The following is a 57671-nucleotide window of genomic DNA, read 5'->3' on the forward strand; positions in this document are numbered from 1 at the left end:
AGGTTTTCTGATGTTTATGTCTCTTTTCATGGAAATGTTTCCGGTGTTTGCTACGTTATCAATTTGAATTAGACTAGATGTATTTTCTAAAATAAAAGAACCTCCGGAATCAACACTTACCCATTCTTTTACAGTTAGTGTATTGTTGCTAAGATTATTTAGGTTACCAGTATTTTTAATATTAAGATTTTTAGCAAATGCATCATAGTTGCTACCATTAATGATCACATTGTCAGGTATAATGACGCAATTATCTATAGTAGGAACACCAATAGGAGACCAATTATTTGGGTCATTCCAGTCAGTACTATTAGAGCCTTTCCAAACTCTGGAATTGTTAGTGATTGTAATATCATCACTAGCAGAACAGCCGTTGGATAATATTGCACTAGTAGTAAAAGTGTAAATCCCTTGTTCTAATTGAGCTAATGTGGGTTTTATGTATACTGTAACAGCAGGAGTTCCACTTGTATAAGGAATTGTACAAGCAGCATCTTGAAAAGCATCTACAGGTAATGAACTAACCCAGTCAAAGGCCGTGTTTAAAGGTTTTGTACCGAAGAGTTCAATGTTGTCAATAGCTACTCCATCGGGTAACCAACCAGATCCTGCATAAGAATAATGTCTTACTCTTATTTTTAAATTAGTTTGATTGATGAAGGCAGACAAGTCGTAATTAAGAGTGACAAATCTTGTTCCGATTCCGGTGTTAGAAGTAAATCGGGCAATTTCGGTTGGATATGTGGCTCCTCCATTTGTTGATAGTTCAATGGCAACATATTCATCATTTGGGTTAGAGTTTCCTGAATAATATCTAGAATAATAAAATTTTAATTTTAAAGTAAGATCCAAAAAGTCTGTAGTATTAACAGAATTTGTCAATGTTAAAGCATTTTGTACAGGGGCAGAAGGGTAATTAGGAGATGATGCATCAGACAATGCTACTGCAAATCGGTTAGAACCAAATCCAGAAGATATTGCTGGAAACCATACATTCGTAGCAGGTACATATACACTTGCTCTGTTTTGAAATCTGGTTTTGTTATCAGTTGTGGTATTGTTTGTGTCATTATTGATATTGGTAAAAGCACCTAAGGTTCCGTCTTCAAAAGTTTCATTAATAAGATGAGTAATCTCAGTATCTCCACTTGTAGTTAATTCCAAAATTTCATTCTCTCCACAAACAGTAGGATTTGACGGAGTGAAAGTTAAGGTTGGGGTAGGGTTTACATAAGCGATTATTTCTGTTCTAACTACAGATTCACAACTTCCGTTAGAGGCTGTAATCCAATAAGATGTAGTTGATGATAAAACAGGGGTTGTCCATGTGCCGGTTGTAGTTGTGGCAATGGGAGTACCTCCGGTTTCATTAGTGTACCATTTGTACTGTGTAGTTCCTGAACTTCCCGTAGTGTTAAGGGTCACAGCTCCTGATCCACAGGTGCTCCCATTAGTAACACTGGTGATTCTTGTAGCGCAATTTTCAATCACAGTAAACAAATAGTCTTCAGTTTCACCATAGTTATCATCAGAGAACATACCTGATCCCATATTAAAATCATCACAAGGGGAAAAATCAAAGCCGAAAGTTTCTCCTCCTAACCAAGAGCTTCCGTTGTTTACTCGTATTCTCATCCTGTAATCTCCAGGAGTTTGCCCTGCGGGAATAACAAAACCAAAAGTAACGCTTGAACCTGCAAATCCCTGAATATTGTATATTAATTCTCCGGAGTCATTAAAGTCTCCGTCGCCGTTCCAATCTACCCATGCTTTCCAAGTACCTCTTAAGAGAACATTACCTGTTGAATTAGCTGTTATGTTTATACCTTCTCCCTGAGCTTGTATGGCTAAAGTAGGTAACGTCGTGAAATCTTGATAGCCATTAGAAGCGAAAGTAGATGTATTGGCAGGAGGGTCAGATAATGTTCCTATAAAAGCCAAATTATTAATATACAAACCATCAGAATCAGCACTGGTTGGAGTGCAATATGATGCTCCTCCTCCTGTTGTTGTTGTACAATCGATATTTAATGAGAAACCAGCGCAACGATTTGAACCGTCTGCATAAAAATGGACGGTTAAAGGACCAGTGGTTGAAGTGATCAATGGGACTGTAAATGTACTACATGAAGTTCCTGTTCCATGAGGAGTCCCCCCCCATAGAATACTACCTCCGGTACCCGTACCATCATAGATGGTTAAATAATCATATCCGCCTTCAGTTGTGATTGTTCCTGAAATTTGCGTGTAATTTCCTGCTACAGAAGGGTTAATTACAGTATAACCATTAGAATTGTTTTGATAATTTCCTGTGCCGCCACTATCCATGATCGTTCCGGAGCAAGTTGTGATAGAAGTGCTTCCTGTTCTGGGAACTTGATAACTTTGTGAAAAAACAATGACAGGTAAAAATAGCAATAATAAGAGGCTAAAAGAATAATTTTTAGAATAGTAATTTATGTTCATATTTACATATTTTGGCTAAAAATATATATATTGTTTTTTTGCAGTATATATTTGTGGTATTTAATCGATAAAGGATATAATTTAATCGACGAAAAGTCCCATGTTTACTTTTTTATGTACTTGAAATTAAAATATTTACGATTTTTGTGTGTTTAAATTTAATACGAGGTTTATGCTAAATCAGAAAATAGAGATTATATTCCCTTATAATATCTCCTTATATGTCAAAAGGGAAGATCTTTTACATCCATTAATTTCAGGGAATAAATTCCGAAAGCTGAAATACAATTTGGAAGAAGCTAAAAAAAGGAATCATAAAGCCTTAGTAAGTTTTGGAGGAGCCTATTCTAATCATATTCTAGCTCTGGCGGCTGCAGGGAAAGAATATGGATTTGATACTGTTGGTGTTATCAGAGGAAATGAATTAGAAGATGAAGTCAAAAATAATCCAACGCTTTTACAAGCCAAAGAATTGGGAATGTGTTTTGAATTTGTTTCTCGTGAACAATATCGAGATAAAATGAATGAAGATTTTTTACGACGTTTAAAAGAGAAATATAAAGATTTTTATTTAGTTCCAGAAGGGGGGACTAATCGCTTTGCGATTCAAGGTTGTGAAGAGATTTTAACTCCCGAAGATGCCGGATTTGATTATGTATGTGTTGCAGTAGGAACCGGAGGAACTATTTCAGGAATTAGCAATAGTTCGTTAGGAAATCAAAAAATATTAGGATTTTCTGCTTTGAAAGGAGATTTTTTGTCTAATGATATTCGTAAATTTGCCCAAAGAGACAATTGGAAGTTGATTTCTGATTATGTTTTTGGCGGTTATGGAAAGGTAACGGATGAATTGATCTCTTTTTTAAATAGGTTTTATGCTGAAACAGCCATACCTTTAGATCCTATTTATACCGGAAAAATGATGTTTGGAATCTTTGATTTAATTGAAAGAGGATATTTTGAAGAAAACACTAAAATTTTAGCCATTCATACCGGAGGTTTACAAGGAGTTAGAGGTATAAATTTAGTACAACAGAAAAAAAATAGACAAATAATAACGTATGGTTTTTAAAAGAATCGGAATGTTTTCCCTGCTATTATTGCTTTTTGCATGCGGAAGTACAAACAAAGTAAGGGTAACAACGACAAAGGCAGAGCAAGAAGCAAAAGATAAAGCATTGGCAGCTAGTCAAACCAAATCAAATACAACGGCAGAAACGAAAACTGCTTCAGGCGAAAGTTTAGAAGCGACTTCAAAAGTGAATACAACGTCGACTACAGTAAACGATTATATTTTGCAGTTTAAAGATGTTGCAAAAGGAAATATGAAAACGTATGGAATTCCTGCGAGTATTACTTTGGCACAAGGAATTTTAGAATCAGGTGCCGGTAAAGGACGTTTGTGTTTGGAAGCTAACAATCACTTCGGAATTAAATGTCATACAGGCTGGACAGGGCCAAGCATAACTCACGATGATGATGCAGCTCAAGAATGTTTCAGGAAATACAATGATCCTGCTGAATCCTATAAGGATCACTCTTTGTTCTTAACGTCAAGAAGCCGTTATGCGAGTTTATTTACTTTAGACAAATTGGATTACCAAAGTTGGGCTAATGGGTTAAAAACAGCGGGTTATGCAACAGATCCTAAATATCCATCTAAATTGATTAGTTTGATTGAGCGTTACCAATTGTATTTGTACGATCAGGAAGTGATGTCGCCTTCAGGAGAAGTTTTTGCATCAAATACTAAAGAAGAAATGAAAACAGAAAAAGAAGTTCAAAGCACTTCTTCTATTCAAGTAGTAGAAACAACTCCTTCAAAAACGGTAGGAAGTAGCTCTTCTATTCAAATTGTTGAGACAATGCCATCTTCAAATGTGAAAACGGTTGTGTCAAAAGATATTGAGGAATCATCTTCCATTCAAGTGGTTGAAACAATACCTTCAAAAACAACAAGTAGCGGATCGTCTATTCAAATTGTTGAGACAATGCCATCTTCAAATGTGAAAACGGTTATTGCAAAAGATTCAACGGAAGAAATAGTGGAGCAAGCGGTAGAAACTGTGGAAGAAATAGTAGAAACGGTTGAACCAATAAAACAACAAGTGGATGAATTTGGAATGTCCAATAAAGTAGAAGTTACTGAAGCCAAGGTTGTAGAAACGCAAACAACAGAAACATCTGTTACGGCTACCTTAGCAGCTAATGAATATATGGTCCAAAAAGGAGATACGTTGTATTCACTTTCTAAAAAATTCAATACAACAGTTGAAGCGTTACAAGCAAAAAATAATCTTGGAGATAGTGCAATTAAAATCGGACAAATTTTAAAAGTAAAATAAGAAATAAGTAATGGAATATAAAAGAAGCAGTGCGCTTTTCGCAGAGGCTCAAAAAGTAATTCCGGGCGGAGTAAATTCTCCTGTGAGAGCTTTTAAAGGAGTAGGAGGTACTCCAATTTTTATTAAAGAGGCAAAAGGAGCTTATTTGACAGATGAAGACGATAATCAATTCATCGACTATATTAATTCATGGGGGCCGATGATTTTAGGTCATGCTTATAAACCGGTAGTGAATGCTGTGGTTGAAAAAGCCAAAAAAGGAACTTCATTTGGAACGCCAACAGCTCTTGAAACGGATATTGCAGCTTTAGCAGTGAGTATGGTACCTAATATTGATATGATTCGTTTTGTGAATTCAGGAACGGAAGCTTGTATGAGTGCTATTCGTTTAGCAAGAGGATATACAAAACGCGATAAAATAATTAAATTTTCGGGATGTTACCACGGACATTCCGATTCGTTTTTGATTGCTGCAGGTAGTGGTTTGAGTACTTTCGGGGTGCCAAATAGCCCGGGAGTAACACAAGGAACTGCAAAAGATACACTTTTAGCAAAATATAATGATATAGTTAATATTAGAGAACTTTTTGAAGCAAATAAGGACGAAATCGCAGCAATTATCATTGAACCTGTAGCCGGAAATATGGGCTGCGTGCCACCAAAAGAAGGTTTTTTAGAAGCTTTAAGAGAGATTTGTACCGAGAATAAAGCTTTGTTGATTTTTGACGAAGTAATGACAGGTTTCCGTTTGGCAAAAGGCGGAGCACAAGAAGTTTTCGGTATTCAAGCGGATATTGTGTGTTTTGGAAAAGTAATTGGTGGCGGATTACCCGTTGGTGCGTTTGCTGCTAAAGAAGAAATTATGTCGCACCTAGCGCCACTTGGACCAGTGTATCAAGCAGGGACGCTTTCTGGAAATCCTTTAGCTATGGCTGCGGGTTATGAAATGTTAAAAGCATTAAATAATGATGTTGAAATCTATACTAGATTGGAGGAAAAAACAGCTTATTTGGAAAAAGGAATCAGAGAAGCATTAGAAGGAAAAGTTTCTTTTACCATCAACCGATTGGGTTCTATGATTTCGGTTTTCTTTGCTGAAAATGAAGTGTATGATTTTGAAACGGCAAAAGCAGCTGATAATCCTAATTTCAGAACATTTTTCCATAGTTTGTTAAACCAAGGGATTTATATAGCGCCATCGTCTTATGAAACGTGGTTCTTAACAGACGCATTGACGTATGAGGATTTAGATAAAACAATTGAAGCTATAGCTAATGTAGAGTTTTAAAAAACATAAAAAAAGCCTGATTTTTCAGGCTTTTTTGTATTATTGTCTTCTAGCTCTTCTTGTCTTAAGCGCATCTTCTCTTTTCTTAGTAGAAGCTTCCCATTTTTTTAATTGCTCTTTAGTTAATATTTTCTCCAATTTAACTTGAAAATCTTTTTGAGCAACTTCTCTCTCTTTTTTCATAGCTGCACGCTCTGCATCAGTAGGAGGAGTATTATCTTTTCTTTTCTTTATCTCAGCCATTTTTGCGTCTCTTTTGGCTAATTGCTCTTCAAGAAGATTTTTAAGCTCAACTTGTTGTTTTTCATTTAAGTCAAGTTCGGTAGTAAGCTTAGTCATTCTTCTTTCTATTCTTTCAGCATCGTCGGAATGACCTTTGGCTTCTTGAGCAAAAGCAACCATTCCAGTTGCTAAAATTGCCATTAAAAATATTTTTTTCATAAGTGATGAATTCTGAATCAGATAAGTACAAATCTAAATTAAAAAAAACAGTTTTACAAAAAAGTTTGATAAAAACTATTATTTTTTATGAAATCCTTCATTTCTTTTGTGTCTGGGTTCCATTTTCTCCTTTCTGTCTTTTTGGATGGTTTCCCATTTGTTCATTTGTTCTTTATTTAAAATCTTTTTCATTTTATTTTTGAAATCAATTTGTTCGTCAAGGCGATTCTTTTGCATTTCAAACCTTTCATCAGCAGTTGGTCTCGCGCCTTCTTTTTTCATTTTTTTCATCTCTTCCATTTTGTTTTTTCTAGTAGTCTCATGCTCTGTTAAGAGCTTTTTTATTTCGACTTGTTGTTTGTCTGATAAGTCTAAATCTAAAGTCATTTGTTTTACTCTTAACTCTGTTCGTTGTTCCGGAGTGAATCTTTCTCTTTTAAAATCTCTTTTCTCTTCCTGAGCAAAAGCAACCATACCAATTGCTAAAATTGCCATTAATACTACTTTTTTCATAATTTTTACTTTTTATAAGATTAGATGAAATTTGTGTAAAAAGGTTTAATTACAAATTAAAATTGTTGCATTTTAGATAAAAAAAGTAATACTTTTGTATCATGTTAAGAATCGTAATTGTAATTATTTCACTTTTTATGTTGATTAGACCTGTAATTCCGGTAGTGGATTATATGGTTAATTACGATTATATTAAAAATGAACTTTGTGTTAACAAAGAAAAACCTCAGTTGCATTGTAATGGTAAATGTCATTTGGCAAAAGAGTTAGCAAAAGCTTCGGAGTCTTCTGAAAACAATAAAGACAAAAAAAATATTGTTACAGAAAGTGTCGTTGTTTTTTTTCAAGAAATAGATGGAGTTTTCGCTCCCAGAACATTATTTTATAACATTCAAAAAATAAAAATACATTCAGGGTATAACCTATTTTATTCGTACTTAAATATAGATTCTGTATTTCGTCCTCCAATAGTCTAAATTAAAATAGTGTTTTTTTAGAGTAGCAGGTGTTTTCTTCAGCTATAATTCTATGTTATTTGTCTTTTTGATACTAATAAACACTATGTCTTTTCAAAATCATTATCAATTTACTTTTGAGTGTGTTCATGTGATGTAAAAATACCATGTCATACCAATCAGTTTATTGTTAATTTTTATTAATAGCTTTTATTTAGACCATTAATAATGAAATTTTTTAATGTTATTGCAATTGTAATATCAATTGTAACCATGTCTTGTACCCTTGATAAAACAGATTATGAGGCTGAGATCAGCACAGTAGTTACAGAATATTACGAATTCGAAGAAGCTGCTTCATTAACTAGCGGCAATTATAAAATCAGTATAGAAGCTTTAAACGGGACTTTTTATAAAGGATATAATGAGTTGCATTTAAAGGTCATAGACACGCAAACTAATCAGAATGTAAATGATTCGGAGGTTACTTTTTTGCCTATAATGGTAGATTCAGACCATAATGTAACATCTTGTCCGCATCTTTATACTATGATTTACGATGCAGTAAATGGTTGTTATTCAGGATATTCTGTATTTACTCATACAGGTAGTTCTGTAGAAAACCATGAATTGTATATCAGTTTTACGGTAAATAATCAGAATTATTCGGTACATGGAGAGATTTCAGTACAAGAACAAACGAATAAAAACTTGAATATGACTTCGTTTACCGGAAATGACGGTGAGGAATATTATATCGCTTTAATTTCTCCTCAAAAGCCAAATGTTGCAGAAAATGAATTAATTGCCGGAATATACAAATATAATCAACCTGTTAATCCTTCAGGGAATTTTCCGGATCCGGCGCAGTTTTCATATTCTACTGTTGATGGCTATACTTTATTGTTAGATCCCAGAATGCCTGAACCTTCAATGGGAAACCATTCCTCTCCTAATAATCAAGATTTAACGCAGCAAAGCAATGGTTTGTATTATGGCGTGGTCAATTATACAATGACTGGGAATTGGACATTAAATTTCATTATGTTGGATCAAAATGACCAAGTTGTAAAAGGAACCGAAGTGCCTACCGACTTTACACCGGGAATTGAAGGAGTGAAAAGCGAACTTTATATTGATATTTTATTTTAACATGAGGAAGTTAGCTATATTAATTACACTTTTTTTAGGAATAGTTGTGAATGCTCAAAATAAGCAAGAAAAGGATAGTATAACTGCTTTGAATGAAGTAGAAGTAATTACTGTTGCTAAAAAAAAGATAGAAACAGAGATGAAAATGGCTGTGTCTGTTGATGAATTTTTAGCCTCTTCCGATAATATCAGTTTCATTAAACGTGGTGCTTATGCTTGGGAGCCATTATTGAATAATATGGGAACAGAGCGCTCGACCGTTACTATTGATGGAATGCACATTTTCGGAGCTTGTACAGATAAAATGGATCCGATTACTTCGTATGTTGATAGCAATAATCTTGAGTCTGTTGATATAAAATCAGGGCAAGGTGGTGGTTTGCACGGAGCAACAGTTGCCGGTAGTATTGATCTGAAAAGAAAAAGTACGCCTTTTAGTCCTGAAAAAGAATGGAAAGGAACATATCAATCTGGTTTTGAGTTCAATAATAAGCAATTTTTTAATCTTGGAAATATTGCATATTCAAGCGATAAATTAGTTGTAGATGGAAGTATTTCTCATAGAAAAGCAGAAAACTATTCTGACGGGAATAATATTGAAGTAAAGCATTCTCAGTATCAAAAAACCAATGCTTCGCTAGGTTTAGCTTATAAAACCAGTCCGTTATCATCAATAAAAGTGAACGCTATATTTGATGTCGCAAAAGATGTAGGCTATCCTGCTTTACCTATGGATTTATGGCTTTCTCGTGCTGTTATTACATCATTGTCTTACAAACAATTATTTGAGGGCGGACTAGCAAGAGTCTGGGATACCAAAGTTTACTTCAATGCTATTGAGCACTACATGGATGATACAACACGTCCTGAAAATTTAGTACACATGGATATGCCGGGATGGAGTACCACTTATGGATTGATTTCAAAGATAAATCTAAAAAGGGATAAATATTCTTCTGAAATACAGTTAAATGCTTATGATAATTTATCAATTGCAGAAATGAGAATGTATCCGCAAGATAGAAGCGAAAGAACCATGTTTGCTTATAGCTGGCCTTGGGTAACAACAGTTTATACGGGCATTTCCATGAAGAATTTTTGGGATATTTCAGAACGAAGCCAGCTTAACTTCGGAGGTTCTTTAGGTGTAAACTACAATGATTCAAAATATGCAGAATTCAACTGGATTTTTCATCCGGGAGCATCGCAGGAAAAAACGAGATTTCTTCCAAGTTTACATGCAGGATATCAGTTGAATATAAAGCATTTTGATTTTTCTGTAGGGGGTGGTTACGGACATAGAGCTCCATCCGTTTCAGAAGGTTATGGTTATTATATTTATAACAGTTTTGACCGTTATGATTATATAGGGAATCCGGATTTAAAAAATGAAATTTCCTATGAAGCTAATGCAAGTACAGGTTTTAAAAATAAAACAATAAGTATTCAGGCTAAAGCGAATTATTTTTACATCAAAAATTATATAATCGGTAGAATTTTAAGTATGGGAAGTCCTATGAATTATCAATCAGTAGGAGTTAAAGGATATACATCTTTAGATTATGCTACATTATTCAATTTTTCGCTGAATGCAGATTATTCGATCTTAGAAAACTTGCATTGGAAAGGAGTTCTTACTTATGCCAGAGGACTAGATAATGATAAAGGAAATTTGCCTTTTATCCGTCCGTTGTCTTATCAAACTTCCGTTCATTTAGCATATAAGAAATTAGGATTCCAAACTTCTTTAAATGGTGATTTTGAACAGATCAATTTTAGCCCGGAGTATGGTGAAGATAAAACGCCTTCTTACACAGTGTTAAATGCATCTGTTGATTATACTTTTTATATTAAAAATTACAAAACCGTTTTTCAGGTTGGTGCTGAAAACATACTTAACGAATATTATAGTACGTATGCAGATTGGGGAAATATCCCACGAATGGGGCGTAATGTCTTTACGTCATTAAAAATTAATCTTTAAAATAACAAAAAATGAAAAATTTAAAAAAATATTTAGTAATATCAATTCTTTCTTTAGCTTTTACATCTTGTAGTAATGATGATAACCCGGCAGCTAATAATGTAACTTTGTTGTTTAAAAATACATTTCAAGATACTGAGATCGTTTTAGGTGACGCGACTTCTTCATCGGCGACCATAAATACTTCAGAAGCAGGTCAGGTGCATCGTTTTTCGGAATTAAAATATGTAATAAGCAATATCCGTTTGGTAAAGGCCGACGGAACCGAAATTCCTTATAATATTAATGACTTGGATAACGGGGCAACTATTGTTAATCAATCAAACCCGACAACATTAAATTATGTCTTGTCAAATATACCATCAGGTGAGTATAGCCAAATTAAATTTGGATTAGGAGTAAGAAGTGATTTAAATACTTTAGATCAAGTAAGCTTCCCTAATTTTTATAATGCTGCAGGAGCAAACGATACAGCAATGATGTGGGAATGGGGAACAGGATATCGTTTTACTAAGATTGAAGGTTTTTATGATACAGACAATAAAGAAATGTCCATTCATACAGGAAGCACAGTTGAAGGAACTAATGGAGATGAGTCAACATATACTCAAGGAGTTGATGCGTATAGAGATATTGTTTTAAATCTTCCTACACATGCTGTTGTGGGCAGCAGCGCTCCTAAAATTGTGATTAAAGCTGATTTTGATAAATTATTAAGCGGAAACACAAATACTATTACCTTAACAACAGGTACCGGAATGAATGATAATGCTACGCCAAATGTTCATACTGCTGATCAAATGGTTCAATTTGTTGACAATTTAGGCGGTGACGGAACAAATGATCTTAATGGGATGTTTTCCATTTTTAGTGTAGAAAATTAGAAAAAACAAAGAGCCTTCAAGATGAAAGAAGGCTCTTTTTAAAATGCACTCAAATATCATCTAAATGAAAAAAATAGTCAAAGTTTTGCCACTAGTATTACTATTAGTTGCTTGTAGTAATGATGATAATTATGAAACTGTTTATAACAATCCGGAAATTGCATTACATATTCCGGAGGACTTTCCTGAGTTGAATAATGCGGTAAATCTGAATAAACCTACGCAGTATGGAATTGAATTAGGAAGAAAACTTTTTAATGACAAAAAATTTAGTATTGATAATACTATTTCTTGTTCAAGTTGCCATATTCAATCCTCTTCTTTTACGGATAATAATGTACAAGCTATAGGAGTTGAAGGTAGAGTCGGACTTAGGAATGTGCCGCCATTGCAAAATTTAGCTTTCATGAATTTTTATAATTGGGATGGAAGTAAACTACAGTTAGAAAACCAAGTATTAGTTCCTATTATTACTCATGAAGAAATGAATTCTTCAATTTTGGAAGTTATCGAAAAGCTTCAAACGGATTCCGAATATCCGATTTTATTTCAAAAAGCTTTTGGAGACGAGGGAATCACGGCGGATAGAATTTATAAGAGTATTGCGCAATACGAGTATACTTTAATTTCTGCCAATAGTAAATATGATAGAGTGAAAAGCGGAGCAGAAACATTTACACCATCAGAAGCTCAAGGATATCAGGTTTTTCGACAAAATTGTACCAGTTGTCATAGTACAGAATTATTTACAGACCAGACTTTTAGAAATATTGGGTTTCCTTTAAATCCTGATTCTAATGAAGCGGGAAGAGGAAGAGTTACCGGGTTGCCGGAAGATTATATGAGTTTTCGTGTTCCTTCGCTACGAAATGTAGAATATACAGCTCCTTATGGAAGCTTTGGACAATTTGCAACATTAAGAGAAGTGCTGGATTATTTTGATAGCGGAGTTTTGTATGCAGATAATCTTGATCCTGTTTTTAAGGATAACAACAATAAAATTCCGCTTACAGAAGAAGAAAAAAATGCCCTCATTGCATTTATGAGAACATTAAGTGATACTGAATTTGTAGGACAGTAAGAAAAACAAGAAATTATTTTAATAGCCCTTTGTTTGAATAAAAAAACCGAAACAGTCACGTTTCGGTTTTTAATTTTAATATTTTTCTAAAAGAATTTTAGTTTAAAACTACTGTTTTAGCTTCGCCTTCCACAACTACTTTAGTTAAATTGTGTTTTGCCAATTCTTTCATAGCGGCGTCCCATTTTTTACCGCTCAATCCTGCTTTTTCTTTTAATTGTGCTAAAGCTTGATTGTTTTCTGATTTTAAAAGTTCCACAATAGCTTTTGCTTCATCGCTAATGGCTAATGGTTTCGCTTCTGGTTTCATTTGCGGGAAAAACAATACTTCTTGGATAGACGGATTGTTTGTTAAGAACATAATTAAACGATCCATTCCAATTCCTAAACCTGATGTTGGTGGCATTCCATATTCTAAAGCTCTTAAGAAATCTTCATCAATAAATTGTCCTGCTTCGTCATCACCTCTTTCCGAAAGGGCTAATTGCGCTTCAAAACGCTCTCTTTGGTCAATAGGATCATTCAATTCCGAATACGCATTCGCAATTTCTTTACCACAAACCATCAATTCAAAACGCTCTGTTAATTCCGGATTATCTCTGTGTTCTTTACATAAAGGCGACATTTCTTTTGGATAATCAGTAATGAATGTTGGCTGAATAAAGTTTCCTTCGCATTTTTCGCCAAAAATTTCATCAATCAATTTTCCTTTACCCATAGTGTCGTCTACTTCAATTCCCATTGATTTTGCAGCAGCACGAATTTCGTCTTCGCTTTTGCCGGTAATATCAAAACCTGTGAATTGCTTAATAGCATCGGTCATAGTGACACGAGCATAAGGCGCTTTAAAGTTTACGTTATGTTCGCCAAAAGTAGCTTCTGTGGTTCCGTTAACGGCTAAGGCACAATGTTCTAATAAATTCTCAGTGAACTCCATCATCCAGTTATAGTCTTTGTAAGCTACATAAATTTCCATAGCGGTAAATTCCGGATTGTGTGTTCTGTCCATTCCTTCGTTACGGAAGTTTTTAGAAAATTCGTAAACGCCTTCAAAACCACCCACGATTAAACGTTTTAAGTACAATTCGTTAGCAATACGCATGTACAACGGAATGTTTAATGAATTGTGGTGCGTAATAAACGGACGAGCAGCAGCTCCACCGGGAATCGATTGTAATATCGGGGTTTCAACTTCCATGTATCCTTTATCGTTAAAGAAAGAACGCATAGCGTTGAATAATTTAGTTCTTTTTACAAAAACGTCTTTTACTTGCGGATTTACAACTAAATCTACATAACGCATACGGTAACGCAATTCAGCATCGGTAAAAGCATCAAAAACATGACCCTGATCGTCAGTTTTTGGTAACGGTAACGGACGAAGGGTTTTGCTTAAAAAAGTAAAATTGGTAACACGAACGGCTTTTGCACCTACTTTAGTCGTGAACAATTCGCCTTCAATACCTATAAAATCACCTAAATCAATTAATTTTTTGAAAACGGTATTGTATAATGTTTTGTCTTCACCTTCGCAAATTACATCGCGGTTAAAATACAACTGAATTCTACCTTCGCTGTCTTGTAACTCAGCAAACGAAGCTTTTCCTTGATCACGAACACTCATTAAACGTCCGGCAATAGTAACTTGCTTGCCTTCAGAGAAATCGTCCTTTATCTGTTTCGAAGTGTGATTAACAGGATACAAATTGGCAGGATACGGATTAATGCCAAGCTCTCTTAACTTGGTCAATTTCTCTCTTCTAATGATTTCTTGTTCTGAAAGTTGCATACATTTTTATTTTAAGCCGGCAAAGATAGTTATAATTTGATAATGAGTCAATTTACAGTTTTGAAATTTTTAGTGCCATTTGAAGCGAATGGCTAGCGTTTTTTTGCTTGCGGTGTTCCTGCTGTTCGTTTTATCTTTTTTGTTAGTTCTAGTAGAATTGAGAACAAAAAAGGATATCACTTCCATCAGGGCTAAACGGTAAACTATTTGTATATTTGTAGTCTAATTAATGATGCTATGGTAAGCGTTCAAAATAAAAAAGTGTTCCTTCAAGATTTAGGAACTAAAGACTATAAAGATACTTGGGATTACCAAGAAGAAATATTTGCTAAAGTTGTGGAACAAAAGAAGCAAAAAAGAGAAAACCCCGATGTTGAAACCGATAATTATTTTTTGTTTGTAGAACATCCGCACGTATATACTTTAGGGAAAAGCGGCGACATTTCGAATTTGCTACTTTCCGAAAAACAATTGGTAGACAAAGGAGCTACTTTTTATAAAATTAATAGAGGTGGCGATATTACCTATCACGGTCCCGGACAAATTGTAGGCTATCCGATCTTAGATTTAGAAAATTTTTTTACCGATATACATAAATATTTACGTTTGCTCGAAGAAACTATTATTTTGGTTTTAGCGGATTATGGTTTAAAAGGCGTGCGCAGTGAAGGGGAAACCGGAGTATGGTTAGATGTAGGAACACCATTTGCCCGAAAAATATGTGCTATGGGCGTGCGTGCGAGTCGCTGGGTAACGATGCATGGTTTTGCATTAAACGTAAATGCCGACTTAGGTTATTTTGATAATATTATTCCGTGTGGAATTCGTGGAAAAGGAGTGACGTCTTTGCATGTAGAGTTGGGTAGGGAAATAGACGAAGATGAAGTACGTGAAAAAATCTTAAAACACTTTACTGAACTTTTTAGTGCGGAGTTTGTCTCTAAAAAGTAAAAAGTTAAAAGGAAGTTTGCTAGCTTGTTTCTTTTGAAATAGTAAAAGGGAAGTATAGCCGTGATGGAAGCAAAGTACCATGTACTGCGAACAGCACGACTAGTTTTTTTTATAAATAGATTTGTGCTACAAATCGAAATTCAGTTCCAGTTGGTCGGGTAGTAATTTGAAACTTTTTCGGTGATATGGGCTTGGTCCATATTTAGCAATTGCCTCGCGATGTTCTTTAGTGGGGTAGCCTTTGTTTTTCTTCCAATTGTACATAGGGTATTCTTCATGGATTTTATCCATAAATTCGTCGCGATACGTTTTGGCTAAAACCGACGCGGCGGCAATACTTAAAAATTTAGCATCGCCTTTTATAATACTTTGGTTGGGAATATCTTTTAAATATTCAATTTCTTCTTGGGTAAAAATTTTACCAACCGTGTTTTGAATGCCAAGTTTTCTAAAAATACCTCTGTTGCCATCCACAATAATATGTTCGGGTTTTTGAGATAGTTTTAAAATACATTCTTGCATAGCTTTCATGGAAGCGTTGAGAATGTTGATTTCGTCTATTTCTTCATTATATATATGAGTGACTGCAAAAGTTATCGCTTGCGATTCTATTTCTGGGCGAAGTTGAAAGCGCTTGTTTTCAGATAGTTGTTTAGAATCGTTAAGAACATTATTTTCAAACGAGGTGTTTAAAATGATAGCTGCGGCTGTTACAGGACCCGCTAAACATCCTCTTCCGGCTTCGTCTGTGCCGCATTCTAATAAGTTGTTCTTATAACATTTGCTTAACATTGCATTTTTTTGACAAAAATATAATTTTTAACGCAACCTTTTAGAGTTTTCTGCATCTTTCAAGTGATAGTATTCCCAAAAAAATATTTTTAGCGCTAAAAGTTTTAACATTATTAAATACTAATATTCCAGATAAATATTTGGTAAATTAAGAAATAATTAAGAAGTTTGCGGAATAACTAACTCAAATAAATTTAATATGAGATCAAAGTTTAAATGGATTTTTACGCTTTTAGTGGCGTTAACAATGCAGTTTTCATTTGCTCAAGAGAAAACTGTTACGGGAGTAGTATCAGATGATCTAGGTCCTGTTGCCGGTGCTAGTGTTGTGGTTAAAGGCACATCAAATGGTACAACCACTGATTTTGATGGTAATTATTCTATCAAAGCCAAAAAAGGAGATATTATAGAAGTTTCCTATGTTGGAATGAAAGAAGAGGTTGCTGTTGGAGATAGTAATGTTGTTAATATTACTTTAAAAGCTATGCAGCTTGATGCTGTTGAGGTAGTAGGTGCTTTAGGTATTAAGCATAAAGCAGATGAGGTTACGTCTTCTTATACAGTGGTTAAAAACACTGAAATTACACAAGCGGCTAATCCTAATGCAGTTCAAGCTTTAATAGGTAAAGTATCAGGTTTGCAAATTAACACTACTTCAAATAGTGTGAATTCTCAAATGCGTATTGTTATCAATGGTAACCGTTCGCTTACAGGTAATAATGAGGCATTGATTGTAATTGATAATGCAATTTCGACAGCTACAGTATTTCAGAGTTTGCCTCCTGAGATTATTGAATCTGTTAACGTGATTAAAGGGGCTCAAGGAGCTGTTCTTTATGGAGAGAGTGGATCTAATGGTGTAATTGTTGTTACTACTAAAAAAGGAAATGGTGGTGGAGAAGATAAAATGACAATTACTATTAATTCAGCTGTTGATTTCCAACAAGTTTCTTATTTGCCAGTACGTCAGACACGTTACGGACAAGGTTGGGATGGTTATCAAGTGGCTATCGAAAATGGAGCTTGGGGTCCTGAGGCTAATGGTCAAATGGTGCCTGTTGGTCTTCCGCAAGCAGATGGTTCTGTGATTATGGCTCCTTATACAGGAGATTCAGATAATATTAAAAAGTTTTTCCGTACAGGGACTTGGTATCAAAATGGAGTTTCGTTGTCTGCAGGAAGTTTAGAAAAAGGATATGCTACTGCTTCAATCAATAGACAAGATAGAGGGTTTGTAGTTGATGGAGATAATTATAAAAGAACAAACTTTTCATTTAGTGCAGGTAAACAAGTAGGTAAGCTTACTGTTCAAGGTAATGCTTCTTATTATAATGCTTCGCAAGAGAATACATACGGGACAGCTGGAGGTAATAGTCTTTATGAGAACTTGTTGATGGCAGCTAGTACAGTTCCTGTTGATGCATTTGCTAATTCTGGAAATGAAGGTCGTTGGAATAGTTTCTTTTCGAGTCCTTATTGGATGAGAGATAATCAAAGAGAGAAACAAAGTACAGATTTCTTTAATGCTGGGTTGTCATTAAAATATGACTTTAATGAGAATATTAATCTTGTTTGGAATCCTAACGTTCAGGTGACAACTAGAGGAAAGCAATCTTGGACAAATGCTTATAATGATCCTGCAGATCTTGGTGCATCTGGTGGTCTTCAAATTCGTTCAGAGTTTTTTGACTGGACAAGATTAGATAGAAGTATCTATTCTGATATTTTATTGAATTTTGACTATAAATTATCTGAAAAATTCACATTGAAAGCGAATTTAGGTAATAATATTAGAGACGTTTATTTTAAAATGAATCAAGTAGGAGGTCAAGATTTGGATGTTGTTGGGTCGTTCTATAACTATGATAATATTCTTTCTCCTGCTCTTGCATCAGCGCTTACAAATGATTATACAAGATGGCGTACGTTTTCATTATTTGCTAACGTTGATTTAGGATTTAATGATTATTTATTCTTGAATATTGCAGGAAGAAATGACTGGTCTTCTAAGTTGTCAAAAGATAATAATAGCTATTTTTATCCAGGTGCTGGTCTGTCTTTCATTCCTACTAAAGCATTTGATTTAAGTGGGGGAGTGTTAAATTATGCTAAAGTGTATGGTTCTTATACAGGTACTGGTAACTCTTCTGCAGTAGGTACTTATGCGATAGATCCAATAACGTCAATTCCTGCTGGATTTCCTTTTGGGGCAATTTCTTCATATGCAACTCAACAGAATCCTACTACTCCAAATATTAAACCAGAGCGTAACTATACGAAAGATTTCGGGGTTAGTTTAGGGTTCTTTAATAATCGTTTAACGCTTGATGGTCAGTATTACTATACAACTACAAAAGATTTGATTACTCGTGCTACTGCGTCTCGTACTTCTGGTATTCAAACTGCGTTTATGAATATTGGTGAATTGCATAATTCAGGTATAAATATTGATTTAGGGTACACGCCAATTAAAGGTAAGGATGGGTCATTTGAGTGGACTGGTAAAGCAAACTTTATGACTTATAAAACAATAGTTGATAAAGTTACTGACGATTCAGATGAAGTAGGTATACTTTTTGCAAGTGCTACTTTAGTTAATATTTATGCTACTAAAGGTGAAGAGTATCCTTTGATTAAAGGTACAGCATATCAAAGAGATGATCAAGGTCGTGTGATTGTTGATCCTGTTTCAGGTAATCCGTTAAAAACATCAGATTTCGTTAATTTAGGTGTTGCTACTCCTGATTTTATCATTGGTTTGTCTAACTCTTTCTCTTATAAAGGAGTTAAACTTACTGCGGTAGGAGATTTTAGATATGGTGGTAAATTCTTCTCTGAAACTAAATATCAATTAGCTTGGACAGGTAATCTTGTAGAGTCAGCTGAAAATGGTCGTTCAGGAGGATTTATTTTCCCTAATTCAGTTGTAGATACAAACGGAGATGGTGTTTATGAGTCTAATACTTCAGTAATAACAGGTGGTACAAGCTATTCTTCTTATATCAACTATTGGGGGACTTCGTCAGGATATAGCGGCGTAGCAGAGAATTTTGTGTTAGATGGTACAGCTGTTAAATTGAGAGAGGTTGCTTTATCGTATACTCTTCCAGAGAAGTTGTTAAAAGGAACTGGATTGGCTTCTGCTACTTTTGGAGTAAATGCTAAAAACGTGTTTATGTGGTTGCCGAAAGAGAATAAATATTATTCTGATCCTGAGACAAATTATAATGATACAGGTGCGGCTTATCAGGCTGCTGGATATGCAAGTACATCACAGTATCCGGCAACAAGAACTTATGGTTTCACACTTAATTTAACATTCTAAAAAATATGAAAAAGATTAAATTTAAATCATCTATTTTAGCAGTAGTTCTTGCGTTGACTACTGTGGCATGTGATGATTATTTGGATATTAATCAAAATCCTAATAATAATCGTTACGATAATGTAACACCTCCTCAGATTCTTGCAGGTGCTGCCGTGAGTGCATATCGTGTTCAAGCACGTAATATGACTGTCTTAGGGAATTATTTCATGCAGAATTGGTATAATAACATATATGGTTATACAGGGGTTTCTGGAGCAATGGACTATACTTATGAGATTGATAATACTTTTAATGCTGCAATTTGGGATGGTCTATACCCTCAAATAAAAAATCTTAACGATATAGTTGAGTATAGTAGTGAGGATTATGATAATCATAAAGCTGCTGCATTAATCTTAAAGGCTTTCTACATGCAGTATATTGTAGACTTGTATGGAGATGCACCTTATTCTGAAGCATTTCAGGGAGGGTTAGAAATTAGTCCTGCTTACGATGATGATGCACAAATTTATGCTTCATTAATTGGAGATATTAATACGGCATTTGACTTGTTTGATAATACAGATAGTTCAGATGCAGCTTTTGGTTCGGAAGATGTTATTTTTGCAGGTGATGTTGATAAATGGAAAGCTTTTGGTAATTTTGTTAAAGCAAAATTATTATTAAGAGAGTCAAATGTTGCAGATGCTGCATTCCTTTCTGAGCAATTCGGTCAAATAACTGCTTCAGGTTTATTCCCGACAGAGGCAATCTTAATAAACCCGGGATATAATGATGCTACAGATGCACAGTTAAATCCTTACTATAATTTATGGTATACTGCTGCTGGTACATCTGTTAGACCAACTACATATTATGTAGCAAGTGGTTTTATTGCAGATTTCTTAAATGGGCAAACTACAAGCTATAACGGACCTTCTACAGGTTTTGTATATAGTAATATAGTTGATCAAAGACGTTCTGTTTTGTATGAATTAAATGGAGGTGTGGTTACAGCTGCTTACCAAGGACAAGGTGTTGGAGATCCAGGACTTCCTGCTACAATTTCAGCTGCTGAATTAGTGCCTGGTTTAAATACTGAAAGTTCAGATGGTTATGTAGTTTCATTACCTGAAATAAAATTCTTATTAGCAGAAGCTATTTCAAGAGGTTATCTACCGGGTGATGCAAAAACAGAATTTGAAAATGGAGTAATAGCTTCTTTTACTCAATTAGGTTTGTCTTCTGCTACTGCAACATCTTATCTTGCTTCAGTAAATTCATTGCCGAATGTTGGTTGGAACGGAGGAGCTAATGCTATTTCGTCTATTATGACGCAAAAGTGGTTGGCTACAAATAGTATCAATCCTATTGAAGCATATATTGATCTTACAAGAACAGGTTACCCTAGTTTACCTCTTCCTACATCAACAGTAAGATCTCACAGACCTTATAGACTGCAATATCCTTCTTCAGAAGTGACTGCTAACAGTGCAAACATGCCAATTGTTGAATTGTCAGACTTGTTTACGGTAAATGCGCATACACCATTCTGGAAAAATTAAAAATAAAAAGTTATGAAAAAAATCGTTTTATTAACAACAGTTATGCTTACAACTCTTTTTGTAAGCTGTAACGATGATGATGTTACGCCTTTAGGGCCTGACACTACAGTAGTTGGTTTTTCTTCGAATGCTACTACGAAAATTTATGTGAATGATATCCCTTCAGTTGAATTGGATCTTCCTAAGGTAACTTTAATTAGTTATGCAAATGATCAATTACCCACTGAAGATATTACTTTAGAGTGGGAAATTGTAGATCCAACTACTTTAGGATTAACCCCTGAAGAACTTGAAGATTATGCTTTACCAGGAGTAGAGTATGATGTGCCGGCTACTGGAAATACAGGTCAAGTTACTATTGTAGCAGGACAAACCTATATTGACATGCCATCTATCACTTTTCATCCTATTGAATTAATTATTGGTGAACCTAAGAAAATAATTGTTTCTTTAACATCTATTACTAGTGGAACTGTTGCTTACCAATATAAAGATGTAGTGGTAACTATTAATGGTGCTTGTGCTTCTAATCTTGAAGGAAATTATACACTAAATAGTGGAGGGGGGCAACCAGCAACATTTACTAAAGAAGGAACAGGTTATTATTCAGTTGCATGTATATACTTACCAGAAAATATTTGGGTTGGTGGAAGTACAATAACATATCATTTAACAGACGTTTGTGGAAACATTACTGTTGATGATTATATCTTAGGTGGTGCTTATCATTTGATTGGTTCTGGTGTTGTAAATCCTGATAATAGTGTTACAGTAACACTTAGTTTAGAGGGGACTGCATTTACAGATTTAACAGGTACTTATACTCCTAACTAATAAAAATATAAAGTATGAAAAAAAATATAAATAGTATATTTAGAAAGGCAACTTTGTTTTCATTAATTGCGATGTCTTTAGTGGCGTGTGATAATAATGAAGAACCTGATTATGCTGCATCTTCTGTTAATAAACCAACAGTTTCTGTAGAGTTTGGATCATATTCAATTACAGAAGCAGAAACTGCTGTTGTTAATTTAATGTTAGATCACAGTTTCAATACAGATGTGAGTTACCGTTTATCTATTGTTGATGGTAATACTGCAATTGATAATGAAGATTTTGTTCTTTTAACAAGTGATGGTTCAGAAGGATTGCCGCATTATTTAGATGCAAGTTATGCTGATTATGCTCCTTATGAAATGGGAGATCCTGATGCTTTAACTTATGGAGTTGTTATTCCTGCATTTAGCTCTACTTTCGCAATCAATGTGGCAGGTTTGATTGATGATGTTGATGATGATGTTAAGTCTGTTACATTTAGACTTACACCAGCGGGTAATTATAATGGTCTTGTAAATGAAGAAGCTTCTGAATTTACAGTTAATATTTCTAACTTTGATGTAACACCTGTTGATTTTACTTTTTCTTGGAATAGAGATTTTAATTATATGGGCTTTACTTTTAGTTTAGATGATATAGGTTACGATATGGATTATCTTTGGGCTTCTGAAGATTTCTCATCTATTGATTATTTTTCTGACAGCCAGGCAGCAACAGGAGATTCTCCTGAAACGTTAACTTTTGATCCGGCTAATCCTAATATTCCTGATTTTGAAATAGGTGCTACTTACCATATTATACAAAATATATATGATGATGCTGGTTTGAGTGCAGTTGGAGTTTCACCTTCTTTCCTAATACCTACTACAATAGATTATAGTCGTAGTGGTAATTCAGGGACAATCGGAAGTGGTACATATGTTCAGGCAGATGCAGACGCTCCTAGTTCTGATGATGGAGATAGAGTTGCTGGTTATTTAGGTTATGTAGTATCATTTAAAGTTGATGCTAGTGGTGTATTTACTTTGTTTGATTATTATACTGATGAAGTAATTGCTTCTGGTAAAAATTCTAATTCTTTTAATAAAAAAGAAATTATGGATAGAGTTTTCTTTTTGAGAAAACAAAAAAGTAATGTAACTGCTCCAAAAGTTAAATTAACAAAATAATCTTTTTTAGATTTATATTGAACCCTCTCTTTATGAGAGGGTTTTTTTTATCTACAATTTCTCATTACATTTGCCATTATCAAAAAATGTGATGAGAAATTTTTTTGTTTTCCTTTTATTTTGTTTTTCACTGTACAGTTTTGCTCAGATTAATATGCTTGAGCAAGATTCTAATACTAAGACTGATTCAACACGTCGTTTTAATGTCGGGCAAAATATAAACAAAGAGAAAAAACCACCTATAGATTTGTACAAAATCTATAATCTTGAGAGAGATACTACTTTTTTGGATACGACATTGAGTATTCAAAAAGAATACAAATATAATTTGCTCAGAAAGGATATTTTTGGATTACTTCCTTTTGCTAATGAAGGACATACCTACAATACGTTAGATTTCAACTGGGTAAAGAAAAGTGTTTCTCCCAACTTTGGATTTACAGCCAAACATTTTAATTACCTAGAATTTAATGATGTAAAATATTATTCTGTTCCTACACCATTAACCGATTTGTATTATAAAACAGTAATGGAACAAGGACAATCATTAGATGCCTTCCTGACAGTTAATACAAAAACTAATCTAAATTTTTCTATTGCTTATAAAGGACTGCGTTCCAATGGAAAATATATTAACAATATTTCCAGTTCCGGTAATTTCAGATTTACAACAAGCTATTTTACAAATGATAAGCGATATTTCTTAAATGCTCATTTTGCCGGTCAAGATATTTCTAACCAAGAAAATGGGGGAATTGTCGATACATCTTTGTTTGAATCTAGTGAAGATCCTTACAATCAGCGCGATAGGTTAGATGTCTATTTTAGTGATGCCACTTCTTTATTAAAAGGGAATCGTTTTTTTGTAGATCATTCTTTTAAATTGAACAAAACCAATCCTAATAGTATTATCATTAAACATCAGTTCAATCAAGAATATAAGTTTTTTGAATTTACTCAGTCAACTGTATCTTCTCGTTTTGGTGATTCTTATGCAAATGCAATCAATAATAAAACCCGTTATAATCATTTGTATAACAAAGTGGGGGTAGGTTTTACAACCGAAAAATACGGAGATTTCATAGGTTTTGTAGATTACAACACCTACAATTATTATTACAATAGTGTAGTTTACGATAGTTCTGAAAATATTGTAGTACCCAATTCACTAAACGACAAAATAGCCTCTTTCGGTGGAAATTATACTTATTTTTTACACGGAATAAAATTGAATCTTTTGTTCTCTAATTCTATTACGGACCAATCACTTTCTAATGTTGAATTGTCAGCTCAGTACAAATTAAATGAGGATTATAATTTTCAATTCAAATACCAAAAGCAAAATACGTTACCTAATTTAAATTATACATTATATCAAAGTAGTTATGTAGATTACAATTGGTATAATAATTTTAAGAATGAAAAGCGTAATCAATTCCAAGTTGCAGCCCAAACAAAATGGCTAAACCTAGATGTAAACTATACTATTCTTAATGATTATTTATATTTTGATAATATTACCAATGATATTGCAACGCTGACAGTTAAACCGTTTCAATACGAGAATACAATCAATTATCTTTCCCTAAAAGCCAGCAAAGAATTTAGAGTAGGGAAATTTTCATTGGATAACACAGTTCTATATCAAAAGGTGGCACAAAGTGCCGATGTATTAAATGTTCCTGAAATTGTAACACGACAAACGCTTTACTTTTCAGAGCATATATTTAAAAAAGCAATGTTTATCCAAACAGGATTCACCTTCAATTATTTTACAGAATATTATCAAAACGATTACAATCCGTTAATCGGTGAGTTTTATATTCAACACGAAAAGAAAATCGGAAACTTCCCGTTAATTGATTTCTTTATCAATGCAAAGGTGAAACAAACGCGAATTTTCTTGAAAGCAGAACATTTCAATTCGGCGATGACAGGATATAATTATTATTCGGCGCCTAATTATCCTTATCGCGATTTCTTGGTGCGCTTTGGTCTAGTGTGGAATTTCTTTAAATAAGAGAAACGAATCTGCAGGATTTCTGGGTTACCATTTTCCCGCTGTTCGCTATACAAGGTGTCGCTTCCATCGGGGTTAGCATGTTGGCTTAAGGATTTTTTGGAAACCAAAGAATTATCAAATACCTTTGTCAAAAATTAGTAAAGAAAGAACTTAAGTCAAAATTGTTTTTGACCATAATTTTTACGGTAAGAATATGAAATACGCAAAAAATATACTAGAAACTATTGGAAACACCCCATTAGTTCAAATCAATAAAATCACCAAAGAAATTGATGCTTTAGTTTTAGCTAAGGTGGAAACCTTCAATCCCGGAAATTCGGTAAAAGACCGCATGGCAGTAAAAATGATTGAAGATGCCGAAGCTGACGGTCGTTTAAAACCGGGCGGAACTATCATCGAAGGGACTTCCGGAAATACCGGAATGGGATTAGCTTTAGGAGCGATCATCAAAGGTTATAAGTTGATCTGTGTGATTACCGATAAGCAATCCAAAGAAAAAATGGATATCCTTCGTGCCGTTGGTGCAAAGGTAATTGTTTGTCCTACAGATGTTGAACCAGCCGATCCGCGTTCCTATTATTCTGTTTCAAAACGTTTAGCAGAGGAAATGCCAAATGCTTGGTATGTCAATCAATACGATAATCCTAGTAATGCTTTGGCTCATTACGAACAAACCGGACCTGAAATTTGGGAACAAACAGAAGGTAAAGTAACGCATTTTGTAGTCGGAGTAGGAACTGGGGGAACTATTTCCGGTGTGGCTAAATATTTAAAGGAACACAATCCCAATGTGAAAGTTTGGGGAATTGATACTTATGGTTCTGTATTTAAAAAATACCACGAAACCGGTATTTTCGATGAAAATGAAATTTACTCGTATATCACAGAAGGAATTGGAGAAGATATTTTGCCTAAAAATGTTGATTTTTCACTGATTGATGGTTTTACCAAAGTAACCGATAAAGATGCGGCAGTATATACCAGAAGATTAGCTTTGGAAGAAGGAATTTTTGTTGGGAATTCTGCTGGTGCGGCGATTAAAGGAGTGTTGCAATTAAAAGAACATTTCAAACCGGAAGATGTGGTTGTGGTTTTATTTCACGATAGCGGAAGCCGTTATGTGGGTAAAATTTTTAACGACGACTGGATGCGCGAACGTGGTTTCTTGGAAGAAGAGATTACAAAAGCATCTGATTTAATTAAAGATCATGTAGATAAACCATTGATTACTGTTAAAACAGAAGAATTGGTTTCACATGCTATTGAACGCATGAAAAAATATAAAATTTCTCAAATTCCGGTAGTGGATATCAAGGGATTTGTAGGTAGCGTAGATGAAGCGGATTTATTCAGAAGTTATGTAGAAGATAAAAATATTGCCGATAAACCCATAAAAGAAGTAATGGGAAATGCATTTCCAATTGTGAAAGCTTCAGCTCCGGTGGAAGAAATCTCAAAACTGATTACCAAAGAAAATCAAGCCGTTTTGGTGGATTTAGGAGAAAACAAATTCCACATCATTACGAAACACGATATTATCAGCGCTATTAAATAATAGCGCTTTTTTTTCTAAAAAAATGAGTAACGAAAAAACAGCGATACAAACGACCTATTTCAGTATTTTTGGAAATACAGCTTTAGCATTGATCAAAGGGTTAGCGGGAATTTTTGGGAATTCGTATGCACTTATTGCTGATGCTATCGAATCCACAACGGATATTTTTTCATCACTTTTAGTTTTATTCGGATTAAAATATGCAGAACGTCCGGCCGATGAAAACCATCCTTACGGTCATGGTAAAATTGAGCCTTTAATCACATTTATTGTAGTTGCCTTTTTAGTAACTTCTGCTACTATCATTGCTTACGAAAGTATTGAAAATATCCAGACTTCTCACGATATTCCTGAAAAGTGGACATTATTAGTATTAGGCGGTATCATTATTTGGAAAGAGATTTCGTATCGTATTGTGATGAAGAAGGGGATAGAAACCAATAGCACTTCGTTGCAAGCTGATGCTTGGCATCATAGAAGTGACGCGATTACTTCGGTTACAGCTTTTGCAGGTATTTCTGTTGCTATTTATTTTGGAAAAGGTTTTGAAACTGCCGATGATTGGGCAGCTTTATTGGCTTCTGGTTTTATTCTGTACAATAGTTATAAAATTTTCAGACCGGCGTTGGGCGAAATTATGGATGAGCATTTATATGACGATCTGATTTCGGAAATCCGAGAAAAAGCCATTGAAGTTCCCGGTGTTTTAGGAACAGAAAAATGCTTCATCCGAAAATCAGGAATGAAACATCATGTAGATCTGCACGCTATTGTAAATGGTGATATTTCAGTGAAAGAAGGACACGAAATTGCACATAGATTAAAAGATTATTTGAGAAGTGAAATTCCTAATCTTGGTCATGTGCTTATTCATGTCGAACCTCATAAATATTAATTTCCCAGTAAAGCTCCAGATATATTCCAAGCGCTAAAACTCCCGCCTTCGGGTTCGCCTTGAGGAATTTGTACTTGAATGGTGTGTTCGCCTTTTGGTAAATTACCTAATGAAATATAATAAGGATACGTTACTGTTCCCGGACACCAATTGGATCGGCTATAATCAGAAGAAGATAATCCGTTGGCAAAATTACCGGAAGCAGGATTAAACAAACGGTAAGAACCGCAATCTTGTCGCCACGGAATAACACTGTGAACTTTTTTACCATCTAAAAGAATAGTATTCTCTTTGGGTACAAACTCATCACCATTTTCCCAACCACCGTGACCTGTAACGGTATAACGCAAAACGGCATTTTCTATAGGTTCTTCTGTTTTGAATGAAACAAAAACGCCTTTTTCGTTATTAAACATGGTGCCATAATTTTGGCTCGCCATTTCCATAACGTTTGTAGTATTAAATAACGGAACAACTTTAGTGTAATTGAAAATTTTTGTTTCATCTGGATGAATAGTCATGTTAAGTGAAACTTTATGTCCGCCTTTATCATAATTTCCAATAAAACATCCCACCCAAAGTTCTTTTCCCGACAAAAAGGAATTGTATTCTGAAATCTCTTCGCGATACGAAACAACATCATGCCATTCTTTGTCTTTTAACGTAATGTGATTGTATTGGTGAATGCCAAAAGGAGTAAAGAAACGCATCAATTCTAATAAGGGGGAATATTCTGAAGTAGCAACCATACCTTGATATTCTTTTCCGTTTCCATTGGTGTAAATGGGTAATGTTTTGGCACCGTTTTGTAAACCGTTTAAAAAAGAAATCGGTTTATCTTGCGGAATAACAAAAACACTTCCGGTTCTGTCATAAGCGTCTCCATTAGATTGTTCTTTTAAATCCACAAAAACTTGACTTCCTTTTTTTAGTTCCGGAAACTTGATTTTTTTTAAAATAATAGTTCCGCTGGCAAAGCGCAAAATGCTATCGTTAGATTGGGCTTCGCTAGAAAAACGAATCAATTCATCTTCAAAAACAGGAATCGAAATGAATCTGCTTTTCCAAACTAAATCATTATACGTTAAATTGTCAACCAATTCGTTTTCATTGTATTGAATGGGTGAAAACTTTTTGATTTTTTCTATTTTACTTGCAGTAACTACGTAATTGTTGTTTCGGTTCATTTCTAAAACAGTTCCTAAAGTTTGCCCTAAAACAGTTGGTCCGCCATTGGCTTTTAATTGAGTAGTAAACCAAATGGCTATGTGATTGGAATTGATAACCGTTTCTGCTTTTTGGCATTTGTAACCCAAAATAGATTTAAATTCGTCCGTAATTTTAAATTCTTGTTTGGCTAATGAAGCGCTATCTTTAGTACTGATCGTTTTGTCTTTAGAAAGATTACTCAGTTTTACAAATTCGCCTAATTTGGGGTACACAATAGTTTGCTCAAAAGGAAAATCGGCTTTTTGTGACCAAATAGTTTGCGAAGTTACCAAACATTGATCGGCAGAAAGGAAGGCTAAAATTGGATTTTCGGTATCAATAGCGTTTCCGTTGTAGGTTTTGCTATAACTTATTTTGTAGTTATTTTTGGTTTGAGCGACTGATACTAAAATAGTTAAAAAAGTAGCTAGTAAGAAAAATCTTTTCATTTTTTGGTCGAATTGTTTTTACAAATATAAAACTTTGATTACTTTAGCAGTTATATACGCCAAACAGATTTATTATGAAAGAAATTATTTTGCACTACTTGTGGCTGCACAAGCAAGTGGATGTCACTCGTTTATGGACTACAAAAGGAGAAAAAATTGAAATTTTTCAATTTGGAAACTACCTCCAAACTTCAGGTCCTGATTTTTTTAACGCCCAAATGGTTATTGGTGACCAAAAATGGGCTGGAAATATCGAAATTCACGTCAAATCTTCCGATTGGTATTTGCATCATCATCAAATGGATGACAATTACAACAATGTTATTTTACATGTTGTTTGGGAACACGATACCGAAGTGTACCGAAAGGATAATTCTGAAATTCCGGTTTTGGAGCTTCGAAAGGTTGTAGATGTAGAGTTAATTCAAAGAATTCAAAATCTATTATCGGAGAAAAAGTGGATCAATTGCGAAAATTCGATTGCATCGGTTGATGTTTTTGTGTTAGAAAATTGGAAAGAAAGACTCTTTTTTGAGCGATTGGAAGAACGTTCTTTAGAAATTAATGAGCTGTTTGTTGATTTTAAACACGATTGGGAAGCTACTTTTGTAGCTGTTTTGGCAAAGAATTTTGGATTGAATGCTAATGGTGAAAATTTTCTCCAAATTTTAAAAGCAATTCCTATAGCTGTTTTACAAAAAGAACGGCACGAACAAAAACATCTTGAAGCTTTGTTTTTTGGGATTTCCGGATTGTTAGAACGAGATTTTGAAGAACAATATCCGAAAGAATTACAAGAAATTTGGTGCTATCAGCAAACAAAATATCAATTAGAAAAGGTTTCGAATGTAGAATTACAATTTTATAAACTTCGTCCCGATAATTTTCCAACGATTCGATTGGCTCAATTTGCAGCATTGTTGTCTAAAAATCACAGCATTTTTTCTTTGGTGAATGCAATTTGTTCTTTTGGAGAAACAAGAGATAAATTACAGGTTTCGGTTTCAGTATATTGGAACTCGCATTATAATTTAGACAAATCAAGTAGATTTAAAGCTAAAAAATTGTCGGATAATTTTATAGAACTTTTGCTGATTAATACTGTTATTCCTTTGCAATATGCTTATAGTAATTATTTGAATCAGGAAAGAACAGAAGAACTGATTGGTTTTTTACGAGAGCTAAAACCGGAACGAAATACAATATTAGAACGTTTTTCTCAAATAGGAGTTTCTAATACAAATGCATTTGATTCTCAAGCTTTGCTTCAGCTAAAGAAAAAATATTGTAATTCAAAACAGTGTTTAAAATGTGCGATTGGGATACAACTTTTGAAAAAATGATGTACTTTTAAGCCATGATTTATAAACTACTTCATTTTTTTGAAAAACACGGTTTTTTTGTAGCTTCTCGTTTTGCCGAACGCTTAGGGATGAGAGCTACTAATGTGCGTTTGTTTTTTATTTATATCACTTTTATTACCGTTGGAGTTGGCTTTGGGTTTTATTTGACTTTAGCTTTTTTGTTAAAGCTGAAAGATATGATTTACACTAAGCGTAGTTCCGTATTTGATTTGTAAAGTAAAATTTAGCTTAAAATTAACTTTTCTTTGTTTTTTGTTAAGAATTAGTATCTTTGGGAAATTAACAACCAATACGAACTATGTCAACAAAATCAGATTCTTGGGGGTCGCGCGTTGGACTCATTTTAGCCATGGCCGGGAATGCTGTTGGACTTGGGAATTTCTTAAGATTTCCAGTGCAGGCAGTACAAAACGGAGGTGGAGCCTTTATTATTCCTTATTTAATTTGTTTCTTGGTAATGGGTATTCCGTTACTGTTCATTGAATGGTCTACTGGTCGTTACGGAGGAAAATTCGGCAATCATAGTACTCCTTATATATTAGATACTATGGCCAAAGGAAGAATCTGGAAATATATCGGTGTTTTTGGAATCTTTACAAATATTGCAGTAGCTTCATATTATTGTTATATAGAATCTTGGACAATGTCTTATGTGTATCATTCTGTTGTTGGAACATTTAACGGAATGAGTCAGGGGGATGTAGCAGGTTTCTTCAATTCGTATGTAGATGTTTCGCAATCAACAACCGGGATTCCTTATGAAGCCGTTGTTTTTTATATTATTTGCTTAGTATTGAATACTTATATTCTTTCTAAAGGTTTAGGAGGAATTGAAAAAGTAGCAAAAATAGGTATGCCATTATTGATTTTATTTGGTGTTATTTTAGCAATCAAAGGGTTGACTTTAGGAACTTCAGGAGCGTCAGATATTTTCCCGGAAGCTAATGCTTGGGATGGTTTAAATTTCTTATGGACTCCACAATTTGACTCCTTGTCAAATCCAAAAGTATGGTTGGCTGCAGCGGGGCAAATTTTCTTTACACTTTCAGTAGGTATGGGAACGGTTCACTGTTATGCCGCTTATGTTAGAGAGAAAGACGATATCGCTTTAAATGCTGTTTCTGCCGGATTCATGAATGAGTTTGTGGAAGTAGTTTTAGGAAGTTTAATCGTTATTCCTATCGCTGCCGGATATTTAGGTTTAGACTGGGTGATTCAAAATGCAGGTTTTGGAATGGCTTTCCAAACAATGCCTTATCTGTTCCAGCAATGGGGAACGGTTTTGGCTATTTTCGCAGGTGTGTTCTGGTTCGGTTTGTTGTTCTTCGCAGGAATTACTTCATCTTTAGCAATGGGAACACCTTGGATGGGATTCATGCAAGACGAGTTCAAATGGAGTAAAAATAAAGGAGCTTGGTCTTTTGGTGCTTTGGCATTAATTATGGGATTGCCAACAGTAATTTTCTATAACGAAGGGTTGTTTGATCAATACGATTATTGGGCAGGTACAGTAAGTTTAGTACTTTTTGCCTTTTTAGAAACAGTATTGTTTTCATATATTTTTGGAATTAATAAAGGTTGGGCTGAAATTAACAAAGGAGCTGATATTAAATTGCCAGGAATTTATAAATACATTATTCTAATTGTTACGCCTTTATTATTAGGTTGGGTTTTAGTATCAAGTATACCTGATTGGGTTGATAAAATTAAAGATGCTGATACTAATAATAAAGAGTGGTTTGCTAAAGAGTTCAAGGCAGAGAGTTTTGAGTCGACTGGTGAAAAATCTGGAAAAGTCGTAGAAGCAAAACCAGATTACTTGAAAATTTCTTTTGACAGTCAAAAGAAAGTATTTGATAAAGAAACAAAGCAAGTTAAAGTAGTTGATTTCGTAGATTACAAAGAATATAATTTTGATACAGCTAAATCGCAACAAACTATAGTTAAAGTTGGAGATATTGTAAAACCAAATGATGTAATAGCAACAGGTGAATTTGTAAATAATGCTTTTTATAAGTTTTTAGGAAGAATATTGTTGTTGACGTTGTTTATTTTTATTTCTTTTGTGGTATATTTAGCGTATAAAAGAAGAGTAAAAGAAGGGAGGGTAACAGCATAATGAATACAACAGCATTAATAACAATGGTAACAGCACAAGGGATAGTAATTGCCTTTGCAAGTTTTTTCTTTTACAAAGTGTTAACTACACCTCCTAAACAGGAACCGGATTCGTTTAGTGAAAACGATGATGTTCAAGAAAGACAAGCTGAATAAATGTAAGTTTTAGATATAATGAAGAAATTAAAATCCTACTTTATGTTTTCATCCGAACACAGAAGTGGGATTTTTGTTTTATCACTATTGATAGTCTTAGTTCAAGTGTTTTATTATTTCTATAAAAATAGGACTCAGCCAAATTATAAGCCTTCTGAAGAAGAAATACAATGGTTGGCAATTCAGCAAGAAATAGATTCACTAAAAGGTATTCAGTCGCAAACTAAATCTAAAATATATCCTTTTAACCCTAATTTTATAACCGATTACAAAGGGTATATGTTAGGAATGTCTGTAGCCGAAATTGACAAATTACATCAATTTAGAGCGCAAGATAAATTTGTAAATTCTGCTCAGGAATTTCAAAAAGTAACCGGAGTTTCCGATTCTCTTTTGGCGGTTTTGTCTCCTTATTTTAAATTCCCAGATTGGGTTACCCAAAGGAATAATCAAAAACAAAAAGACGATTATGCCTTCTCAAATGACAAAGTAAAAAAAGAACTTGTTGATGCTAACTTAGCTACAAAAGAACAATGGATGGCTGTTTACGGAATAGGAGAAAAATTATCAGAGATCATTTTAAGAGATAAAGAAAAGTTCGGTGCTTTTGCGTCTATTGAACAGTTGCAATATGTTTGGGGAATTTCTCCCGAAGTGTATCAAAAAATACAAGAGGGCTTTTTTGTTCCGGAAAGTGTAGTAAATCTTAAAAAAATAAACATCAATACGGCTTCCGTAAAAGAATTAGCTGCTTTTCCTTATTTCAACTATAAATTAGCTAAAAGTATTGTGACGTATAGAAGTATGAATGGTGAAATTTATAACTTTGAAGATTTAACAAAAATAAATGAATTTCCTGTTGAAAAAATAAAAATAATAGCTTTATATTTGGAAATGTAAAAAAATAAGCATTTCTAAAGATGAATTTTGAATATACTGAAACTCAAAAAATGATTGCAGAATCCATTCGTGATTTTGCTGAAGTTCATATAAGGCCTAATATTATGGAGTGGGATGAAGCCCAAATTTTTCCGGTTGAACTTTTTAAAAAACTGGGAGAAATGGGGTTTATGGGAGTTCTGGTTCCTGAAGAATTAGGAGGTTCCGGTTTAGGTTACCACGAATACATTACTATTATTGAGGAAATTTCTAAAGTAGATTCTTCTATCGGACTTTCAGTTGCGGCTCACAATTCACTTTGTACTAATCATATCTTGACTTTCGGAAGCGAAGAACAAAAGAAAAGATGGATTCCTAAATTGGCTACAGCCGAATGGATTGGTGCTTGGGGCTTAACGGAACACAACACAGGTTCTGATGCCGGAGGAATGAATACAACGGCTGTAAAACAAGGAGATAATTGGGTAATAAACGGAGCGAAAAACTTTATTACGCATGCTATTTCCGGAAATGTTGCGGTTGTAATTGTGAGAACCGGAGAAAAAGGAGATTCTCGTGGAATGACTGCTTTCGTAATTGAAAAAGGAACGCCGGGCTTTACTTCCGGTAAAAAAGAAAATAAATTAGGAATGCGTGCTAGTGAAACAGCCGAATTGATTTTTGATAACTGTATCGTTCCTGATGCAAATCGTCTAGGGGAAGTAGGAGAAGGGTTTATCCAAGCAATGAAAGTTTTAGATGGCGGACGTATTTCTATTGGTGCATTGTCTTTAGGAATTTCAAAAGGAGCATATGAGGCAGCACTAAAATATTCGAAAGAGCGTCAGCAATTTGGAAAGCCTATTAGTGAATTTCAGGCCATTAGTTTCAAGTTGGCTGATATGGCAACAGAAATTGAAGCTTCAGAATTGTTGTTACACAAAGCGGCTTATTTGAAAAATAATCATAAGCCGGTAACCAAGTTGGGCGCTATGGCTAAAATGTATGCTTCCGAAGTATGTGTAAAAGTTTCTACAGAGGCAATTCAAATTCACGGTGGTTACGGGTATACCAAAGATTTCCCGGTTGAAAAATTCTATCGCGATTCTAAATTGTGTACTATTGGTGAAGGAACAACTGAAATTCAAAAATTAGTAATTTCACGTAATATTTTAAAAGATTAACCGTTTTTAAACATAACATAAGATTATAAAGGGTAAATTTAAAAAAGCTGTTTGAAATTTTCAAACAGCTTTTTTGCTATATTCTGCCTTCTGATTTTAGTTTCCAATAACGGTATAAGCCGGTAACCGACATAAAACTGGGGTTGGCATATTCGTATCGTTTTATTTCGTGTTCGTTCAATCCGGCGTTTTCTAATTCCTTTCTGGTAAATGCTACAAATTCAGGAGTAACGTCGGCTATAGGTGTTTTGGTTTCAAAATAAGGTTTAATCCAGTTAGCCCAAGAATGTAAGTGCAATTCCAATTCTTCTAATAAAGCTATCGGGTTGTCTTGTTTGGCAAAATGCGTCAAATATAAAGCCGAAGGATTTAGTTTCTTTAATTTATCAATCGACTGAAGCCAAAGCTCAAGATTGATATCGGGTGGAGGACAAGGTGGCTGAACCGGACCGTTTTCTATTCGTACTCCGGCAACATCTCCGGTAAAGATAATGTCTTCAATTTGGTATGCATTATGATGAATAGCATGACCTGGAGTGTACCAAACTTTAATAGTGTGCTCTCCAATGGTAATTTCGTCGCCTTCGTCAACAGCTTTGAGTTGGTTTGCCGGAATAGGTTGCATTTTTCCCCAAAGACGATCCATGTCATCGCCATAAATTTGACTGGCCGAATTCCAAAGTTTTTCCGGATTAGCCATGTGGGGTAAACCAATAGGATGAACGTAAATGGTTGCGCCGTGTTCGGCTAATTTCCACGCAGCTCCGGCATGATCAAAATGAATATGAGTTAAAAAAACATGTTTAATATCTTCTACTTTATGCCCTAGAGCTGTGATTCCGTTTTCAAGGTGTTTCCAAGTGCTTTCCGGTCCCGATTCTATTAAGATTAAGCCATCTGACGAAGGAATTAAGAAAGAAGCGATGCTTTCTTCCGATTGAAAATGTAAATCTATAACATCAATTGTATTCATAGTTTTTGAATTTAGTCCTCTAAAAATAAGGAATTTTGCGGTATAGACAAAGATGTAGTGAAAAAGAAAAAATAATTTGTTTGGTTGTTAAAAAGTTTTCTATATTTGCAGCCTAAATGAGAGGAGGTGTCTAGATTATGTTAATTATACCTATTAAAGACGGAGAAAATATCGATAAAGCATTAAAACGCTATAAGAGAAAATTTGATAAAACAGGAACTGTTCGTCAATTAAGATCACGTCAGCAATTTACAAAACCATCGGTTTCTAGAAGAGCTGAAGTTCAAAAAGCACAATACATTCAAAGATTGAGAGATTCTATCGAAGCATAATCAATTTTTTGAATTCCATTAACAAAACCGTTAGTGAATAAAGTTTATCTTTGTTGCTAGCGGTTTTTTTTATGCAAAAAAATATTCAGGCATATCAGGATTATTTAGAAAAGGAAAAGAAATTTTCTAAACATACTGTTTTGGCTTATATTAACGATGTGTTAGAGTTTGAAAAGTATGTGGCTGGCGAATACGAGAAAATTGCTTTAGAAGAAATTAGGTATAATATTGTTCGTTCTTGGATTGTTAGTTTAATAGAAAGTGAAATGACTAATAACTCGGTGAATCGAAAAGTATCTTCGCTAAAGTCCTTTTATAAATTTTTATTGAAAATAAAAGAAATTAAAACAAGTCCGTTGGCTAAACACAAATCGTTGAAAGTGGCTAAAAAAGTTCAGGTTCCGTTTTCGGAGAAAGAATTGAAGGATGTTGTAGAAATGAATGATTTTCCATCCGATTTTGAAGGTGTTAGAAATAGACTGGTAATAGAGTTGTTTTATACAACCGGAATGCGTCGCTCGGAGTTAATCGGGTTAAAAGAGGCAAATGTTGATTTTTATAGTAAAACGGTTAAGGTTTTAGGAAAGAGAAATAAGGAACGAATTGTGCCGTTGTTACAGCCTACACTTGATCTTATTGTTGACTATCAAAATATTAAGAAAAAAGAGATTCAAGTGCTAGACGAGGATTTGTTAATTTTGTCTAAAAATGGTAAGAAAATTAGTGAATCGTTTGTTTATCGTTTGATAAATGACTATTTTAGTAGTGTGTCTCAGAAAGTAAAAAAGAGTCCACATGTTCTTAGGCATACGTTCGCAACACATTTGTTGAATAACGGAGCCGATCTTAATTCAGTAAAAGAGTTATTAGGTCATGCTAGTTTGTCTTCGACTCAGATTTATACGCACAGCAGTTTGGCTGAATTAAAAAATGTATATCAAAAGTCGCATCCTAGAAATCTAGAGTAGCTCATTTGTGTAACCTTTAAACGTTTTGATTATGAAAGTAAATGTTCAGGCTGTAAACTTTAACATTGACAAAAAGTTAATTGATTTTACAAACGAAAAATTATCTAAGTTAGATAAGTATTTTGATAAAATTGTATCTTCTGATGTTTTCTTTAAACTAGAGAATACGAGTGATAAAGAGAATAAAACAGTTGAAATTAAAATCCAAGTACCAGGAGATGAATTTATGGTCAAAAAGACCTGTAAAACTTTCGAGGAAGCCGTGGATTCTGGGGAGGAGTCTTTGGAAAGAATATTGGTAAAACACAAAGAAAAAGTAAGAGCGCATTTATAATTTAAAAAAAAGCAAAAAAAAGTTTTGAATAAAAAATAAATTATATACATTTGCAGTCCGTTAGAAATAGCGGACTTTTTTAATGAGTCGCCGGTGTAGCTCAGCTGGCTAGAGCAGCTGATTTGTAATCAGCAGGTCGTGGGTTCGAGTCCCTCCATCGGCTCAGTAGTTCTTGAAAGAATTGAAAATAATTAATGGATTGGGGAGATACTCAAGCGGCCAACGAGGGCAGACTGTAAATCTGCTGGTTTTCACCTTCGCAGGTTCGAATCCTGCTCTCCCCACAAATTACCTGTTAATGGCAGGATAGGCCGGTGTAGCTCAGGGGTAGAGTGCTTCCTTGGTAAGGAAGAGGTCACGGGTTCAAATCCCGTCATTGGCTCTTTATAATGTGTATTAAATTTGAACACTAATATATAATAACTAAGATTAAATTATTAAGTCATGGCAAAAGAAACCTTTGATCGTTCGAAACCCCATTTAAATATTGGTACTATCGGACACGTTGACCACGGTAAAACCACTTTGACTGCTGCTATCACTAAAGTGTTGGCAGATGCTGGTTTATCAGAAGCTAAATCATTCGATCAGATTGATAACGCTCCGGAAGAAAAAGAAAGAGGTATTACTATTAATACATCTCACGTAGAATATTCTACAGCTAACCGTCACTACGCTCACGTTGACTGTCCAGGTCACGCGGATTACGTTAAGAACATGGTTACTGGTGCTGCACAAATGGATGGTGCTATCTTAGTGGTTGCTGCTACTGATGGTCCTATGCCTCAAACTCGTGAGCACATCTTATTAGGTCGTCAAGTTGGTGTGCCTAGAATGGTTGTATTCATGAATAAAGTGGATATGGTTGATGATGCTGAGTTATTAGAGTTAGTAGAAATGGAAATCAGAGATTTATTATCTTTCTATCAATATGATGGTGATAATGGTCCTGTAGTTCAAGGTTCTGCTTTAGGGGCTTTAAATGGTGAGCCAAAATGGGTTGATACGGTTTTAGCTTTAATGGATGCTGTTGACAACTGGATTGAATTACCAGCTCGTGATGTTGATAAGCCTTTCTTAATGCCGGTTGAGGATGTATTTACAATTACAGGTCGTGGAACTGTTGCTACAGGTCGTATCGAAACTGGAGTTGCTAATACAGGTGATGCTGTTGAAATCATTGGTATGGGTGCTGATAAATTAACTTCTACAATTACAGGGGTTGAGATGTTCCGTAAAATCTTAGATAGAGGTGAAGCTGGTGATAACGTTGGTTTATTATTAAGAGGTATTGATAAAGCTGATATCAAAAGAGGTATGGTAATCTGTAAACCAGGTTCTGTAAAACCGCATGCTAAATTCAAAGCTGAGGTTTATATCTTGAAAAAAGAAGAAGGTGGACGTCATACTCCGTTCCATAATAACTACCGTCCACAGTTCTACGTGCGTACAACTGACGTAACAGGTACTATTAAGTTACCTGCGGGTGTTGAGATGGTTATGCCTGGTGATAACTTAACTATTGAAGTTGAATTGTTAAGTCCAATCGCTTTATCAGTAGGTTTACGTTTTGCTGTTCGTGAGGGTGGTAGAACAGTAGGTGCTGGTCAGGTAACTGAAATTTTAGACTAATTTATTTAGTTAAATATAAAATGAAGCCAGGTTTAACGGCCTGGCTTATATACGGGCGTAGTTTAAGGGTAGAATCGCGGTCTCCAAAACCGCTGGTGGGGGTTCGAATCCCTCCGCCCGTGCAAAAAAGAAAGAAATGGCAAAATTTGGTAATTATATTTCAGAAGCTTTTCAAGAGTTGAAAACAAGTGTAACTTGGCCTGAATGGGCTGAAGTTCAGCGTTTGACAATAATTGTTGCTGTTTTCTCGGTAATTTTTGCTTTATTGACTTGGGGTGTTGATCAATTATTTGTGAAAGCATTAGAAGGATTTTTTAATATTATTAAATAGTGTAGCTGGTTATGGCAGATAATAATGTTAAAAAGTGGTATGTAGTAAGAGCCGTAAGTGGTCAAGAGAATAAAGTTAAGAATTATATTGAGACTGAAACTTCTCGCTTAGGGATGTCAGATTATATAGCTCAGGTATTAGTTCCTACTGAAAAAGTTGTTCAGGTTAGGGATGGTAAAAAAATCACTAAAGAAAGAGTGTATTTTCCGGGGTATGTGATGATTGAAGCAAACTTGACTGGGGAGGTTCCGCATGTTATTAAATCTATTCCTGGTGTGATCGGGTTTTTAGGGGAAACAAAAGGTGGAGACGCTGTTCCTTTAAGACAATCTGAAGTGAATAGAATGTTAGGAAAAGTGGATGAATTATCTGTTAAAGTTGATAATGTAGCTATTCCTTATTCTGTTGGTGAAACGGTTAAAGTAATCGACGGACCTTTCAATGGATTTAATGGGTCTATTGAAAAAGTAAATGAAGAAAAGCGTAAACTTGAAGTAATGGTAAAAATTTTCGGTAGAAAAACGCCATTAGAGTTGAGTTTTATGCAAGTTGAAAAAGTATAATTTTTGTTACATATACAATCGCATCTTTGCTTCCAATTGTTTAGATGTGCTAAATTTTTTTTAAAAATGGCAAAAGAAGTTAGTAAAGTAGTTAAACTACAAGTTAAGGGAGGTGCTGCGAATCCGTCGCCACCGGTTGGACCTGCTTTGGGGGCTGCTGGGGTTAACATCATGGAGTTCTGTAAGCAATTTAATGCTAGAACACAAGATAAACCTGGCAAAGTATTACCGGTACAAATTACCGTATACAAAGACAAATCTTTTGAGTTTGTTATTAAAACGCCACCTGCTGCTGTTCAGTTATTAGAAGCAGCTAAAATTAAGTCTGGTTCAGGTCAACCAAACAGAAAGAAAGTAGCAAACGTTACTTGGGATCAAATCAAAGCTATTGCAGAAGACAAAATGCCTGATTTAAATGCTTTTACAATTGAAAAAGCTATGAGTATGGTTGCTGGAACTGCAAGATCTATGGGTATTACAGTAACAGGAGATGCTCCTTTTTAATCGTTAAATGAATTAGACATGGCAAAATTGACTAAAAAGCAAAAAGAGGCTGCATCAAAGATTGAAAAAAACAAGTTATATACTTTAAAAGATGCTTCTGCATTAATTAAAGATGTAGCTACGGCAAAATTTGATGAGTCTGTTGACATCGCTGTTCGTCTTGGGGTAGATCCAAGAAAAGCGAACCAAATGGTTAGAGGTGTAGTAACATTACCTCATGGAACAGGAAAAGATACACGTGTTTTAGCACTTGTAACTCCAGATAAAGAAGCTGAAGCTCAGGCTGCTGGTGCAGACTACGTAGGTTTAGATGAGTACTTGCAAAAAATTAAAGACGGTTGGACTGATGTTGATGTTATCATCACTATGCCAGCTGTTATGGGTAAATTAGGTCCATTAGGTCGTATTTTAGGTCCTCGTGGTTTAATGCCAAACCCTAAAACAGGTACTGTAACTATGGATGTTGCTAAAGCTGTTCAAGAAGTAAAAGCTGGTAAAATTGACTTTAAAGTTGATAAAACTGGTATCGTACACGCTGGTATAGGTAAAGTATCTTTTGATGCTGATAAAATCTATGACAACGCTCACGAAATTATTCAAACATTAATCAAATTAAAACCAACTGCAGCTAAAGGTACTTATATTAAGTCTATCCACTTATCAAGTACAATGAGTCCTGCTATCGCTTTAGATCCTAAAGCTGTATAATTGGTAGTTAAAAATTTTTAGTATCATGACTAGAGAAGAAAAAGCATTAGCTATTGAAGATTTAACTGCACAGTTAGCGGGAGTGAATGTATTGTATTTAGCAGACATTTCAGGACTTGATGCAGATACAACTTCTAACTTAAGAAGAGCTTGTTTTAAAGCAGGTATTAAATTAGAAGTGGTTAAGAACACTTTGCTTGATAAAGCATTGGAAGCTTCTGAAGCAAATTTTGGTGAGTTACCAACAGTTTTAAAAGGAAATACTTCTATTATGATTTCAGAAACCGCTAACGGTCCTGCTAAAATCATTAAAGAATTCCGTAAAAAAAGTGACAAACCTTTATTAAAAGGAGCTTATATCAACGAGGAAGTTTATATTGGAGATAACCAATTAGATTCATTAGTTGCAATCAAATCTAGAGAAGAAGTTATCGCAGAAATCATTGGATTACTTCAATCTCCAGCGCAAAGAGTTATCGCTGCTCTTCAAAACCAAGAAGGAAAAGAAGACGCTGCAGAATAATTTCTTAAGTAAAAAGAACGCACAAATAAATTATTATATTTTACAAAATTAAAAGATAGAAAAATGGCAGATTTAAAACAATTCGCAGAACAATTAGTTAACTTAACAGTTAAAGAAGTTAACGAATTAGCAACAATATTAAAAGATGAGTATGGTATTGAGCCTGCTGCTGCAGCTGTAGTTGTAGCTGGTGGTGGAGATGCTGCTGCTGCTGAAGAGCAAACTGAATTCACTGTAGTATTGAAAGATGCTGGTGCTTCTAAATTAGCAGTTGTTAAAGCAGTAAAAGAATTAACTGGTTTAGGTCTTAAAGAAGCTAAAGATGTAGTTGATGGTGCTCCAGCAAATGTTAAAGAAGGAGTTTCTAAAGACGAAGCGGAAGGTCTTAAGAAAGCTTTAGAAGAAGCAGGTGCTGTAGTTGAGCTTAAATAAGTTAAACTTAGGTAAAAAAACCAGGTTTAGGCCTTGAGATAACCTCTCAAAGGCCTAAACCATTTTGCGTATAAAAAGATTTTATCTTTTTGTATATATATGATGATTAATACGAAGAAAGAAAACAAACTAACTTTCCTGGTTTATTTTTAAAGATGTATTGATTGTTTTTCTAAAGGAAGTATAAATTACATAGTGTTTTTGACACGAAAATTACTTTTTTAAATCAAAAATTTGTCCATTGATGATTGCTAATCAGACTCAAAGATTAAATTTTGCTTCTACAAAGAATATTCCTAATTATCCAGACTTTTTGGATATTCAGGTAAAATCGTTTAAGGATTTTTTCCAATTAGAAACGAAATCGGATGAAAGAAGTAATGAAGGTCTTTATAATACCTTCATGGAAAATTTTCCAATTACGGATACGAGAAATCAATTCGTATTAGAATTTCTAGATTATTTTATCGATCCACCTCGTTATACAATAGAAGAGTGTATTGATAGAGGCTTAACGTACAGCGTACCTCTAAAGGCTAGATTGAAATTGTATTGTACAGATCCGGAACATGAAGATTTCGAAACCATCGTTCAAGATGTATATTTAGGTACTATTCCTTACATGACTCCAAGCGGTACTTTTGTTATCAACGGAGCAGAAAGGGTTGTAGTTTCTCAGTTGCATAGATCTCCTGGTGTGTTCTTTGGACAATCGTTCCACGCAAACGGGACAAAATTATATTCTGCCAGAATTATTCCTTTTAAAGGTTCTTGGATCGAATTTGCTACAGACATCAACAGTGTAATGTATGCTTATATCGATAGAAAGAAAAAATTACCAGTTACTACTCTTTTCCGTGCTATCGGATTTGAAAGAGATAAAGATATTTTAGAAATTTTTGACCTTGCAGAAGAAATTAAAGTTTCTAAATCAGGTATCAAAAAATACATCGGTAGAAGACTTGCTGCGCGTGTTTTAAATACATGGCATGAAGACTTCGTAGATGAAGATACAGGGGAAGTAGTATCTATTGAGCGTAACGAGATTATTTTAGATCGTGACACTATTTTAGATAAAGATAATGTTGAGGAAATTATTGAAGCAGACGTTAAAAGCATTCTTTTACATAAAGAAGATAATAATGCGGCTGATTATACGATTATCCATAATACATTACAAAAAGACCCAACAAACTCTGAAAAAGAAGCCGTAGAGCACATTTACCGTCAGTTGCGTAATGCAGAACCACCTGATGAGGAAACTGCTCGCGGTATTATAGATAAATTATTCTTCTCAGATCAACGTTACAATCTAGGTGATGTTGGACGTTATAGAATGAATAAAAAGTTAGGCTTGGATATCGCTATGGATAAACAAGTTTTAACTAGAGAAGATATCATTACAATCGTTAAGTATTTAATTGAGTTGATTAACTCAAAAGCTGAGATTGATGATATTGATCACTTATCAAATCGTCGTGTAAGAACTGTTGGAGAACAACTTTCTGCACAATTTGGTGTAGGTTTAGCTCGTATGGCACGTACTATTCGTGAGCGTATGAATGTTCGTGATAACGAGGTATTTACTCCAATTGATTTGATTAATGCTAAAACATTATCTTCAGTAATTAACTCGTTCTTCGGAACAAACCAGTTATCTCAGTTTATGGATCAAACTAATCCATTAGCGGAGATTACTCACAAACGACGTTTATCTGCTTTAGGACCTGGAGGTTTATCTAGAGAAAGAGCTGGTTTCGAGGTTCGTGACGTTCACTATACGCACTACGGACGTTTATGTCCTATTGAAACTCCAGAGGGACCAAACATTGGTTTGATTTCATCTTTAGGGGTTTATGCAAAAGTAAACGGAATGGGATTCATTGAAACGCCTTATCGTAAAGTTGAAAACGGTGTGGTTGATTTGAAAAATGAACCAATCTACTTGAGCGCTGAAGAAGAAGAAGGTAAGATGATTGCGCAAGCAAATATCGAAATGGATGAAAACGGAAAAATTACAGCAGAAAGAGTAATTGCCCGTGAGGAAGGTGACTTCCCGGTGGTTGAGCCAAGTGTTGTTAATTACACTGACGTTGCTCCAAACCAAATTGCATCTATTTCGGCTTCATTAATTCCTTTCTTGGAGCATGATGATGCAAACCGTGCGTTGATGGGATCAAACATGATGCGTCAGGCAGTTCCATTATTACGCCCAGATTCACCTATCGTAGGTACAGGTCTTGAACGTCAAGTTGCTTCTGATTCAAGAGTATTGATTAATGCTGAAGGAGAAGGTTTAGTAACTTATGTAGATGCTAACAAGATCACGATCAAATACGATAGAACTGAAGAAGAAAGAATGGTAAGTTTTGATGAAGATGATAAGACTTATTTCTTGATCAAATTCAGAAAAACAAACCAAAGTACTTCTATCAACTTGAAACCAATCGTTAGAAAAGGAGATAGAGTTACTAAAGGACAAGTCCTTTGTGAAGGGTATGCAACTCAAAATGGAGAATTAGCTTTAGGTAGAAATTTACAAGTAGCGTTCATGCCTTGGAAAGGATACAATTTCGAGGATGCGATTGTAATTTCTGAAAAAGTAGTTCGTGATGATATTTTTACATCTATCCATATCGATGACTATTCGTTAGAAGTTCGTGATACTAAATTAGGTAATGAAGAATTAACGAATGATATTCCAAACGTTTCTGAAGAAGCAACTAAAGATTTGGATGAAAATGGTATGATCCGTATTGGAGCTGAAGTAAAACCTGGTGATATCTTAATCGGTAAAATCACACCAAAAGGGGAATCAGATCCAACGCCGGAAGAAAAATTATTACGTGCTATCTTTGGTGACAAAGCAGGTGATGTAAAAGATGCATCATTAAAAGCTTCTCCATCATTAAGAGGAGTTGTTTTAGATAAAAAATTATTTGCTAAAGCAGTAAAAGATAAACGTAAACGTTCAAAAGATAAAGAAGATATCGATAAATTAGAAACTGAATTCGAAGTAAAATACAACGAATTAAAAGACAAATTAATCGATAAATTATTCTTAATTGTTGATGGTAAAACATCTCAAGGAGTATTGAACGATTTAGGGGAAGAAGTTTTACCAAAAGGTAAAAAATTCACTAAAAAAATGTTACAATCAGTTGAAGATTTCGCTCACTTAACTAAAGGACAGTGGACAACTGACGATGTAACAAACAAAATGGTAAATGACTTGGTTCACAACTACAAAATCAAATTAAACGATTTACAAGGTTGGTTAAGAAGAGAGAAATTTACGATTACAGTTGGTGATGAACTTCCTTCAGGAATTTTAAAATTAGCTAAAGTATATATTGCTAAAAAACGTAAACTAAGAGTAGGAGATAAAATGGCAGGACGTCACGGTAACAAAGGTATTGTTGCTAAAATCGTTCGTCAGGAAGATATGCCTTTCTTAGAAGATGGAACACCGGTAGATATCGTATTGAATCCACTAGGGGTGCCTTCACGTATGAACATTGGTCAGATCTATGAAACAGTATTAGGTTGGGCAGGATTGAAATTAGGTAAAAAGTTTGCAACGCCAATTTTTGATGGAGCAACTTTAGACGAAATCAACGCTTTAACTGACGAAGCTGGAATCCCAAGATTCGGTCATACGTATTTATACGATGGAGGAACAGGTGAGCGTTTCCACCAGCCAGCTACAGTAGGTGTAATTTACATGTTGAAATTAGGTCACATGGTTGATGATAAAATGCACGCACGTTCTATCGGACCTTACTCATTGATTACGCAACAGCCATTAGGAGGTAAAGCTCAGTTCGGAGGTCAGCGTTTCGGAGAGATGGAGGTTTGGGCTCTTGAAGCCTATGGAGCTTCAAGTACCTTGAGAGAAATCTTAACGGTTAAATCGGATGATGTTATGGGTAGAGCTAAAACTTACGAGTCAATCGTTAAGGGAGAAACTATGCCAGAACCAGGATTACCGGAGTCATTCAACGTATTGATGCATGAACTTAAAGGTCTTGGATTAGACATCAGATTAGAAGAATAATTTCAAGGGAGTGTTGAAAAACACTCCCCTTTATAACGTTTAACGTTTTTTACAAAATCGATAGCATTCATATCATGACAAGATTAAAAGATAAAAACACCGTTAAAAGATTTAACAGAATCACGATAGGGTTAGCATCTCCTGAATCTATTTTAGCAGAATCAAGAGGTGAGGTTTTAAAACCAGAAACAATTAACTATCGTACACACAAACCAGAGAGAGATGGTCTTTTCTGTGAGCGTATTTTCGGTCCAGTAAAAGATTACGAATGTGCCTGCGGTAAATATAAAAGAATTCGTTACAAGGGGATCGTTTGTGACCGTTGTGGTGTTGAAGTAACTGAGAAAAAAGTTCGTAGAGATCGTGTAGGTCACATCAATTTAGTGGTGCCTATCGCTCACATATGGTATTTCCGTTCGTTACCAAATAAAATTGGTTACATTTTAGGATTACCTTCTAAGAAATTAGATATGATTATTTACTACGAAAGATATGTAGTAATTCAACCAGGTATTGCTAAAGGTCCTGAAGGGGAGTCTTTACAAGCTATGGATTTCTTAACAGAAGAAGAGTATTTAAATATTTTGGATACCCTTCCGATGGAGAACCAATATTTAGATGATACAGATCCAAATAAATTTGTTGCCAAAATGGGAGCAGAGTGTATTATGGACTTATTGTCAAGAATTGATTTAGACCAATTGTCTTACGAGTTACGTCATGCTGCTAACAACGAGACGTCTAAACAACGTAAAACGGAAGCCTTAAAACGCTTACAAGTGGTTGAATCATTCAGAGAAGCAAACGAAAACAGAGAAAACCGTCCAGAATGGATGATTTTGAAAGTAATTCCAGTTATTCCGCCAGAATTACGTCCGTTAGTTCCACTAGATGGTGGTCGTTTTGCTACTTCAGATTTGAATGATTTGTATCGTCGTGTAATTATCCGTAACAACCGTTTAAAACGTTTAATGGAGATCAAAGCTCCAGAAGTAATCTTACGTAATGAAAAACGTATGTTACAAGAAGCGGTTGATTCATTATTTGATAATACAAGAAAAGCTTCTGCTGTTAAAACAGAATCAAATAGACCATTAAAATCATTATCAGATTCATTAAAAGGTAAACAAGGACGTTTCCGTCAAAACTTATTAGGTAAACGTGTGGATTATTCTGCTCGTTCGGTAATTGTCGTTGGACCTGAATTGAAAATGTATGAGTGTGGTATTCCAAAAGATATGGCTGCTGAGCTTTACAAACCATTCGTTATTCGTAAGTTAATCGAAAGAGGTATTGTAAAAACAGTTAAGTCTGCTAAAAAAATCATCGATAAAAAAGAGCCTGTAGTATGGGATATCCTTGAAAACGTAATTAAAGGACACCCAGTATTACTAAACCGTGCTCCTACGCTTCACCGTTTAGGTATTCAGGCATTCCAGCCAAAACTAATCGAAGGAAAAGCTATTCAGTTACACCCATTGACCTGTACGGCATTCAACGCCGATTTCGATGGTGACCAGATGGCGGTTCACTTACCATTAGGACCTGAGGCAATTTTGGAAGCGCAATTATTGATGTTAGGATCGCTTAATATCTTGAACCCTGCTAATGGTGCTCCTATTACGGTACCATCTCAGGATATGGTTCTTGGTTTATATTATGCTACTAAAGAACGTTTATCTACTCCAGAGCTTAAAATCAAAGGAGAAGGACAAACTTTCTATTCAGTAGAAGAGGTTCATATTGCATTAAACGAAGGAAAATTAGATCTTAATGCTCGTATTAAAGTAAGAGCTAAAGATTATAACGAAAATGGAGAATTGGTTTACCAAATTATCCAAACTACTGCTGGTAGAGTATTAATTAACGAAGCGGTTCCTGAAAAAGCAGGTTATATCAATGAAGTATTGACTAAAAAATCATTACGTGATATTATCGGTAAAATTTTAGGTGCAACTGATGTTCCAACTACTGCCGCTTTCTTGGATGATATTAAAAACATGGGATACCGTTTCGCTTTCCAAGGTGGATTGTCATTCTCATTAGGTGATATCAAAATCCCTGATCAAAAACAGCACTTAATTGCTGATGCTAACGAGCAAGTAGAAGGTATTACCATGAACTATAACATGGGACTTATTACTAACAACGAACGTTACAATCAGGTAATTGATGTTTGGACTTCTACTAATGCCATGTTAACTGAGTTAGCAATGAAAAACATTAGAGAAGACCAACAAGGATTTAACTCAGTATATATGATGTTAGATTCTGGAGCAAGGGGATCAAAAGAACAGATTCGTCAGTTAACCGGTATGCGTGGTTTGATGGCTAAGCCTAAAAAATCTACTGCTTCTGGTGGAGATATTATTGAAAACCCGATCTTATCTAACTTTAAGGAAGGTCTTTCAATCTTAGAATACTTCATTTCTACTCACGGTGCTCGTAAAGGTCTTGCCGATACGGCGTTAAAAACTGCCGATGCGGGTTACTTAACAAGAAGGTTACATGACGTTTCTCAAGACGTAATCGTAAACTCTGTTGATTGTGGTACGTTAAGAGGTATTGAAGTAACGGCTCTTAAGAAAAACGAAGAGATTGTAGAATCTTTAGGAGAAAGAATCTTAGGACGTGTTACCTTAAATGATATTATTGATCCTTTAACTTCTGAAGTTATTGTTCCAGCTGGTGAAGAAATCACTGAAGCTGTAATTAAGAGAATTGACGCTTCTCCGTTAGAAAGTGTTGAAGTTCGTTCTCCGTTAACTTGTGAAGCTAAAAAAGGTATTTGTGCTAAATGTTACGGAAGAAACTTAGCAACAGGTAAAATGACTCAAAAAGGTGAAGCTGTTGGTGTAATTGCTGCACAGTCAATTGGTGAGCCAGGTACACAGTTAACACTTCGTACGTTCCACGTTGGAGGGGTTGCTGGAGGTTTATCAGAAGAATCAAGTATCGTTACTAAATTTGCCGGACGTTTAGAAATCGAAGATTTAAAAACAGTTAAAGGAGAAGATAATGATGGAAACGTTGTTGATATCGTAATCTCTCGTTCTACTGAATTGAAATTAATCGATGCTAAAACAGGTATTGTATTAAATACACACCATATTCCTTACGGTTCATCAATTTTTGTTAATGACGGAGATGTTGTAGAAAAAGGAACAGCTATCTGTAAATGGGATCCTTATAATGGTGTAATTGTTTCTGAATTTACAGGTAAGGTAGAATACGAAGATATTAAGCAAGGGGAATCTTTCTTAGTTGAAATCGATGAGCAAACAGGATTCCAAGAAAAAGTAATTTCTGAAGCTCGTAACAAAAAATTAATTCCTACTTTACATATTTATGGTAAAGATGGCGAGTTAATTCGTTCTTACAACTTACCGGTAGGGGCTCACTTAATGGTTGATGATGGAGAGAAAATTAAAGCAGGTAAAGTATTAGTGAAAATTCCACGTCGTTCTTCTAAAGCAGGCGATATTACGGGAGGTTTACCAAGAATTACAGAGTTATTAGAAGCTCGTAATCCATCTAACCCGGCGGTAGTTTCTGAAATTGACGGTGTAGTTTCTTTTGGTAAAATTAAGAGAGGTAATCGTGAGATTGCTATCGAATCTAAATTTGGTGAAGTAAAGAAATACTTAGTAAAACTTTCGAACCAAATCTTAGTTCAAGAGAACGACTTCGTGAAAGCCGGTATGCCATTGTCTGACGGAGCAATTACTCCTGAAGATATTTTAAGAATTAAAGGGCCTTCTGCTGTACAACAGTATTTGGTTAACGAAATTCAAGAAGTGTATCGTTTACAAGGGGTAAAAATCAATGACAAGCACTTTGAAGTAGTAATTCGTCAAATGATGCGTAAAGTTAGAATTCAAGATCCGGGAGACACTTTATTCTTAGAAGATCAATTGGCTCACACATCTGACTTTATCGTTGAAAATGATAAATTATACGGATTGAAAGTAGTTGAAGATGCTGGAGATTCTGATACTTTAAAAGCAGGTCAAATCGTAACGCCTCGTCAATTACGTGATGAAAACTCGTTGTTAAAACGTAACGATAAAAACTTAGTAGTAGCTCGTGATGTTATCCCTGCAACTGCAACTCCTGTACTACAAGGTATTACAAGAGCTTCGTTACAAACGAAATCATTCATCTCTGCTGCATCGTTCCAGGAAACTACTAAAGTATTAAACGAAGCTGCTGTAGCAGGTAAAGTGGATTCATTAGAAGGATTGAAAGAAAATGTAATCGTTGGTCACAGAATTCCTGCTGGTACAGGTATGAGAGATTACGACAACATTATCGTAGGTTCTAAAGAAGAATACAGTGAATTAATGGCTGCAAAAGAAGAATTTAATTTCTAATTTTAGTCTATCAAATAACAAAAACCTAACAGATTTTTCTGTTAGGTTTTTTTAACTCTATACCTTATGGAAAATAACAATAATAACGGACAACAAGGACAAATCAATATTGAATTGGACGAAAAAACAGCTGAAGGAATTTATTCTAACTTAGCTATTATCAACCATTCCAACAGCGAGTTTGTAGTTGATTTTGTTTCAATTATGCCGGGTGTTCCAAAAGCAAAAGTGAAATCACGTATTGTTTTAACACCGCAGCATGCTAAAAGACTTTTGAAAGCTTTAGCTGAAAATGTAAGACGCTTTGAAGGTCAACATGGTGAAATTAAGGAAGGGGAAACACCTAATATTCCTTTAAATTTTGGACCAACAGGTCAAGCATAATATTTTTTGTCATTCTGAACTTGTTTCAGAATCTTAGTAGCTAGTTTTGATGCTGAAATAAATTCAGTTTGACAAATTCTTCCTTTTTATTTTATGATTTTAGTTGAAGCAAATACTAATCATTTAGAAATTATCGATGCATTGGCACGCCAAATTTGGCCTGTGACTTACAAAGATATTTTAAGTGCGGAACAATTACAGTACATGTTGGATAAATTCTATTCCAAAGAAGCGCTTTCGGAACAAATGAAAAGTAATCAGGTATTTTATTTGGCACAAGACGAAAATGGTAAAAATGTTGGTTTTGTTTCTTACGAATTAAATTGTGCTCCGCATAAAACCAAAATCCATAAAATTTATGTGTTACCCGAAACACAAGGAAAAGGAGTAGGGAAGTTGTTGTTTGAAAAAGTGAAAAAATTGGCTCTTGAAGCAAATCAAGAAGCTATTTATCTTAATGTAAATAAATACAATAACGCAAAAGATTTTTATACCAAATTAGGCTTCTCAATCGTAAAAGACGAAGTAATCGATATTGGTCACGGTTATGTAATGGATGATTACGTAATGGAAGTGAAAATTTGATTTAGTTAAGATTAAAATCTTGTTATGTTGTTACTTTTTAGCAATCAAAATAGTATGTATTTCAATCTCATTTTCAGATCTTTTAAAGTCAACGTTAAAAACAATTTGGTTACTAAAACCTGTAGTTGTAAGTTGGTTTTTTAAATCATTTAAGTTGTGAAAGTAAAAGAAAACGCGGTCGCCTGTGCTTGAAGTTTTAAACTCAGATTTATACGATTCGGCTTCTACAAAACTTAAATAAATTAATCCGTTTTCATGAAGTAAATGGTAACAATCAGTTATAAACTTTTTACAGTCGGTTTGAGACAAATAAGGCAAACAAAAGCCACAAACAATTGCGTCAAACTTCGATTGAATTTCATTAATATTTCGGCTGTCCATAACTAAAAAATTAGCTGTTGGATTATTCTTTTTTGCCAGTTCAATCATATTTGGAGCAATATCGATACCCAAAATATCAAAATCGGGTCTTTGCGATAAAAGATATTTTGAAATATTTCCGGGACCACAACCAATGTCTAAAATTTTTGCTTGGTTTTTAGAAACCGATTTACAAATAAAATCATAAGTTTCATCGTATAAATTGAAGTTCATAAACTTTTCTTCGTATAACGAGGCAACTTTATTCCAAGTTTCAAATGTTTCTTTGTATTTATCCATTTTTCGTAAGTTTCTAAAATGGTATGTAGCTTTTATTAACGATTTCTCGTTCCATAATTTCTCTTGCCCGAAAAAGTCTTTTTGTTATTTGCAGGTAAACTCGCTTCTTCCGTTTTGCTAGAAGGTTCAATCAACTTATTTAAATCGTCAAGTTCTTTTTTCGTTAATTCACGGTATTTTCCAACAGGAACATCAAGCGAGATATTAATAATGCGAATGCGTTTTAAAGCCGTTACTTCGTAATCCAAATATTCACACATTCTACGAATTTGGCGATTCAAACCTTGTGTTAAAATAATACGGAAGGTGTATTTGCTAATTTGTTCTACTTTACATTTACGGGTAATTGTGTCTAAAATAGGCACACCATTACTCATTCGCTGAATAAAACGCTCGGTAATCGGTTTACTCACCGTAACAATATATTCTTTTTCGTGATTGTTACGCGCACGAAGAATTTTATTTACAATGTCGCCATCGTTTGTCATTAATAATAAGCCTTCACTGGCTTTGTCTAAACGACCAATAGGAAAAATACGCTCAGGATAATTGATATAATCCACCACATTTCCTTTGACGCTTTGGTTCGTAGTACATTCTATACCAACAGGTTTATGGAATAACAAATACACAAAGCCTTCTTTTTTTTCATTGATTAATTTGCCATTAACACGTACTTCGTCATCGGATCCAACTTTGGTTCCCATTTCAGGAATTTGTCCGTTAATGGTAACGCGACCTTGTTCAATTAATTTATCGGCTTCGCGACGCGAACAAAATCCGCTTTCCGATAAAAATTTATTAATACGTGTTTTGTTTTCTTCCATAAATGCAAAGATAAACTTTTACTAGTTATGAATACGTTTAATTTTGAAGCTATAAAAGGCTATAAAGTGGTTGTTTTTGATTATTTTAGAGTGAAAATCAATAAAACTACAAATGAAAAATTTTCTGAAGATGTTCATACCATTACTATTAGTGCTGCTTAATTTTTCATGTATAGAGAAAAAAGTAGCTAAAATTGAACCAATAGATAGTAAAGTTTTAAACACTTTAAAATCAGATTCACTTCAATTTACTTCAGGAATACGTGCTATTTTGCAAGACAGAAAAGGAAATTATTGGTTGGGAAGTCATACTGAAGGAACTTGTAAATTTAATGGAAAAACATTTGAATATTTTACAACTAAAGAAGGTTTGCCGGATAACCAAGTACGTTCTATTCAAGAAGATTCAAAAGGAACTATATGGTTTGAAACCGCAAACGGACCTTGTAGTTATGATGGAAAAACCATCGCCAATTATCCAAAGGAAGAAATTAGAAATACAAACAACAAATGGATTAAAACAAAAGATGACCTTTGGTTTACTGCGGGTAATACCGATGGCGTTTATCGATATGATGGTCAACAAGTATATTTTTTATCATTTCCGTTTCCAAAACTTGAAAATAGAGGAGATAATAATGTAGTAACAAGCCATGCAACAGGAAAAAATACAGAATGGATCGCAAGTTATAGTGGAGTTTATGGCTACAATGGTATTCAATTTACGATAATTGATGATGTTTCTTTAGGTTTGAATATGGAAAATGGGATGTTACATGTGAGAAGTGTTTTTGAAGATTCGAAAGGTAGATTGTGGATAGGTAATAATGGAATAGGAGTTTTGTTAAAACAAGGTGACACGACTATTAATTTTTCTGAAAAACAAAATTTAATACATCCTGAAAGTAAAAAAAGCGGTGCTAAATCTCCAACAGGTACACTAGAACATGTTTTTGCAATTGAAGAAGATAGCGAAGGAAATATTTGGTTTGGTGATAGAGATACAGGAGCATGGAAATTTGATGGAACTACGATGACTAATTACACCATAGACAATACGCTTTCTTCATCCATGATTTGGTGTATTTATAAAGATAATGCCAATAACTTACTCTTTGGAATGACAAACTCAGGTGTTTATAAGTTTAATGGAAAAACTTTTGAGAGAGTTTTTTAAATAATGCCAGATTTCATTTATGCATGTTGGTTTTCATATCACAGGAAGAATGCAAAAAAGACAGTCTGTTTCCAAACTGCCTTTTTCAATTGGTTAATATGTAAAATTCTTATTTCTTTAAATCGAAACGATCTAAGTTCATAACTTTAACCCAAGCAGCAACGAAATCTTTCACGAATTTTTCTTTCGCATCTGAACTTGCATAAACTTCTGCTAAAGCTCTTAATTCTGAATTAGAACCAAAGATTAAATCGGCACGGGTTGCAGTATATTTTGTCGCTCCCGTTTTGCGGTCTTTTCCTTGGAAGAATTCTTTTTTATCATCAATAGCAGTCCATTCGGTATCCATACTTAATAGATTTACGAAGAAATCATTTGTCAAAACACCTGGTTGATTCGTGAAAATTCCATATTTCGAATGGTCATAATTGGCATCTAATGCACGTAATCCACCTACTAAAACTGTTAATTCCGATGCAGTTAAAGTCAGTAGTTCGGCTTTATCGATTAATAATTCTTCTGATTTTGCCGGATGATTTACATTTAAATAGTTACGGAAACCATCAGCAATAGGCTCTAAAACAGCGAAAGATGGAGCATCTGTTTGGTCTTGCGTAGCATCAACTCGTCCTGCAGTAAACGGAACAGCAATAGCAATACCTGCTTTTTTAGCCGCTTCTTCTACAGCTGCAGAACCACCAAGAACAATTAGATCGGCCATTGAAACTTTCTTTTTAACTGATTTAGCATTAAAATCAACTTGTATTTTTTCTAAAGCAGCCAATACTTTTTTAAGTTGCGCCGGATTATTAGCTTCCCAGTTCACTTGAGGTTCCAAACGAATGCGAGCACCATTGGCACCACCTCTGTAATCGGAACCACGGAAAGAAGCCGCAGAAGCCCAAGCTGTAGAAACCAATTCAGAGGAAGTTAAACCTGAAGTTAAAATCGTTTTTTTCAAGTTAGCGATATCCGTTGCATTGATTTGTTCGTAATCTGCTTTCGGAAGCGGATCTTGCCAAATAAAATCTTCTTTTGGTACTTCCGGGCCGACATATCTTGTTTTTGGTCCTAAATCGCGATGTGTTAATTTGAACCATGCACGAGCAAAGGCTCTGGTAAATTCTTCCGGATGATCTAAAAAGCGTTTCGAAATTTTATTGTAAATAGGATCTTCTCGAAGCGAAAGATCTGTAGTTAGCATGGTAGGTTTATGTTTTTTGTCTTTATCAAATGCATCAGGAACCATTACTTTAGGATCTTTGGCAACCCATTGATAAGCTCCTGCCGGACTTTTTGTTAATTCCCATTCGTGTTCAAATAAAGATTTAAAGAAACCATGTGTATATTTTGTTGGGTCAGTAGTCCAAGTTACTTCTAAGCCTGAAGTAATAGCATCTGTTCCTTTTCCTGATTTGTATGAACTTTTCCAGCCTAAACCTTGCTCTTCGATGTCAGCTGCTTCCGGAGCTTTTCCAACGTGAGTTGCCGGTCCGGCACCGTGAGTTTTACCAAAAGAGTGTCCGCCGGCGATAAGAGCAACAGTTTCTTCATCATTCATTCCCATTCTGGCAAAAGTAGCACGAATAGCTAATGCTGCATTTTTAGGATCATGATTAGCATTTGGTCCTTCAGGATTTACATAAATAAGTCCCATTTCTGTAGCGGATAACGCATTTGCTAAATGTTCCGGGTTCCGGTGTTCTTCTACCCATTTTTTTTCTTCTCCCCAATTAACAGTTTGCGGTTCCCAAGTGTCAGCGCGACCACCGGCAAATCCAATGGTAGGGAATCCCATGTCTTCTAGTGCAACGTTACCTGCAAGAATCATAAGGTCAGCCCAAGAAATTTTTTGACCGTATTTTAGTTTAACAGGTTGCAATAAGCGTCTAGCTTTATCTAAGTTTCCGTTATCAGGCCATGAATTCAAAGGTGCAAATCGTTGTTGACCTTCGCCGCCTCCGCCTCGTCCGTCACCTGTACGATACGTTCCGGCCGAGTGCCAAGCCATACGAATAAAAAATGGACCATAATGACCATAGTCTGCAGGCCACCAGTCTTGTGAGTTTGTTAATATTTTTCGAATGTCTTCTTTTAAAGCGAAATAATCTAAACTACTAAATTCTTTAGTGTAGTCAAAATTTTCACCCAAAGGATTTGAAAGAGTAGAGTTAGCACGAAGAGTACTTAAATCTAGTTGGTTTGGCCACCAATCTTTATTGGTTGTTGCACCTTCTTTTTCCATTTCTTTTTTAGGCTTGCTACCAAAACCAAAAGGACAGCTTTCGCCTTCTGCAGTGTTCTCTTCCTTGCTACTGTTACAGCTCAGAAAAGCTAACATACTTGCTACTAAGATTATTTTTTTCATACTTGATATATTAGGATTTTAATTTTTTCAAATGTATCAAGGTATTTTTTTATTAAATTCTATTGTAGATATTGAATTTTTATACAAGTATAAATAAAAACAATAAAGAATCTGAAAAGGATAGATTATAATGAATGTTTGTTATTTTTTTAAGATTTTACCTACTTTTTAATTTTAATTCTTATTTTTGTTTTGGATATCCAAGAATAAAAATGTTTTTGATAGAAAGAATTACTCTAAGACCTAGTCGAGAAGCTGAAGGCGACAAAAAAAAGGTAGGTAAAATTTATTATTTATTCAATTATGAAAAAATTATTTAAAATTATTGGAGTAATTATTTTGTTTGTAACTATTGCTAGTTTTAGTTCTTTAAGCTTTAAAGGTAAAGCAGTAAAGCAGAATTCGAGTTCTGACCAGACACTTGTAAAAGCTTTACAAGGAGTAAGAGCTCCAGCAGATACAGCCTATTTTAATTCAAAACAATGTATTATCAATGCAGGGTTTAACTTGGACTGGTGTAACTAAAATGTTACCTTCTTCTCAAATTCTTACTTGTATTGAATAGTAATATTGTATTTTAGTATAATGTAAAAAATCCCAAAATGAAATTTCATTTTGGGATTTTTTGTATCTTTAATTTACTGATTTTTACAATTTAGCAAATAAGTTTTCTATTTCTTCTTTTACTTCTTCAGCAAGGAAGCTATCGATTAAAATACGTCCACTGTGTTCATCAGTAATGATTTTTTTACGTCCGGCAATTTCCATTTGCGTTTGTGGTGGAATAGTAAAGAAAGATCCGGCAGAAGCTCCACGCTCAATAGAAACAACAGCTAAACCATTGCGAACACTTCCTCTTATTCTGTTGTAAGCAGTTAATAAACGATCTTCAATTTGTTTTTGAAATTCTGCTGATTTTTCTAATAAGAAGTTTTCTTCTTTTTCAGTTTCAGCCATAATATCGTTTAATTCCGCTTTTTTGTGTTTTAAGTGTGTCTGTTTCGCGTCTAATTTTTCTTTAGTCTGAGAAACTACTTCTTTTTTGTGTTCAATTGAAGCTTTCATTTCACGAATGTGTTTTTCAGCCAA

The 57671-nt window shown here is 34.6% G+C and carries 50 protein-coding genes and 4 tRNA genes (1 of these 54 running past the window's edge); 43 read left to right on the forward strand and 11 right to left on the reverse strand.

Going from position 1 to position 57671, the window contains the following annotated elements:
- Window positions 1–2466 (reverse strand): GEVED domain-containing protein (locus ACUSJC_RS14040; RefSeq protein ID WP_449270192.1); only part of this gene is annotated, 2466 nt, incomplete at its 3' end.
- Between the two features lie 172 nt (window positions 2467–2638).
- Between ACUSJC_RS14040 and ACUSJC_RS14045 the strand changes: the two genes are divergently transcribed.
- The 3 genes from ACUSJC_RS14045 to hemL are packed head-to-tail and all read left to right on the forward strand — an operon-like array spanning window position 2639 to window position 6099.
- Window positions 2639–3538: a 1-aminocyclopropane-1-carboxylate deaminase/D-cysteine desulfhydrase gene (locus tag ACUSJC_RS14045; protein ID WP_449270193.1), complete on the forward strand. Its 900-nt coding sequence runs from the start codon at window positions 2639–2641 to the stop codon at window positions 3536–3538.
- Complete coding sequence (locus ACUSJC_RS14050) at window positions 3528–4811, forward strand: glucosaminidase domain-containing protein (RefSeq protein ID WP_449270194.1); 1284 nt, start codon at window positions 3528–3530, stop codon at window positions 4809–4811. Before ACUSJC_RS14045 ends, ACUSJC_RS14050 begins: the two co-directional genes overlap by 11 nt.
- A gap of 10 nt (window positions 4812–4821) precedes the next feature.
- A complete protein-coding gene (gene hemL / locus ACUSJC_RS14055) occupies window positions 4822–6099 on the forward strand; it encodes a glutamate-1-semialdehyde 2,1-aminomutase (RefSeq protein WP_449270195.1) in 1278 nt (425 codons plus the stop codon).
- A 39-nt stretch (window positions 6100–6138) separates the two neighbouring features.
- Here the strand turns inward: hemL and ACUSJC_RS14060 are convergent, their stop codons facing one another.
- Window positions 6139–6540 carry a hypothetical protein gene (locus tag ACUSJC_RS14060; protein ID WP_449270196.1) on the reverse strand — a complete coding sequence of 134 codons (402 nt, stop codon included), beginning with the start codon at window positions 6538–6540 and terminating at the stop codon, window positions 6139–6141.
- Window positions 6541–6618: 78 nt separating this feature from the next.
- On the reverse strand, window positions 6619–7053 hold the full coding sequence (locus ACUSJC_RS14065; RefSeq protein ID WP_449270197.1) for a hypothetical protein: 435 nt from the start codon (window positions 7051–7053) through the stop codon (window positions 6619–6621).
- Between the two features lie 101 nt (window positions 7054–7154).
- Here ACUSJC_RS14065 and ACUSJC_RS14070 point away from each other — a divergent pair, with 101 nt between their 5' ends.
- The 5 genes from ACUSJC_RS14070 to ACUSJC_RS14090 all read left to right on the forward strand — a co-directional run bounded on the left by ACUSJC_RS14070 (window position 7155) and on the right by ACUSJC_RS14090 (window position 12609).
- Window positions 7155–7529 carry a hypothetical protein gene (locus tag ACUSJC_RS14070; RefSeq protein WP_449270198.1) on the forward strand — a complete coding sequence of 125 codons (375 nt, stop codon included), beginning with the start codon at window positions 7155–7157 and terminating at the stop codon, window positions 7527–7529.
- Between the two features lie 207 nt (window positions 7530–7736).
- Window positions 7737–8660, forward strand: a complete 924-nt coding sequence (locus ACUSJC_RS14075) for a hypothetical protein (RefSeq protein WP_449270199.1) — start codon at window positions 7737–7739, stop codon at window positions 8658–8660.
- A 1-nt stretch (window position 8661) separates the two neighbouring features.
- Window positions 8662–10644, forward strand: coding sequence for a TonB-dependent receptor (locus ACUSJC_RS14080; RefSeq protein ID WP_449270200.1), 1983 nt, complete (start codon window positions 8662–8664; stop codon window positions 10642–10644).
- Between the two features lie 11 nt (window positions 10645–10655).
- Window positions 10656–11528, forward strand: a complete 873-nt coding sequence (locus ACUSJC_RS14085) for an MbnP family protein (protein ID WP_449270201.1) — start codon at window positions 10656–10658, stop codon at window positions 11526–11528.
- Window positions 11529–11592: 64 nt separating this feature from the next.
- Window positions 11593–12609, forward strand: coding sequence for a cytochrome-c peroxidase (locus tag ACUSJC_RS14090; protein ID WP_449270202.1), 1017 nt, complete (start codon window positions 11593–11595; stop codon window positions 12607–12609).
- 97 nt (window positions 12610–12706) lie between these two features.
- Here the strand turns inward: ACUSJC_RS14090 and lysS are convergent, their stop codons facing one another.
- Window positions 12707–14398 (reverse strand): lysine--tRNA ligase, encoded by a 1692-nt coding sequence (gene lysS / locus ACUSJC_RS14095; RefSeq protein ID WP_449270203.1) that lies wholly within the window; start codon window positions 14396–14398, stop codon window positions 12707–12709.
- A gap of 237 nt (window positions 14399–14635) precedes the next feature.
- Here lysS and lipB point away from each other — a divergent pair, with 237 nt between their 5' ends.
- Window positions 14636–15349: a lipoyl(octanoyl) transferase LipB gene (gene lipB / locus ACUSJC_RS14100; RefSeq protein ID WP_449270204.1), complete on the forward strand. Its 714-nt coding sequence runs from the start codon at window positions 14636–14638 to the stop codon at window positions 15347–15349.
- A gap of 126 nt (window positions 15350–15475) precedes the next feature.
- Here lipB and ACUSJC_RS14105 read toward each other — a convergent pair whose 3' ends face one another.
- Window positions 15476–16141 carry a ribonuclease HII gene (locus ACUSJC_RS14105; protein WP_449270205.1) on the reverse strand — a complete coding sequence of 222 codons (666 nt, stop codon included), beginning with the start codon at window positions 16139–16141 and terminating at the stop codon, window positions 15476–15478.
- A gap of 199 nt (window positions 16142–16340) precedes the next feature.
- On the opposite strand from ACUSJC_RS14105, the gene ACUSJC_RS14110 reads away from it, so the two are divergent.
- From ACUSJC_RS14110 to ACUSJC_RS14140, 7 genes are all read left to right on the forward strand, one after another.
- The gene (locus tag ACUSJC_RS14110; RefSeq protein ID WP_449270206.1) at window positions 16341–19466 is read left to right on the forward strand and encodes a SusC/RagA family TonB-linked outer membrane protein; all 3126 of its coding nucleotides are present in this window, start codon (window positions 16341–16343) and stop codon (window positions 19464–19466) included.
- Window positions 19467–19471: 5 nt separating this feature from the next.
- A complete protein-coding gene (locus tag ACUSJC_RS14115) occupies window positions 19472–21013 on the forward strand; it encodes a SusD/RagB family nutrient-binding outer membrane lipoprotein (protein ID WP_449270207.1) in 1542 nt (513 codons plus the stop codon).
- A gap of 12 nt (window positions 21014–21025) precedes the next feature.
- Entirely contained in the window at window positions 21026–21847 is an 822-nt protein-coding gene (locus ACUSJC_RS14120; RefSeq protein WP_449270208.1) for a hypothetical protein, read from the forward strand.
- 14 nt (window positions 21848–21861) lie between these two features.
- Entirely contained in the window at window positions 21862–23019 is a 1158-nt protein-coding gene (locus ACUSJC_RS14125; RefSeq protein WP_449270209.1) for a hypothetical protein, read from the forward strand.
- A gap of 91 nt (window positions 23020–23110) precedes the next feature.
- Window positions 23111–25039, forward strand: a complete 1929-nt coding sequence (locus tag ACUSJC_RS14130; RefSeq protein WP_449270210.1) for a putative porin — start codon at window positions 23111–23113, stop codon at window positions 25037–25039.
- 196 nt (window positions 25040–25235) lie between these two features.
- Window positions 25236–26597, forward strand: coding sequence for a pyridoxal-phosphate dependent enzyme (locus ACUSJC_RS14135; protein WP_449270211.1), 1362 nt, complete (start codon window positions 25236–25238; stop codon window positions 26595–26597).
- A gap of 22 nt (window positions 26598–26619) precedes the next feature.
- The gene (locus ACUSJC_RS14140) at window positions 26620–27492 is read left to right on the forward strand and encodes a cation diffusion facilitator family transporter (protein ID WP_449270212.1); all 873 of its coding nucleotides are present in this window, start codon (window positions 26620–26622) and stop codon (window positions 27490–27492) included.
- Here ACUSJC_RS14140 and ACUSJC_RS14145 read toward each other — a convergent pair.
- Window positions 27489–29150, reverse strand: coding sequence for a GLPGLI family protein (locus ACUSJC_RS14145; protein WP_449270213.1), 1662 nt, complete (start codon window positions 29148–29150; stop codon window positions 27489–27491). The genes ACUSJC_RS14140 and ACUSJC_RS14145 overlap by 4 nt on opposite strands.
- 74 nt (window positions 29151–29224) lie before the next feature.
- Between ACUSJC_RS14145 and ACUSJC_RS14150 the strand changes: the two genes are divergently transcribed.
- The 6 genes from ACUSJC_RS14150 (at window position 29225) to ACUSJC_RS14175 (ending at window position 34851) form a co-directional block, all read left to right on the forward strand.
- Entirely contained in the window at window positions 29225–30493 is a 1269-nt protein-coding gene (locus tag ACUSJC_RS14150) for a DUF2851 family protein (RefSeq protein ID WP_449270214.1), read from the forward strand.
- A gap of 14 nt (window positions 30494–30507) precedes the next feature.
- Complete coding sequence (locus ACUSJC_RS14155; protein ID WP_449270215.1) at window positions 30508–30729, forward strand: PspC domain-containing protein; 222 nt, start codon at window positions 30508–30510, stop codon at window positions 30727–30729.
- Between the two features lie 83 nt (window positions 30730–30812).
- Complete coding sequence (locus tag ACUSJC_RS14160; RefSeq protein ID WP_449270216.1) at window positions 30813–32633, forward strand: sodium-dependent transporter; 1821 nt, start codon at window positions 30813–30815, stop codon at window positions 32631–32633.
- Complete coding sequence (locus ACUSJC_RS14165; protein WP_449270217.1) at window positions 32633–32788, forward strand: hypothetical protein; 156 nt, start codon at window positions 32633–32635, stop codon at window positions 32786–32788. The genes ACUSJC_RS14160 and ACUSJC_RS14165 overlap by 1 nt, the downstream gene beginning before the upstream one ends.
- A gap of 42 nt (window positions 32789–32830) precedes the next feature.
- Window positions 32831–33688, forward strand: a complete 858-nt coding sequence (locus ACUSJC_RS14170; RefSeq protein WP_449270218.1) for a ComEA family DNA-binding protein — start codon at window positions 32831–32833, stop codon at window positions 33686–33688.
- Window positions 33689–33708: 20 nt separating this feature from the next.
- On the forward strand, window positions 33709–34851 hold the full coding sequence (locus ACUSJC_RS14175; protein WP_449270219.1) for an acyl-CoA dehydrogenase family protein: 1143 nt from the start codon (window positions 33709–33711) through the stop codon (window positions 34849–34851).
- Window positions 34852–34927: 76 nt separating this feature from the next.
- Here the strand turns inward: ACUSJC_RS14175 and ACUSJC_RS14180 are convergent, their stop codons facing one another.
- Window positions 34928–35824 (reverse strand): MBL fold metallo-hydrolase, encoded by an 897-nt coding sequence (locus tag ACUSJC_RS14180; RefSeq protein WP_449270220.1) that lies wholly within the window; start codon window positions 35822–35824, stop codon window positions 34928–34930.
- Between the two features lie 137 nt (window positions 35825–35961).
- Between ACUSJC_RS14180 and rpsU the strand changes: the two genes are divergently transcribed.
- The 18 genes from rpsU (at window position 35962) to ACUSJC_RS14270 (ending at window position 51550) form a co-directional block, all read left to right on the forward strand.
- On the forward strand, window positions 35962–36156 hold the full coding sequence (rpsU, locus tag ACUSJC_RS14185) for a 30S ribosomal protein S21 (RefSeq protein ID WP_449270221.1): 195 nt from the start codon (window positions 35962–35964) through the stop codon (window positions 36154–36156).
- 71 nt (window positions 36157–36227) lie between these two features.
- A complete protein-coding gene (locus ACUSJC_RS14190; protein ID WP_449270222.1) occupies window positions 36228–37124 on the forward strand; it encodes a tyrosine-type recombinase/integrase in 897 nt (298 codons plus the stop codon).
- A gap of 31 nt (window positions 37125–37155) precedes the next feature.
- Window positions 37156–37458 carry a ribosome hibernation-promoting factor, HPF/YfiA family gene (gene hpf / locus ACUSJC_RS14195; RefSeq protein WP_449270223.1) on the forward strand — a complete coding sequence of 101 codons (303 nt, stop codon included), beginning with the start codon at window positions 37156–37158 and terminating at the stop codon, window positions 37456–37458.
- 89 nt (window positions 37459–37547) lie between these two features.
- A tRNA-Thr gene (locus tag ACUSJC_RS14200) sits at window positions 37548–37621 on the forward strand.
- A gap of 38 nt (window positions 37622–37659) precedes the next feature.
- Window positions 37660–37742, forward strand: a tRNA-Tyr gene (locus ACUSJC_RS14205).
- A gap of 26 nt (window positions 37743–37768) precedes the next feature.
- Window positions 37769–37840: transfer RNA gene (locus tag ACUSJC_RS14210), tRNA-Thr, on the forward strand.
- 62 nt (window positions 37841–37902) lie between these two features.
- Entirely contained in the window at window positions 37903–39090 is a 1188-nt protein-coding gene (tuf, locus tag ACUSJC_RS14215) for an elongation factor Tu (RefSeq protein WP_449270224.1), read from the forward strand.
- Between the two features lie 51 nt (window positions 39091–39141).
- Window positions 39142–39212 (forward strand) — tRNA-Trp (locus tag ACUSJC_RS14220).
- Window positions 39213–39226: 14 nt separating this feature from the next.
- Window positions 39227–39421, forward strand: a complete 195-nt coding sequence (gene secE / locus ACUSJC_RS14225) for a preprotein translocase subunit SecE (RefSeq protein WP_449270225.1) — start codon at window positions 39227–39229, stop codon at window positions 39419–39421.
- Between the two features lie 11 nt (window positions 39422–39432).
- The gene (nusG, locus tag ACUSJC_RS14230) at window positions 39433–39984 is read left to right on the forward strand and encodes a transcription termination/antitermination protein NusG (protein ID WP_449270226.1); all 552 of its coding nucleotides are present in this window, start codon (window positions 39433–39435) and stop codon (window positions 39982–39984) included.
- A 66-nt stretch (window positions 39985–40050) separates the two neighbouring features.
- A complete protein-coding gene (gene rplK / locus ACUSJC_RS14235) occupies window positions 40051–40488 on the forward strand; it encodes a 50S ribosomal protein L11 (RefSeq protein ID WP_449270227.1) in 438 nt (145 codons plus the stop codon).
- Window positions 40489–40506: 18 nt separating this feature from the next.
- A complete protein-coding gene (gene rplA, locus ACUSJC_RS14240; RefSeq protein WP_449270228.1) occupies window positions 40507–41196 on the forward strand; it encodes a 50S ribosomal protein L1 in 690 nt (229 codons plus the stop codon).
- Between the two features lie 25 nt (window positions 41197–41221).
- Window positions 41222–41719: a 50S ribosomal protein L10 gene (gene rplJ / locus ACUSJC_RS14245; protein ID WP_449270229.1), complete on the forward strand. Its 498-nt coding sequence runs from the start codon at window positions 41222–41224 to the stop codon at window positions 41717–41719.
- Window positions 41720–41782: 63 nt separating this feature from the next.
- Window positions 41783–42151: a 50S ribosomal protein L7/L12 gene (rplL, locus tag ACUSJC_RS14250; RefSeq protein WP_449270230.1), complete on the forward strand. Its 369-nt coding sequence runs from the start codon at window positions 41783–41785 to the stop codon at window positions 42149–42151.
- 244 nt (window positions 42152–42395) lie between these two features.
- Window positions 42396–46208: a DNA-directed RNA polymerase subunit beta gene (gene rpoB, locus ACUSJC_RS14255; protein WP_449270231.1), complete on the forward strand. Its 3813-nt coding sequence runs from the start codon at window positions 42396–42398 to the stop codon at window positions 46206–46208.
- Between the two features lie 74 nt (window positions 46209–46282).
- Complete coding sequence (gene rpoC / locus ACUSJC_RS14260) at window positions 46283–50581, forward strand: DNA-directed RNA polymerase subunit beta' (protein ID WP_449270232.1); 4299 nt, start codon at window positions 46283–46285, stop codon at window positions 50579–50581.
- Between the two features lie 66 nt (window positions 50582–50647).
- Window positions 50648–50965, forward strand: a complete 318-nt coding sequence (locus ACUSJC_RS14265; protein ID WP_449270233.1) for a DUF3467 domain-containing protein — start codon at window positions 50648–50650, stop codon at window positions 50963–50965.
- A 93-nt stretch (window positions 50966–51058) separates the two neighbouring features.
- Window positions 51059–51550: a GNAT family N-acetyltransferase gene (locus ACUSJC_RS14270; protein WP_449270234.1), complete on the forward strand. Its 492-nt coding sequence runs from the start codon at window positions 51059–51061 to the stop codon at window positions 51548–51550.
- A gap of 30 nt (window positions 51551–51580) precedes the next feature.
- Here the strand turns inward: ACUSJC_RS14270 and ACUSJC_RS14275 are convergent, their stop codons facing one another.
- Window positions 51581–52210 carry a class I SAM-dependent methyltransferase gene (locus ACUSJC_RS14275; protein WP_449270235.1) on the reverse strand — a complete coding sequence of 210 codons (630 nt, stop codon included), beginning with the start codon at window positions 52208–52210 and terminating at the stop codon, window positions 51581–51583.
- Between the two features lie 35 nt (window positions 52211–52245).
- Window positions 52246–53037, reverse strand: a complete 792-nt coding sequence (gene rluF, locus ACUSJC_RS14280) for a 23S rRNA pseudouridine(2604) synthase RluF (RefSeq protein WP_449270236.1) — start codon at window positions 53035–53037, stop codon at window positions 52246–52248.
- Between the two features lie 27 nt (window positions 53038–53064).
- On the opposite strand from rluF, the gene ACUSJC_RS14285 reads away from it, so the two are divergent.
- Window positions 53065–53199 carry a hypothetical protein gene (locus ACUSJC_RS14285; protein WP_449270237.1) on the forward strand — a complete coding sequence of 45 codons (135 nt, stop codon included), beginning with the start codon at window positions 53065–53067 and terminating at the stop codon, window positions 53197–53199.
- Window positions 53168–54214 carry a ligand-binding sensor domain-containing protein gene (locus ACUSJC_RS14290; RefSeq protein ID WP_449270238.1) on the forward strand — a complete coding sequence of 349 codons (1047 nt, stop codon included), beginning with the start codon at window positions 53168–53170 and terminating at the stop codon, window positions 54212–54214. Before ACUSJC_RS14285 ends, ACUSJC_RS14290 begins: the two co-directional genes overlap by 32 nt.
- Before the next feature lie 109 nt (window positions 54215–54323).
- Here ACUSJC_RS14290 and katG read toward each other — a convergent pair whose 3' ends face one another.
- Entirely contained in the window at window positions 54324–56582 is a 2259-nt protein-coding gene (gene katG, locus ACUSJC_RS14295) for a catalase/peroxidase HPI (protein ID WP_449270239.1), read from the reverse strand.
- Window positions 56583–56885: 303 nt separating this feature from the next.
- Between katG and ACUSJC_RS14300 the strand changes: the two genes are divergently transcribed.
- The gene (locus ACUSJC_RS14300; RefSeq protein ID WP_449270240.1) at window positions 56886–57107 is read left to right on the forward strand and encodes a hypothetical protein; all 222 of its coding nucleotides are present in this window, start codon (window positions 56886–56888) and stop codon (window positions 57105–57107) included.
- Window positions 57108–57230: 123 nt separating this feature from the next.
- On the opposite strand, the gene ACUSJC_RS14305 is transcribed toward ACUSJC_RS14300, so the two are convergent.
- Window positions 57231–57671: the 3' portion of a zinc ribbon domain-containing protein gene (locus tag ACUSJC_RS14305; protein ID WP_449270241.1), read on the reverse strand. 339 nt of this gene lie beyond the right edge of the window; the window shows 441 of its 780 coding nt (coding positions 340–780); its start codon lies beyond the right edge, outside the window — the gene reads right to left on this strand; the stop codon is at window positions 57231–57233.

It is taken from the genome of Flavobacterium sp. U410, from assembly GCF_053570605.1.

Excerpts from the sequence above, each read along its gene's own strand:
- lysS (WP_449270203.1), bottom strand. The coding sequence starts at position 14,398 with ATGCAACTTTCAGAACAAGAAATCATTAGAAGAGAGAAATTGACCAAG.
- katG (WP_449270239.1), bottom strand. The coding sequence starts at position 56,582 with ATGAAAAAAATAATCTTAGTAGCAAGTATGTTAGCTTTTCTGAGCTGT.
- ACUSJC_RS14285 (WP_449270237.1), top strand. The coding sequence starts at position 53,065 with ATGAATACGTTTAATTTTGAAGCTATAAAAGGCTATAAAGTGGTTGTT.
- ACUSJC_RS14060 (WP_449270196.1), bottom strand. The coding sequence starts at position 6,540 with ATGAAAAAAATATTTTTAATGGCAATTTTAGCAACTGGAATGGTTGCT.
- ACUSJC_RS14190 (WP_449270222.1), top strand. The coding sequence starts at position 36,228 with ATGCAAAAAAATATTCAGGCATATCAGGATTATTTAGAAAAGGAAAAG.
- ACUSJC_RS14165 (WP_449270217.1), top strand. The coding sequence starts at position 32,633 with ATGAATACAACAGCATTAATAACAATGGTAACAGCACAAGGGATAGTA.
- ACUSJC_RS14135 (WP_449270211.1), top strand. The coding sequence starts at position 25,236 with ATGAAATACGCAAAAAATATACTAGAAACTATTGGAAACACCCCATTA.
- ACUSJC_RS14125 (WP_449270209.1), top strand. The coding sequence starts at position 21,862 with ATGAAAAAAAATATAAATAGTATATTTAGAAAGGCAACTTTGTTTTCA.
- ACUSJC_RS14140 (WP_449270212.1), top strand. The coding sequence starts at position 26,620 with ATGAGTAACGAAAAAACAGCGATACAAACGACCTATTTCAGTATTTTT.
- ACUSJC_RS14110 (WP_449270206.1), top strand. The coding sequence starts at position 16,341 with ATGAGATCAAAGTTTAAATGGATTTTTACGCTTTTAGTGGCGTTAACA.
- secE (WP_449270225.1), top strand. The coding sequence starts at position 39,227 with ATGGCAAAATTTGGTAATTATATTTCAGAAGCTTTTCAAGAGTTGAAA.
- ACUSJC_RS14290 (WP_449270238.1), top strand. The coding sequence starts at position 53,168 with ATGTTCATACCATTACTATTAGTGCTGCTTAATTTTTCATGTATAGAG.
- ACUSJC_RS14065 (WP_449270197.1), bottom strand. The coding sequence starts at position 7,053 with ATGAAAAAAGTAGTATTAATGGCAATTTTAGCAATTGGTATGGTTGCT.
- rplA (WP_449270228.1), top strand. The coding sequence starts at position 40,507 with ATGGCAAAATTGACTAAAAAGCAAAAAGAGGCTGCATCAAAGATTGAA.
- ACUSJC_RS14090 (WP_449270202.1), top strand. The coding sequence starts at position 11,593 with ATGAAAAAAATAGTCAAAGTTTTGCCACTAGTATTACTATTAGTTGCT.
- hemL (WP_449270195.1), top strand. The coding sequence starts at position 4,822 with ATGGAATATAAAAGAAGCAGTGCGCTTTTCGCAGAGGCTCAAAAAGTA.
- hpf (WP_449270223.1), top strand. The coding sequence starts at position 37,156 with ATGAAAGTAAATGTTCAGGCTGTAAACTTTAACATTGACAAAAAGTTA.
- ACUSJC_RS14075 (WP_449270199.1), top strand. The coding sequence starts at position 7,737 with ATGAAATTTTTTAATGTTATTGCAATTGTAATATCAATTGTAACCATG.
- ACUSJC_RS14145 (WP_449270213.1), bottom strand. The coding sequence starts at position 29,150 with ATGAAAAGATTTTTCTTACTAGCTACTTTTTTAACTATTTTAGTATCA.
- lipB (WP_449270204.1), top strand. The coding sequence starts at position 14,636 with ATGGTAAGCGTTCAAAATAAAAAAGTGTTCCTTCAAGATTTAGGAACT.
- ACUSJC_RS14080 (WP_449270200.1), top strand. The coding sequence starts at position 8,662 with ATGAGGAAGTTAGCTATATTAATTACACTTTTTTTAGGAATAGTTGTG.
- ACUSJC_RS14180 (WP_449270220.1), bottom strand. The coding sequence starts at position 35,824 with ATGAATACAATTGATGTTATAGATTTACATTTTCAATCGGAAGAAAGC.
- ACUSJC_RS14070 (WP_449270198.1), top strand. The coding sequence starts at position 7,155 with ATGTTAAGAATCGTAATTGTAATTATTTCACTTTTTATGTTGATTAGA.
- ACUSJC_RS14120 (WP_449270208.1), top strand. The coding sequence starts at position 21,026 with ATGAAAAAAATCGTTTTATTAACAACAGTTATGCTTACAACTCTTTTT.
- ACUSJC_RS14085 (WP_449270201.1), top strand. The coding sequence starts at position 10,656 with ATGAAAAATTTAAAAAAATATTTAGTAATATCAATTCTTTCTTTAGCT.
- rpoC (WP_449270232.1), top strand. The coding sequence starts at position 46,283 with ATGACAAGATTAAAAGATAAAAACACCGTTAAAAGATTTAACAGAATC.
- ACUSJC_RS14045 (WP_449270193.1), top strand. The coding sequence starts at position 2,639 with ATGCTAAATCAGAAAATAGAGATTATATTCCCTTATAATATCTCCTTA.
- rplJ (WP_449270229.1), top strand. The coding sequence starts at position 41,222 with ATGACTAGAGAAGAAAAAGCATTAGCTATTGAAGATTTAACTGCACAG.
- ACUSJC_RS14150 (WP_449270214.1), top strand. The coding sequence starts at position 29,225 with ATGAAAGAAATTATTTTGCACTACTTGTGGCTGCACAAGCAAGTGGAT.
- ACUSJC_RS14105 (WP_449270205.1), bottom strand. The coding sequence starts at position 16,141 with ATGTTAAGCAAATGTTATAAGAACAACTTATTAGAATGCGGCACAGAC.
- ACUSJC_RS14115 (WP_449270207.1), top strand. The coding sequence starts at position 19,472 with ATGAAAAAGATTAAATTTAAATCATCTATTTTAGCAGTAGTTCTTGCG.
- nusG (WP_449270226.1), top strand. The coding sequence starts at position 39,433 with ATGGCAGATAATAATGTTAAAAAGTGGTATGTAGTAAGAGCCGTAAGT.
- rpoB (WP_449270231.1), top strand. The coding sequence starts at position 42,396 with ATGATTGCTAATCAGACTCAAAGATTAAATTTTGCTTCTACAAAGAAT.
- ACUSJC_RS14050 (WP_449270194.1), top strand. The coding sequence starts at position 3,528 with ATGGTTTTTAAAAGAATCGGAATGTTTTCCCTGCTATTATTGCTTTTT.
- ACUSJC_RS14160 (WP_449270216.1), top strand. The coding sequence starts at position 30,813 with ATGTCAACAAAATCAGATTCTTGGGGGTCGCGCGTTGGACTCATTTTA.
- ACUSJC_RS14175 (WP_449270219.1), top strand. The coding sequence starts at position 33,709 with ATGAATTTTGAATATACTGAAACTCAAAAAATGATTGCAGAATCCATT.
- ACUSJC_RS14170 (WP_449270218.1), top strand. The coding sequence starts at position 32,831 with ATGTTTTCATCCGAACACAGAAGTGGGATTTTTGTTTTATCACTATTG.
- rpsU (WP_449270221.1), top strand. The coding sequence starts at position 35,962 with ATGTTAATTATACCTATTAAAGACGGAGAAAATATCGATAAAGCATTA.
- rplL (WP_449270230.1), top strand. The coding sequence starts at position 41,783 with ATGGCAGATTTAAAACAATTCGCAGAACAATTAGTTAACTTAACAGTT.
- rluF (WP_449270236.1), bottom strand. The coding sequence starts at position 53,037 with ATGGAAGAAAACAAAACACGTATTAATAAATTTTTATCGGAAAGCGGA.
- ACUSJC_RS14130 (WP_449270210.1), top strand. The coding sequence starts at position 23,111 with ATGAGAAATTTTTTTGTTTTCCTTTTATTTTGTTTTTCACTGTACAGT.
- ACUSJC_RS14155 (WP_449270215.1), top strand. The coding sequence starts at position 30,508 with ATGATTTATAAACTACTTCATTTTTTTGAAAAACACGGTTTTTTTGTA.
- ACUSJC_RS14275 (WP_449270235.1), bottom strand. The coding sequence starts at position 52,210 with ATGGATAAATACAAAGAAACATTTGAAACTTGGAATAAAGTTGCCTCG.
- ACUSJC_RS14270 (WP_449270234.1), top strand. The coding sequence starts at position 51,059 with ATGATTTTAGTTGAAGCAAATACTAATCATTTAGAAATTATCGATGCA.
- tuf (WP_449270224.1), top strand. The coding sequence starts at position 37,903 with ATGGCAAAAGAAACCTTTGATCGTTCGAAACCCCATTTAAATATTGGT.
- ACUSJC_RS14265 (WP_449270233.1), top strand. The coding sequence starts at position 50,648 with ATGGAAAATAACAATAATAACGGACAACAAGGACAAATCAATATTGAA.
- rplK (WP_449270227.1), top strand. The coding sequence starts at position 40,051 with ATGGCAAAAGAAGTTAGTAAAGTAGTTAAACTACAAGTTAAGGGAGGT.
- ACUSJC_RS14300 (WP_449270240.1), top strand. The coding sequence starts at position 56,886 with ATGAAAAAATTATTTAAAATTATTGGAGTAATTATTTTGTTTGTAACT.